The sequence below is a fragment of the Noviherbaspirillum sp. UKPF54 genome (genome assembly GCF_007874125.1).
Lineage (GTDB): Bacteria > Pseudomonadota > Gammaproteobacteria > Burkholderiales > Burkholderiaceae_D > Noviherbaspirillum.
In genome coordinates this window covers 3305211-3362881 of record NZ_CP040128.1, presented here as the reverse complement: position 1 = coordinate 3362881, position 57671 = coordinate 3305211, and the positions used below count along the sequence as shown (strand labels likewise).

Annotated in this window: 53 protein-coding genes (1 of these 53 only partly in view); 28 read left to right on the top strand and 25 right to left on the bottom strand. The window is 61.7% G+C overall.

What is annotated here, in order from left to right:
* Positions 1-171 precede the first annotated feature (171 nt).
* Positions 172-3927, top strand: coding sequence for a methionine synthase (gene metH, locus FAY22_RS15515; RefSeq protein WP_146331051.1), 3756 nt, complete (start codon positions 172-174; stop codon positions 3925-3927).
* Between the two features lie 36 nt (positions 3928-3963).
* On the opposite strand, the gene FAY22_RS15510 is transcribed toward metH, so the two are convergent.
* From FAY22_RS15510 to FAY22_RS15500, 3 genes are all read right to left on the bottom strand, one after another.
* Positions 3964-5247 carry an EAL and HDOD domain-containing protein gene (locus FAY22_RS15510; protein WP_146331050.1) on the bottom strand — a complete coding sequence of 428 codons (1284 nt, stop codon included), beginning with the start codon at positions 5245-5247 and terminating at the stop codon, positions 3964-3966.
* A gap of 306 nt (positions 5248-5553) precedes the next feature.
* A complete protein-coding gene (locus FAY22_RS15505; RefSeq protein ID WP_146331049.1) occupies positions 5554-6321 on the bottom strand; it encodes a class II glutamine amidotransferase in 768 nt (255 codons plus the stop codon).
* A gap of 93 nt (positions 6322-6414) precedes the next feature.
* On the bottom strand, positions 6415-7338 hold the full coding sequence (locus FAY22_RS15500; RefSeq protein ID WP_146331048.1) for a LysR family transcriptional regulator: 924 nt from the start codon (positions 7336-7338) through the stop codon (positions 6415-6417).
* A gap of 897 nt (positions 7339-8235) precedes the next feature.
* Here FAY22_RS15500 and FAY22_RS15495 point away from each other — a divergent pair.
* The 5 genes from FAY22_RS15495 (at position 8236) to FAY22_RS15475 (ending at position 11898) form a co-directional block, all read left to right on the top strand.
* Positions 8236-9123 carry a LysR family transcriptional regulator gene (locus FAY22_RS15495; RefSeq protein WP_168204851.1) on the top strand — a complete coding sequence of 296 codons (888 nt, stop codon included), beginning with the start codon at positions 8236-8238 and terminating at the stop codon, positions 9121-9123.
* Between the two features lie 60 nt (positions 9124-9183).
* Positions 9184-9870 (top strand): C39 family peptidase, encoded by a 687-nt coding sequence (locus FAY22_RS15490; RefSeq protein WP_210411834.1) that lies wholly within the window; start codon positions 9184-9186, stop codon positions 9868-9870.
* Between the two features lie 195 nt (positions 9871-10065).
* Positions 10066-10383 (top strand): hypothetical protein, encoded by a 318-nt coding sequence (locus tag FAY22_RS15485; RefSeq protein WP_146331046.1) that lies wholly within the window; start codon positions 10066-10068, stop codon positions 10381-10383.
* A gap of 449 nt (positions 10384-10832) precedes the next feature.
* Positions 10833-11084 carry a hypothetical protein gene (locus tag FAY22_RS15480; protein WP_146331045.1) on the top strand — a complete coding sequence of 84 codons (252 nt, stop codon included), beginning with the start codon at positions 10833-10835 and terminating at the stop codon, positions 11082-11084.
* Between the two features lie 502 nt (positions 11085-11586).
* Positions 11587-11898, top strand: a complete 312-nt coding sequence (locus tag FAY22_RS15475) for a hypothetical protein (protein ID WP_146331044.1) — start codon at positions 11587-11589, stop codon at positions 11896-11898.
* 76 nt (positions 11899-11974) lie between these two features.
* Here the strand turns inward: FAY22_RS15475 and FAY22_RS15470 are convergent, their stop codons facing one another.
* From FAY22_RS15470 to FAY22_RS15405, 14 genes are all read right to left on the bottom strand, one after another.
* Positions 11975-13147 (bottom strand): transporter, encoded by a 1173-nt coding sequence (locus FAY22_RS15470; protein ID WP_146331043.1) that lies wholly within the window; start codon positions 13145-13147, stop codon positions 11975-11977.
* A 555-nt stretch (positions 13148-13702) separates the two neighbouring features.
* A complete protein-coding gene (locus tag FAY22_RS15465; protein WP_246860527.1) occupies positions 13703-15103 on the bottom strand; it encodes a sigma-54-dependent Fis family transcriptional regulator in 1401 nt (466 codons plus the stop codon).
* A 388-nt stretch (positions 15104-15491) separates the two neighbouring features.
* On the bottom strand, positions 15492-16178 hold the full coding sequence (locus FAY22_RS15460; RefSeq protein ID WP_146331041.1) for a tRNA (guanosine(46)-N(7))-methyltransferase TrmB: 687 nt from the start codon (positions 16176-16178) through the stop codon (positions 15492-15494).
* A 333-nt stretch (positions 16179-16511) separates the two neighbouring features.
* The gene (locus FAY22_RS15455; RefSeq protein ID WP_146331040.1) at positions 16512-16769 is read right to left on the bottom strand and encodes a DUF3567 domain-containing protein; all 258 of its coding nucleotides are present in this window, start codon (positions 16767-16769) and stop codon (positions 16512-16514) included.
* Between the two features lie 142 nt (positions 16770-16911).
* The gene (locus tag FAY22_RS15450) at positions 16912-17262 is read right to left on the bottom strand and encodes a GTPase (protein ID WP_146331039.1); all 351 of its coding nucleotides are present in this window, start codon (positions 17260-17262) and stop codon (positions 16912-16914) included.
* On the bottom strand, positions 17259-17990 hold the full coding sequence (locus FAY22_RS15445; RefSeq protein WP_146331038.1) for a response regulator: 732 nt from the start codon (positions 17988-17990) through the stop codon (positions 17259-17261). The genes FAY22_RS15450 and FAY22_RS15445 overlap by 4 nt, the downstream gene beginning before the upstream one ends.
* 122 nt (positions 17991-18112) lie before the next feature.
* Positions 18113-20419 carry an ATP-binding protein gene (locus FAY22_RS15440; RefSeq protein WP_146331037.1) on the bottom strand — a complete coding sequence of 769 codons (2307 nt, stop codon included), beginning with the start codon at positions 20417-20419 and terminating at the stop codon, positions 18113-18115.
* Positions 20419-20949, bottom strand: coding sequence for a DUF4390 domain-containing protein (locus tag FAY22_RS15435; protein ID WP_146331036.1), 531 nt, complete (start codon positions 20947-20949; stop codon positions 20419-20421). Before FAY22_RS15435 ends, FAY22_RS15440 begins: the two co-directional genes overlap by 1 nt.
* A gap of 255 nt (positions 20950-21204) precedes the next feature.
* Positions 21205-22533 (bottom strand): 16S rRNA (cytosine(967)-C(5))-methyltransferase RsmB, encoded by a 1329-nt coding sequence (gene rsmB / locus FAY22_RS15430; RefSeq protein ID WP_146331035.1) that lies wholly within the window; start codon positions 22531-22533, stop codon positions 21205-21207.
* A gap of 156 nt (positions 22534-22689) precedes the next feature.
* Positions 22690-23034: a DUF1840 domain-containing protein gene (locus FAY22_RS15425; RefSeq protein ID WP_146331034.1), complete on the bottom strand. Its 345-nt coding sequence runs from the start codon at positions 23032-23034 to the stop codon at positions 22690-22692.
* Between the two features lie 152 nt (positions 23035-23186).
* Positions 23187-23723 (bottom strand): hypothetical protein, encoded by a 537-nt coding sequence (locus FAY22_RS15420; protein ID WP_246860526.1) that lies wholly within the window; start codon positions 23721-23723, stop codon positions 23187-23189.
* 29 nt (positions 23724-23752) lie between these two features.
* The gene (locus FAY22_RS15415) at positions 23753-24721 is read right to left on the bottom strand and encodes a DMT family transporter (RefSeq protein ID WP_146331032.1); all 969 of its coding nucleotides are present in this window, start codon (positions 24719-24721) and stop codon (positions 23753-23755) included.
* A gap of 51 nt (positions 24722-24772) precedes the next feature.
* The gene (locus FAY22_RS15410; RefSeq protein WP_146331031.1) at positions 24773-25615 is read right to left on the bottom strand and encodes an AraC family transcriptional regulator; all 843 of its coding nucleotides are present in this window, start codon (positions 25613-25615) and stop codon (positions 24773-24775) included.
* Positions 25616-25678: 63 nt separating this feature from the next.
* The gene (locus FAY22_RS15405) at positions 25679-25930 is read right to left on the bottom strand and encodes a hypothetical protein (RefSeq protein WP_146331030.1); all 252 of its coding nucleotides are present in this window, start codon (positions 25928-25930) and stop codon (positions 25679-25681) included.
* Between the two features lie 267 nt (positions 25931-26197).
* On the opposite strand from FAY22_RS15405, the gene FAY22_RS15400 reads away from it, so the two are divergent.
* Positions 26198-27655, top strand: coding sequence for a PLP-dependent aminotransferase family protein (locus FAY22_RS15400; protein WP_146331029.1), 1458 nt, complete (start codon positions 26198-26200; stop codon positions 27653-27655).
* Between the two features lie 19 nt (positions 27656-27674).
* Here the strand turns inward: FAY22_RS15400 and FAY22_RS15395 are convergent, their stop codons facing one another.
* Positions 27675-29198 carry a YifB family Mg chelatase-like AAA ATPase gene (locus tag FAY22_RS15395; RefSeq protein ID WP_146331028.1) on the bottom strand — a complete coding sequence of 508 codons (1524 nt, stop codon included), beginning with the start codon at positions 29196-29198 and terminating at the stop codon, positions 27675-27677.
* The gene (locus FAY22_RS15390; RefSeq protein ID WP_146331027.1) at positions 29198-29440 is read right to left on the bottom strand and encodes an accessory factor UbiK family protein; all 243 of its coding nucleotides are present in this window, start codon (positions 29438-29440) and stop codon (positions 29198-29200) included. The genes FAY22_RS15395 and FAY22_RS15390 overlap by 1 nt, the downstream gene beginning before the upstream one ends.
* 242 nt (positions 29441-29682) lie before the next feature.
* Between FAY22_RS15390 and FAY22_RS15385 the strand changes: the two genes are divergently transcribed.
* From FAY22_RS15385 to FAY22_RS15330, 12 genes are all read left to right on the top strand, one after another.
* Positions 29683-30408 carry a TorF family putative porin gene (locus FAY22_RS15385; protein ID WP_146331026.1) on the top strand — a complete coding sequence of 242 codons (726 nt, stop codon included), beginning with the start codon at positions 29683-29685 and terminating at the stop codon, positions 30406-30408.
* Between the two features lie 12 nt (positions 30409-30420).
* The gene (locus FAY22_RS15380; RefSeq protein ID WP_146331025.1) at positions 30421-30759 is read left to right on the top strand and encodes a P-II family nitrogen regulator; all 339 of its coding nucleotides are present in this window, start codon (positions 30421-30423) and stop codon (positions 30757-30759) included.
* A 10-nt stretch (positions 30760-30769) separates the two neighbouring features.
* Positions 30770-32293: an ammonium transporter gene (locus tag FAY22_RS15375; RefSeq protein WP_146331024.1), complete on the top strand. Its 1524-nt coding sequence runs from the start codon at positions 30770-30772 to the stop codon at positions 32291-32293.
* Positions 32294-32602: 309 nt separating this feature from the next.
* Positions 32603-33901, top strand: a complete 1299-nt coding sequence (gene gshA, locus FAY22_RS15370) for a glutamate--cysteine ligase (RefSeq protein WP_146331023.1) — start codon at positions 32603-32605, stop codon at positions 33899-33901.
* A gap of 10 nt (positions 33902-33911) precedes the next feature.
* On the top strand, positions 33912-34853 hold the full coding sequence (gshB, locus tag FAY22_RS15365; RefSeq protein WP_146331022.1) for a glutathione synthase: 942 nt from the start codon (positions 33912-33914) through the stop codon (positions 34851-34853).
* 102 nt (positions 34854-34955) lie between these two features.
* Positions 34956-35363, top strand: a complete 408-nt coding sequence (locus FAY22_RS15360; protein WP_146331021.1) for a PTS sugar transporter subunit IIA — start codon at positions 34956-34958, stop codon at positions 35361-35363.
* 11 nt (positions 35364-35374) lie between these two features.
* Positions 35375-35644, top strand: coding sequence for an HPr family phosphocarrier protein (locus tag FAY22_RS15355; protein WP_146331020.1), 270 nt, complete (start codon positions 35375-35377; stop codon positions 35642-35644).
* Between the two features lie 17 nt (positions 35645-35661).
* On the top strand, positions 35662-37419 hold the full coding sequence (ptsP, locus tag FAY22_RS15350; RefSeq protein WP_146331019.1) for a phosphoenolpyruvate--protein phosphotransferase: 1758 nt from the start codon (positions 35662-35664) through the stop codon (positions 37417-37419).
* A 177-nt stretch (positions 37420-37596) separates the two neighbouring features.
* The gene (locus FAY22_RS15345; protein WP_146331018.1) at positions 37597-38745 is read left to right on the top strand and encodes a homoserine O-acetyltransferase; all 1149 of its coding nucleotides are present in this window, start codon (positions 37597-37599) and stop codon (positions 38743-38745) included.
* On the top strand, positions 38742-39344 hold the full coding sequence (gene metW, locus FAY22_RS15340) for a methionine biosynthesis protein MetW (RefSeq protein WP_146333471.1): 603 nt from the start codon (positions 38742-38744) through the stop codon (positions 39342-39344). The genes FAY22_RS15345 and metW overlap by 4 nt, the downstream gene beginning before the upstream one ends.
* Before the next feature lie 35 nt (positions 39345-39379).
* The gene (locus FAY22_RS15335) at positions 39380-40657 is read left to right on the top strand and encodes an AmpG family muropeptide MFS transporter (RefSeq protein ID WP_168204850.1); all 1278 of its coding nucleotides are present in this window, start codon (positions 39380-39382) and stop codon (positions 40655-40657) included.
* 25 nt (positions 40658-40682) lie between these two features.
* Positions 40683-41570, top strand: a complete 888-nt coding sequence (locus FAY22_RS15330; protein ID WP_146331017.1) for a M48 family metallopeptidase — start codon at positions 40683-40685, stop codon at positions 41568-41570.
* On the opposite strand, the gene FAY22_RS15325 is transcribed toward FAY22_RS15330, so the two are convergent.
* Positions 41571-42362: an exodeoxyribonuclease III gene (locus tag FAY22_RS15325; RefSeq protein ID WP_146331016.1), complete on the bottom strand. Its 792-nt coding sequence runs from the start codon at positions 42360-42362 to the stop codon at positions 41571-41573.
* A gap of 141 nt (positions 42363-42503) precedes the next feature.
* Here FAY22_RS15325 and pyrE point away from each other — a divergent pair, with 141 nt between their 5' ends.
* Positions 42504-43169 (top strand): orotate phosphoribosyltransferase, encoded by a 666-nt coding sequence (pyrE, locus tag FAY22_RS15320; protein ID WP_146331015.1) that lies wholly within the window; start codon positions 42504-42506, stop codon positions 43167-43169.
* 22 nt (positions 43170-43191) lie between these two features.
* Positions 43192-43818, top strand: a complete 627-nt coding sequence (locus tag FAY22_RS15315; RefSeq protein WP_146331014.1) for a DUF4124 domain-containing protein — start codon at positions 43192-43194, stop codon at positions 43816-43818.
* A 72-nt stretch (positions 43819-43890) separates the two neighbouring features.
* Here the strand turns inward: FAY22_RS15315 and gatB are convergent, their stop codons facing one another.
* From gatB to gatC, 4 genes are read right to left on the bottom strand one after another with little or no spacing between them, the layout of a single operon-like run.
* The gene (gene gatB / locus FAY22_RS15310; RefSeq protein WP_146331013.1) at positions 43891-45351 is read right to left on the bottom strand and encodes an Asp-tRNA(Asn)/Glu-tRNA(Gln) amidotransferase subunit GatB; all 1461 of its coding nucleotides are present in this window, start codon (positions 45349-45351) and stop codon (positions 43891-43893) included.
* Positions 45352-45409: 58 nt separating this feature from the next.
* Complete coding sequence (locus FAY22_RS15305; RefSeq protein ID WP_146331012.1) at positions 45410-45907, bottom strand: hypothetical protein; 498 nt, start codon at positions 45905-45907, stop codon at positions 45410-45412.
* Positions 45904-47364, bottom strand: coding sequence for an Asp-tRNA(Asn)/Glu-tRNA(Gln) amidotransferase subunit GatA (gatA, locus tag FAY22_RS15300; protein WP_146331011.1), 1461 nt, complete (start codon positions 47362-47364; stop codon positions 45904-45906). Before gatA ends, FAY22_RS15305 begins: the two co-directional genes overlap by 4 nt.
* Before the next feature lie 29 nt (positions 47365-47393).
* Complete coding sequence (gatC, locus tag FAY22_RS15295) at positions 47394-47696, bottom strand: Asp-tRNA(Asn)/Glu-tRNA(Gln) amidotransferase subunit GatC (RefSeq protein ID WP_146331010.1); 303 nt, start codon at positions 47694-47696, stop codon at positions 47394-47396.
* Between the two features lie 252 nt (positions 47697-47948).
* Here gatC and FAY22_RS15290 point away from each other — a divergent pair, with 252 nt between their 5' ends.
* The 6 genes from FAY22_RS15290 to FAY22_RS15265 all read left to right on the top strand — a co-directional run bounded on the left by FAY22_RS15290 (position 47949) and on the right by FAY22_RS15265 (position 55513).
* Positions 47949-48992 carry a rod shape-determining protein gene (locus FAY22_RS15290; RefSeq protein ID WP_040041654.1) on the top strand — a complete coding sequence of 348 codons (1044 nt, stop codon included), beginning with the start codon at positions 47949-47951 and terminating at the stop codon, positions 48990-48992.
* A gap of 97 nt (positions 48993-49089) precedes the next feature.
* A complete protein-coding gene (mreC, locus tag FAY22_RS15285) occupies positions 49090-50382 on the top strand; it encodes a rod shape-determining protein MreC (RefSeq protein ID WP_146331009.1) in 1293 nt (430 codons plus the stop codon).
* A complete protein-coding gene (gene mreD, locus FAY22_RS15280; protein ID WP_146331008.1) occupies positions 50379-50894 on the top strand; it encodes a rod shape-determining protein MreD in 516 nt (171 codons plus the stop codon). The genes mreC and mreD overlap by 4 nt, the downstream gene beginning before the upstream one ends.
* Positions 50895-51053: 159 nt before the next feature.
* A complete protein-coding gene (gene mrdA, locus FAY22_RS15275; RefSeq protein ID WP_146331007.1) occupies positions 51054-53036 on the top strand; it encodes a penicillin-binding protein 2 in 1983 nt (660 codons plus the stop codon).
* Between the two features lie 6 nt (positions 53037-53042).
* Positions 53043-54155: a rod shape-determining protein RodA gene (rodA, locus tag FAY22_RS15270; protein ID WP_146331006.1), complete on the top strand. Its 1113-nt coding sequence runs from the start codon at positions 53043-53045 to the stop codon at positions 54153-54155.
* 224 nt (positions 54156-54379) lie between these two features.
* Entirely contained in the window at positions 54380-55513 is a 1134-nt protein-coding gene (locus tag FAY22_RS15265; RefSeq protein WP_146331005.1) for a septal ring lytic transglycosylase RlpA family protein, read from the top strand.
* Positions 55514-55519: 6 nt separating this feature from the next.
* Here the strand turns inward: FAY22_RS15265 and rsmI are convergent, their stop codons facing one another.
* Entirely contained in the window at positions 55520-56449 is a 930-nt protein-coding gene (gene rsmI, locus FAY22_RS15260) for a 16S rRNA (cytidine(1402)-2'-O)-methyltransferase (RefSeq protein WP_146331004.1), read from the bottom strand.
* A 12-nt stretch (positions 56450-56461) separates the two neighbouring features.
* Between rsmI and FAY22_RS15255 the strand changes: the two genes are divergently transcribed.
* Positions 56462-57671, top strand: the 5' portion of a protein-coding gene (locus FAY22_RS15255; RefSeq protein ID WP_146331003.1) for a penicillin-binding protein activator. It continues 26 nt past the right edge of the window; 1210 of the gene's 1236 nt are visible here — the first part of the coding sequence; the start codon lies at positions 56462-56464; its stop codon lies off the right edge, out of view.

The window sequence follows — 57671 nt, the reverse complement described above, 5'->3', positions numbered from 1 at the left end:
AAATTATTGATCTGCCGTATAATTTTTTCAGCGCCGATTTGATTGAAAAGTCAAAACCCAGCTTGCGGGCGCAGGAGTCTTTCCTCCACACAAATACTGCTAAAGCGGACGTAAATGAACCCGGACCCGCTTTATTGCTGTCCGGGTTTTTTATTTTCTTGAGATACATAAATGAAACGCGACGCCATTTCCTCTACCGAAGCGCTCTTGCGCGACTTGCTGGCCCAACGCATCCTGGTTCTCGATGGTGCGATGGGAACCATGATCCAGCAATACAAGCTGACGGAAGAGGATTACCGCGGAGCGCGTTTCGCGGACTTTGCCGTGCCGGGCAAGGAGTTGTTCGTCAAGGGCAATAACGAATTGCTGACGCTGACGCAGCCCCAGATCATCAGCGAAATCCATGAAAAGTATCTCGCCGCCGGCGCCGACCTGATCGAGACGAATACCTTTGGCGCGACCAGCGTGGCGCAGGACGATTACCACATGGCGCACCTGGTGTATGAAATGAACGTGCAGGCCGCGAAACTGGCGCGCGCCGCCTGCGACAAGTATTCGACGCCGGACAAACCGCGTTTCGTCGCGGGCGCCCTGGGGCCGACGCCGAAGACGGCATCGATTTCGCCGGATGTAAATGACCCGGCCGCGCGCAACGTCACTTTCGACCAGCTCGTGGCCGCCTACCTGGAACAGACGCGGGCACTGGTCGAAGGCGGCGCCGACGTGCTGCTGGTCGAGACGATTTTCGACACGCTCAACTGCAAGGCGGCGCTGTTCGCAATCGATACGTTCTTCGAAGAGGCTGGCAAGCGCCTGCCCATCATGATTTCCGGCACCGTCACAGACGCTTCCGGCCGCATCCTGTCCGGCCAGACCGTGCCGGCCTTCTGGCATTCGGTGCGCCATGCCAAGCCGCTGACGATCGGCCTGAACTGCGCTCTGGGCGCTGCGCTGATGCGGCCCTACGCGGAAGAGCTGTCGAAGATCGCCGACACCTTCGTCTGCGTCTATCCGAACGCCGGCCTGCCCAACCCGATGTCCGACACCGGCTTTGACGAGACGCCCGATGTCACGTCCTCCCTGATGAAGGATTTCGCCGAGAGCGGCTTCGTGAACATCGCCGGCGGTTGCTGCGGCACCACGCCGGAGCACATCAAGGCGATTGCCGATGTCGTCAGCAAGATTGCACCGCGCAAGGTGCCCGAAGTGGCGCCGGCGATGAAGCTGTCGGGGCTGGAGCCGTTCGTCGTCGACGAGAGTTCGCTGTTCGTGAACGTCGGCGAACGCACCAACGTGACCGGCTCGAAGGCGTTCGCGCGCATGATTCTCAACGAGCAATACGACGAGGCGCTGTCGGTGGCGCGCCAGCAGGTCGAGAACGGCGCGCAGATCATCGACATCAACATGGACGAGGCGATGCTCGATTCGGTCGCCGCGATGACGCGCTTTCTCAATCTCATCGCCTCCGAACCGGATATCGCGCGCGTGCCGATCATGATCGACTCGTCGAAATGGTCGGTGATCGAAGCCGGCCTGAAGTGCGTGCAGGGCAAGGCGGTGGTCAACTCGATCTCGATGAAGGAAGGCGAGGAGGAGTTCCTGCGCCAGGCCAAGCTGTGCCGCCGTTACGGCGCCGCCGTGATCGTGATGGCCTTCGATGAAACCGGCCAGGCCGACACTTTCGAGCGCAAGACCGAGATCTGCGCGCGCGCCTACAGGCTGCTGACCGAGAAGGTGGGCTTCCCGCCGGAAGACATCATCTTCGATCCGAACATTTTCGCCATCGCGACCGGCATCGAGGAGCACAACAACTACGCGGTCGATTTCATCAACGCCACGCGCTGGATCCGCGACAACCTGCCGCACGCGAAGATCAGCGGCGGCGTGTCGAACGTCAGTTTTTCTTTCCGCGGCAACGACCCGGCGCGCGAGGCTATCCATACCGTGTTCCTGTACCACGCGATCAAGGCCGGGCTGACCATGGGTATCGTCAACGCCGGCATGGTCGGCGTGTATGACGACCTGGCTCCCGAGTTGCGCGAGCGGGTGGAAGACGTGGTATTGAACCGCCGTCCGGACGCGACCGAGCGCATGATCGAATTCGCCGCGACCTTGAAGGCCGGCGGCAAGAAGGAAGAACAGAACCTCGAATGGCGCGGCGAGCCGGTGGAAAAGCGGCTCGCGCATGCGTTGGTGCATGGCATCACGCAATGGATCGTCGAAGATACCGAGGAAATGCGCGTCAAGGTCCTGGAATCGGGCGGGCGCCCGATCAACGTGATCGAGGGCCCGCTGATGGATGGCATGAACATCGTCGGCGACCTGTTCGGGCAAGGGAAGATGTTCCTGCCGCAGGTGGTCAAGTCGGCGCGCGTGATGAAGCAGGCTGTGGCGCACCTGATCCCGTTCATCGAGGAAGAAAAGCGCCAGGAAGAGGCCAGGACCGGCATCGTCGCCAAGCCGAAGGGCAAGATCGTGATCGCCACTGTCAAGGGCGATGTGCACGACATCGGCAAGAACATCGTGTCGGTGGTCCTGCAATGCAATAACTTCGAAGTGGTGAACATGGGCGTGATGGTGCCGTGTTCCGACATCCTGGCCAAGGCGAAGGCGGAGAACGCCGACATCGTCGGCCTGTCCGGCCTGATCACCCCGTCGCTGGAGGAAATGGCGCACGTGGCCAAGGAAATGCAGCGCGACCCGCACTTCCGCATGCTCAAGATTCCGCTGCTGATCGGCGGCGCCACCACCAGCCGCGCCCATACCGCAGTCAAGATCGCGCCGAACTACGAAGGTCCGGTGGTGTACGTGCCGGACGCATCGCGCTCGGTGTCGGTGGCGCAGTCGCTCTTGACGCAGGAGCAGCGCGACCAGTACATCGAAGAGATCAAGAGCGATTACGAACGTATCCGCGAGCAGCACGCGAACAAGAAAACGACGCCGCTGATTTCGCTGGCCGAAGCGCGCCTCAACAAGGCCAAGCTGGCTTTCACCGGAGACGCCGCGCCGGTGAAGCCGAAGTTCATCGGCCGCCGCGTGTTCAAGAACGTCGATCTGGCCACCCTCGCCAATTACATCGACTGGGGCCCGTTCTTCCAGACCTGGGACCTGGCCGGTCCATTCCCAGCGATCCTGAAGGACGAGGTGGTCGGCGAGCAGGCCAGCAAGGTGTACGAGGAAGGGCAGGCGATGCTCAAGAAGGTGATCGAAGGCCGCTGGCTGACCGCCAACGGCGTCATCGCGCTGCTTCCGGCCAATACCGTCAACGACGACGATATCGAGATCTATACCGACGACACGCGCACGCAGGTAGCATTCACCTACTACGGCGCGCGTCAGCAGACGGTCAAGCCGGTGATCGACGGCGTGCAGCGGCCCAATCAGTGCCTGTCCGATTTCATTGCGCCGAAATCATCGGGCATCGCCGACTACATCGGCCTGTTCGCGGTCACCGCTGGCTTGGGCATCGAGAAACATGAGAAGCGCTTCCTGGATGCCTACGACGACTACAGCAGCATCATGCTGAAGTCGCTCGCCGACCGCCTGGCCGAGGCGTTTGCCGAGCATCTGCACGAGCGCGTGCGCAGGGAATTGTGGGGCTATGCTCCGGATGAAGCGCTCGACAGCGCGGCCCTGATCGGGGAGGCGTATCGCGGCATCCGCCCGGCGCCGGGCTATCCGGCCTGCCCGGAGCATACGGTCAAGGCCGACATGTTCAAGCTGCTGCAATGCGACGACATTGGCATGCATGTGACGGAATCGTTCGCGATGTTCCCCGGCGCGTCGGTGTCCGGCTTCTACTTCGCGCATCCGGCGTCGAAGTATTTCGTGGTCGGCAAGATCGGCGAGGACCAGGTGGCGGACATGGCGGCGCGGCGCGGCGTGCCGAAGGAAGATGTGGAGCGCTGGCTGGCGCCGAACCTGTAAATGGAAGGCAAGCCGCCGGGGAGGCGCGCTCCCCGGCTATGCCGCGTTGCGCGCCACGATGTCGCCCCATTCGAAGGCGCTTAACTGCAGGTCATTCAAGTCGTTGCTGGAAAGGCCGAGTTTTTCCACCAGGTGTTCCAGCATCGATCCCGCCTCTTCGATGCGCTCCATGTGCTCGGCCAGCCGCAGCATGTCGCCATAGCGCCCTTTGCGGTGCAGCAGCGCATCGCTGACAGCTTCGACCACGGCGACCTGTTCCAGGATTTCCTGCATCGGCATGCTGAACAAGGTGTCCATCAGCGACATGATGCCGACGGTGAACGCGGTGTCGCCGATATGGCGCTGGTGCGGCTCGATCCGGTGCGCGATCAATTCCAGCAGCTTGCCGCGGGTTGCCGCCAGCGTCAGCAGCGGCGTCATGCTTTGCCCCTTCTTGCAGGGCTCGGCATACAGCATGATTTGCAGCCAGCGCTGCAGCTGATGGCGGCCCAGCACCAGCAATGCCTGCCTGACCGAGTCAATGCGGTGCCGCATGCCGATGGCGGGTGCGTTCACCAGGCGCAGCAGGTTGAAGCACAGTGCGATATCCTGCTTGATGCTGCGTTCGATGTCGATGTTGTCCGCCTCCGATGTGATCTGCGTCATCAGCTGCATGATCGCCAGCTGCGACGGCGACAGCTTCTTGCCGGAGAGGATGGCCGGCTTGGCGAAGTAATAGCCCTGGAAATAATCGAAGCCGAGGTCGAGGCAGGTGTCGAACTGTTCCCGATTCTCGACTTTCTCGGCCAGCAGTTTTTTCTTCGCGAGACGGAACTTCGGTGCCAGCTTCAGCAGCGCCGACAGCGGCATGTCGCGCAGGTCGATCTTGACGATGTCGGCCAGCGGCAGCAGCTTTTGGACATCCTCGTTGTCGGTGATGACGTCGTCCAGCGCGAAGCGAAAGCCCTGCTGGACCAGGGACTGGATGCGCTCGAGGATTTGCGGAGTCGCCTTCGTCGTTTCGACGATTTCGAGCACGACTTTTTCCTTGGGGAGGAACTGGAAGATGTCGCTCATCAGGACCGCGGCATCCACATTCAGGAAGCCGAGCGAATCGCCGATCACCTTTTCGATGCCCAGCTGCGACGTATGCGCGATCACCGACGCCGTTGCCGACAGGTCGCTGGTGATGTTGGCCGCCGCAGTATCGGTATTGCGAAACAACAGCTCGTAGGCGATCAGCGACTGGCTACGGTCGAGAATGGGCTGGCGCGCAAGGAAAAAGTCCCGCACGCGTAACGGGCGGGGCGAAGCGTTGCCGGTTGTGGAAGTGGCATTCATTTCGACATTATTGTTATTGCCGTATTCAAGTTTGCGCCGCGTGGCTTTTGGGCGAAGGCAAACCAGCGCACTTTGCGGTGCAGCCAAGTGCGCACAGGTCGTATGAGTGCGCACTGTCAGGCAGGAGGGCGGGAAGGCACACCGCGCTTGCCATCTCAGATGCTGCAACACATACGGCCTGTGCGCACTTGAGTCGCCAGCAGGCAGATGCAGAACTTCCGATGCTTCTTTGCCTGTAATTTAGCGCATTTTTATTTCTTTGTGGCAATTTTTTATGGTGCGGCGCATTGACCGGCGCCCGGCGCTTTACGCCACCGGCATTCCATCCACGAACACCTTCAATTCGCCGGCAGCAAAGCGCGTCCAGGTTTCGTTCGTGGTCAGCGGTGCTGTGACGATGATCGCCACCCGGTCGTTCGGCGTGGTGACCGTGGAAAAGTCGACGCTCATGTCTTCGTCCGACAGCTTGGCGGTGGAAAACGGGTACTGGCGCACGATGTAGTGCAGATCGGTCGAGCAGTGCGCAAACAGTGCCGATCCGTCGGACAGCATCATGTTGAAGGTGCCGTGCGCCGCGATGCCGTGGCTCAGTTCGCGCAGCGCCGCCGTCAGTGCGGCCTGTGTCGGCGGCGAGTCGCCGAAGCGCCGCCGCAATTCCTGCAGCAGGTAGCAGAAGGCCCATTCGCTGTCGGTGGTGCCCACGCGGCGGAAAGCGCCGTCGAGTGGCGGTGCAAATTCTTTCAAGTCGCCGTTATGCGCAAACACCCAGTAGCGTCCCCACAGTTCGCGCACGAAGGGATGGCAGTTTTCCAGTGCGATGCGGCCCTGCGTCGCCTTGCGGATATGCGCGATGACATTCCTGGATTTGATCGGGTAGCGTTTGATCAGGTCGGCAATCGGCGAGGCGACGGCGGCTTCGTAATCGACGAAATGGCGCACGCCTTTGCCCTCAAAAAAGGCGATTCCCCAGCCGTCGGCATGCACATCGGTGCGGCCGCCGCGCGTGGCAAAGCCGGTAAAGCTGAACACGATGTCCGTCGGGACGTTGCAATTCATGCCGAGCAGTTGGCACATGGTAGTGAGCGCGAACGATGATTCAATACGGTACCACGTCCGCCGCGCACCGGGGAATCGATTGACGCAACGGGAAGGCGGGCCAGGCCAGCGTCACGCTGCGGGCTCAAGCCAGGGGTCGCTTTCCGGACGGGGGAATTGTTGCGACATGAAATCGACGAAGCTGCGGACCTTGGCCGACAGCAGGCGCCGGCTCGGATAGACCATGACCACCGACAGGCTCTGGAGATGCTGGTCCGGCAGCAGCCGCACCAGCCGGCCGGCAGCCAGGTCGTCGCGCAGCGCAAAGGAGGGCCGCAGCACGACCCCCATGCCCTCAAGAGCGCACTGGCGCAGCAGATCGCCATTGTTGGACACTACCTTGCAGTTGATTGGAATCTGGGTCGTGGTGCCATCCGCCTGTTTCACCGGCCAGTGATGCCGCACCTGCTCAAGGGAAAAATTCAGGCAGATATGGCGGGATATATCCTCCAGCTCGGCCGGCACGCCGTGCTGCTTTACATATTCCGGCGAGGCGCACAGCACGACTTCAGTGATGCCGAGCTGGCGCGCAATCATGCTGGCATCGAATTTCTGGAAATCGATGAAAATGCCCACGTCGAAGCCGTCCTCGACCAAGTCGACATTGCGGTCCGACAGCGTCACATCCAGCACAACATCAGGATAGAGCTTTGCGTATTCGCGCAGCAACCGGGCAAGATGGAGTTGTCCGAATCCGATTTGCGAATAAATGCGTAGCGTTCCGGTCGGCTTCTTGGAATGCGCCGACGCGATTGCCTCCGCGTCTTCTACTTCCTGCAGGATTTGCAGCACGCGCTCCAGGTAGGCATGACCGGTTTCCGTCAGTGACAGGCGGCGCGTGGTGCGGTTGAGCAAGCGGGTGCCGAGGTGTTCTTCCAGGTCGGCCACATGGCGCGTGACGACGGCGTTGGAGATATCCAGCATCTGCGCGGCACGCGCAAAGCTGCCTTGCTCGACCACCTTCGCAAACACGCGCATCGATTGCAATCTGTCCATGCCAGTAGCTTCCTCATTGTTTCCGAAGCGGAAATAGTGGATGCGATTATTCTTCGTTTTTTCTGAATGTGCAATCCAGGTGCGAATTGGTGCGACACAGCATGATTGCGCACGCCGTCGTTACACCTTTGGGCAGATCCCTCACCGCTTGCCTCGGCCGCTACTCGATATGTCAACCGAATCAACGGCTTATGCAATTGGGCATGGGTCTTGCCAAGCATGGCGCAGGGCTGGATGCGAGGCGAGAAAGCTCTTCCTCTTGAAAGCGCCTTCCCTGGACGCCGATGGAAGCGAATGCTCGGTACACCGCACGGATTTGCACTGTCAAGGATTCATCTCCGGTTCCCCGTCATGGTTTGCATCCGCAGGCATGGCGGGGTTTTTTTATGGGGCGTTTGGGCGTGCATTGTTCTGCGTATCGGGTTGCCTGTGGTTGGCTGGCGATGCGGATGCTTCATTCGCGTTACGTTTTCTGACGTTGCCTGCCGCTATCCCCGCGGCAGGGGAGAGCACGGCGGTGCGCGCCTTGGGCGAGACCAGCGTTGCCGTCACGGCAGAACCGAGGGGATGTTCTAGTCATTGATTCCCTTGCAGTCACGGAGCAGTGTGACGTAGCCAATACAGCTTTGGACCTAGAACGGTAGTTTCCATAAAAAAAGCCAAAACAAATCAGTTCCTTGTGTGATGGGCGTAGGTTTTGCATTAGGTCCGAGCCCGGAAACGCATGGGTTTCCCATGCACGATATTTTGTAATCCGTTACACCACCGCGCGGTTGGCACAACTGTAAAGGATGAAAAATGACGCAATCCAGAAAAGAGCGCTCGGAGCAGTCGCTACGCCTGAATGGCATCCGTTCGCGGTTATACTCCCGGCCGCACGATGTGCAGAATATTTATGTGAGTCTCAAGCAATGGCGCATCTTGCATGCCGTCATAGACTGCGGCGGCTATGCCGAAGCCGCGAAATCGCTTCATCTGAGCCAGTCCACCATCAGCTACACCATTTCCAAGCTCCAGGAACAACTCGGCGTGCCCTTGCTCAAGATCGATGGGCGCAAGGCGATCCTGACGAGCGAGGGGCGCGCGCTGCTGGACCGCTCGCGCCATGTGCTCAAGGAAGCCATCGAGCTCGAGACCTTCGCCAAGAACCTGGGGCAGGGGCGTGGCGGCGAGGTGCGTCTGGTAGTCGATCAAAACTTTCCGACACCGTTGCTGATGCAGGCGTTGCGGGAGTTTACGCTGAGCGGGGAGGGCGCCGCCGAGGTCAAGCTGCGCGAAGTGCCGATATCGCAAACGGAAGAAGTGCTGCATGACCTGAGCGTCGACCTCGCCATCAGCGAGCATGTGCCGCTCGGGTTGCTCGGCGAGCCGCTGGTCGAAGTCGCGCACATTCCCGTGGCGCATCCGGATCATCCCTTGTTCAAGCTGGAGCGCGAGGTGACTGCCGCAGATCTTGCGCAGCACGTGCAGATCGGTATTGCCCCGAGCGGCGATGCCGCCCGCACAGCAGCGACGAACTCGGCTCAGGCGCGCTGCTGGCTGCTCAACAGCTGCGACACGGTGGTGGCAGCGGTGCGCGAAGGACTGGGTTATGCCTGGCTGCCGCAACATCGGGTCGGGCAATGGATCGAGCAAGGCTTGCTGGCACGTTTGCCTGTGGGCGACAAGGCCGGGTACAAGACGGTGCTGTATCTGATACACGGCCGCCCCTGGTCCGCCACGCCTGCGGCGAACCGCTTTGCCGAAGTGCTACGCAGCCTTGTCGCGCAGGCGACCGAGCAATAGCTCGCCTGGCAGCACGAACACGCCCACGATTTCGCCGGTACGCCGAAATGGAGACATGACATGAAAAGAATGCACCAGCCCTATGCAGTGGAAAGCTCGGCCGCGTCTGCCCGTTGGCGGCACCGCGCCGTCAACATGGCTTGCGCCGGATGCTGCGCATTGCTATATCTGCTGCCGGCTGTCCAGGCCTTCGCCGGCGAACGCGCCGTCAGGTCGCTGCTTGAAATGCGCCATGAGAACGTGGTGATACAACAGTGGGACCTGAGCTGCGGTGCGGCGGCGCTGGCGACCCTGCTGAAGTACCAGCATGGCGAACCGGTCACCGAGAAGGAGGTGGCGCTGTCGCTGATGAAGCGGGAGGAATACATCAAGAATCCGCAGCTGATCCAGAGTCGCGAAGGTTTTTCGCTGCTGGACCTGAAGCGCCATGTCGACGCCCGCGGCTATCTGGGCAGCGGTTACGGCAAGCTCCAGCTCAAGGACCTGGTTGCCAAGGCGCCGTTGATCGTGCCGATCAAAACGCACGGTTACAACCACTTCGTCGTCTTTCGCGGCATGTATCGCGACCGCGCGCTGCTGGCCGATCCCGCCTGGGGCAACCGCACCATGCCAGTGGATGAATTCATGGAGCACTGGATCGAATATCCCTCGCTGGGGCGCATCGGCTTTACCGTGCAGCGGCGCGACGGCGTCATACCGCCGAACCAACTGGCTCCTACGGAAAATGATTTCCTGACCTTGCGTTAGCTCATTCCTGTGCAATACGAAGTTTGATGGCATCGTACACATTGAAAAATTCGAAGGAAGGTGGTTTTTTCTCCTGCAGATGATCGAAATTTCGTACTTATCATTTGATTAAGTGCTGGGTAAAGTATGGAGGGACATGGAGCAATTCATGTCCCGAACTCAACATACTTTATTGCGCCGGTTAAGGAGAAATGAATGAAAAAATCACTGGTAACCAGCCTCATCGCCTTGCCTTTGCTGACCTTGTCGTCGATGGCATTTGCCGCCACCGAAGTTTCCCCCAACGAGCCGATGCTGTTGTCCGCGCACGAGATGGACAGCGTGACTGCCTCAGGACGGCATGCCCGGCAAAATGCGCTTCCCACAGGCTTTGCGCAAGCCTTCGGCAACATGAATATCGCTTCAATTATTCAAATCATCTACGCGCCGGTCACCGTCATTCAGATCGGCAGCAACAACACGGCGCTTGTCTACAGCGTTCCGACCAACTTCGCATCGGTATGGCAGCGATAGGATGAGCGGGTGCTTTGAGCGGAGGGTTGGCCATCCGCTCAAAGCACACGTTGATCGTTTCATTCAACAAACCCAGAATAGTCCGCCACTCGATGCCCGGCAAAAAGCTCGCTGCCGAACGCGTCCAGTGCTCGGGCAGTAGCGCTTCGATCGCGCATGCCCTTACGCCCCGCCAGTCCCGCCGCCGACAGCCTGGCCCGTTAGTCTGTTACTCCCTGCTTTGTCCCTGAAAGCATCAGGCCGTCTGATCCTGCGCCTGGCAAATGGCGAGGGCGGCAGTATCCTGACCGATTAAAAAACTGGATCAAAGACAGGGAATGCGCACGCGGCATCATCTAAATTTCATACTTATTTTTCGGGGGGCGCTGACTAAAGTGATAGGGAATCGCGGCACAAACCGTGTTTGCGTTTCGTTACTTTTCAACGCTTATGTTTAGGAGAAATGCAAAATGAAAAAATCGCTGATCACTTCCTTGGTATCCGCTTCGCTCCTGTCCCTGTCGTCGATGGCATTTGCAGCGGAACCTGTGCAGCTGACCAATGCGCAAATGGATGGTGTCACTGCCGGCCTGCTGAATTTTAATATCGTGCAGCTGACCCAGGCGATTAGCGCACCGGTTGCTGCGATTTCGATCGTTGGCGGTGGTGCCCTGGCCGTATCCCGCAACAATAACGTTGCTCTCATTCGCCAGCGCAATTAAGCAGGAGGAACTGGCCCTCGGCTGAGGGCCGGTGACGCTTGTTCGGACGGGTGATGAACCCGTTTTTTTATTTTTGCGCCCACAGTAGACGCCGCGGCGCACTGCACTTTGCTTGCCAGGTTGTGCAGTCCCTCATGACAGCATCAAGTGGCGTGGTTGAGATGGCCGGTATCGAATCAACTAGTGACATTGGGCCGGATGGCACCGGGAGAGCTCGCGGCGGGCATGTCTCCGCCGCCAGGAGATACGGTATCCACCTGATGCAATCGCTTACCGCATGCCGTCTTCCCTCGCTTGCTGCGCCGTGCGGTCCATGCTCCCGTTACTGCAGGAGGCCGGCGCGATGCCGCTGGCATACATCACCTATTCGCTCGATCCAGCGCCGTGAAACGAATTCAAAAACTGGATCAAAGTCGAAAGTTCACGTGACGCTCCATCTAAATTTCATACTTATTTTTCGAAGGAGCGCTGGCTAAAGTGAGAGGGAATCGCGGCATTCACCGTGCTGGCGCTTCGCTATCTTTTAACTTTTGGTTTAGGAGAAATGCAAATGAAAAAATCACTGGTCGCCTCCCTGGTTTCCGCATCGCTGCTATCCCTGTCGTCGATGGCATTTGCGGCAGAGCCCGCTGCGACGGAACCGGTGCAGCTGAGCGCCGCGCAAATGGACGGCGTTACCGCCGGCGTGCTCGACTTTAATCTCGCTTTCCTCAATCAGATTGTCGTGGCGCCGGCTGTCGCGGTGTCAGTCTTCGGCAATGCAGTTGCCATCCCCAATGTCATTAACCTTGGCGGCATTTTTCAACGCAATTAAGTAGCTGGCGGGTCCGGCCCTTGGCCGAGGGTCGGACCGCAATAAGAGTCGCCATGAGGGCCGCTATTGTCACTCCTTATCTGAAAAGAATCGGCAGCGAGATGGTAAAGCTGTATTTTGGAGCGTCGTTGCCCATGCCGATGCCGAGCTGCGTCACCAAGGTCAGATCGCGCGAGAGAACGGACGAGGCGCCAAAGGTCGCGATGCCATAAGTCTGATCCGACCCTTCCAGCGTAATGCCGTTGTTTTCCTGTTTCTTGCGATAGACCTGCGAGAAGCCTAGCTGCAACGATGTGGCCGGACTTGCAGCCAGGGTCGCGGATAAAGAAATGCCGGCAGAGTCACCCGGCCTGATTCCGTCTTTTTCAAAGGTCTTGCCATAGAAGGCGCTAGCCACGAATGCCAGCGGGTCCTGGCGTTTGAGCGCAATCAGTTCTGCAATTATCTGGCGAAAGCCGCCAGTCAAGGGAACGCCATTATCCTGCCGCTTGCCGTTCCCGAAGTTATAGGTGAGGCGTCCGACCAGATCAGGCCGCGCTCCGCTTTCGCGCGCAAGCGTCTTTGCAATGCCAAGCGTGGCGTCGCCAAGGCCGTTTCCGTTGGCTGAGGTGCCCGTACCGAAATCGGTCACTTGCGACGTACGCATGATGCTGTAAGGCAGACTGAATTCAAGCTGGCTATTGTAGGGCAGGCCTGCCCGGACATCGACGCGGAACGTGTTCTCGTTCTGCCTGTTCCTCTGATTAATGACCGCCTGCGTCGATGCCGAGGTGGCCGGATTCACAACGGTGGCGAGCACCGCAGCGCTTTGCTCGCTGCGCCGGTAAGTGTAGCTGGGCGTGATTTCAACCGTGCGCTGCGGCAGCAGTAACGCGCCGCTCTGGGTCAGAGTGCGCTCGAGTGCGCGCTGCGCTGCATCTTCGTCCACTTCGAAGACACCAGGCCCGGATCGCTGCGCGGTTCGTCCGCTCTCCGTCGCCGGTGCCCGTGGATCTGCCGGGGCGGGCGCGGACTGCGCGACCTGCGTGTCCTGTGCGGCAGTGTGGGGAAGTGCTCCTTCGCCTGCATGCAATGTCATGTGGGATGTCTGTACGCGTGGTTCCGGGAGATCCTGCGGCTGCGCCGCGCGGACGTCGTTCCGCTCGCGCTGTTGCCCTGGTGTCTCGGCTGCTTGCGAATGAGCGGCGCAGAGCATGCCGGCCAGTGCGAGCGGTACGATTTGCGTTGCGCGTACTGTTTTCGATTTCATCCTTACACCACCTTTCGTTGTCGACTATTCGAGGTTGGTGTGGGTGAATTGCAGTCATCGGAACGACGACAATCTGAACCGCGCGGCCAGAACGCTTCCCTATGGCGGCGCAATCCGCCCGCATAGAACCGGCGTCAAGTCGGCAAGACAGTACCCGGCCGGATAGGCGGTAGAATCCAGTCAATCAGGAAATTCGCGCAGTGTCATCGCTCGCGGAACAAATCAGTCACGCACATATAGGCGCAACGCGCAGTGCCGTGTCGCGTTGAAATGCAACGAATGTGTCTACCGCATCTTACTGTCTAGGACTGCCGCAGGTTCATCACCCACGTCAAGTCCCGTCATTGCCTGCCCAGCCCACCGGTAAGCGCCCGCCATGGCTTGCATCAAGGCTGCTTCGATACAAACTCTCGATCCAGCGGTGTCCCAGGGGGATTATTATTTTAGGATTGCCCGCTGGTTAAAATTGCTGCCAGCGGACGGCAAAGCGATTCGTTTTTCTGAACCGATCGCGCATGTCGAGCGGACCAAGCCCGACTGATACCACGTCGTACCTTATTTGTGCGCCCCCAGGTCGTGCTTTGCGCTACCAAGGAATGGCGTTCGTGCGCTAGCCGCGATATCGGGCCGGATGTTGTACTTCTCGATCAGTCGATAAAGCGTCACCCGCGATACGCCCAACAGGGATGCCGCCCGCGAGATTTGATTGCGCGACTGCGACAGCGCACGCCGGATCATCATGCTCTCGGCGGCGGCGCGCGCGTCTTCCAGCGACATCATCTTGTTGTGCGGGTCGTTGCGCTCAAAGCCGAGGTCTTCCGGCTGGATGAAGCGTCCTTCCGCCATCACTGTTGCACGCTGCACGCGGTTGACCAGTTCGCGTACGTTGCCGGGCCAGTCGTGGCTGAGCATCGCATTCATCGCTGCCTTGGAAAACCCGCGCAGGCTGCGGTTATGTGCGCTGGCAAACTTGGCGAAATAGTGCTTTGCGATATCCTCGATATCCTGTCCGCGATCGGCCAGCGGCGGCATGCTCATGCAGACGACATTGATACGGTAATACAAGTCTTCGCGGAAGCGCCCCTGTAATACTGCTTCCGCGAGATCGACATGAGTTGCCGCGATGACGCGTACATCGATTTCGATCGAATCGTTGCCGCCCACGCGCTCGATCGTCTTCTCCTGCAGGAAGCGCAGCAGGTTTACCTGCATGTCGATCGGCATGTCGCCGATTTCATCGAGAAACAGAGTGCCTCCTTGAGCTGCCTCGATGCGGCCGATCTTGCGCTGGGTGGCGCCGGTGAACGCACCCTTTTCATAGCCGAACAACTCGGACTGAAACAATTGCGGCGCAATAGCGCCGCAATTGACTGCCACGAACGGCGCGTTGCGACGCGCCGATTGCCGGTGAATCGACAGTGCGGCCACTTCCTTGCCTGTGCCGGACGGGCCGGTGATCAGCACCGAGGCATCGGTGCGTGCGACTTTCTGAATCTGGATGAACAGGCGCTGCATTTCCGGTGTCTGTCCTACCATCACGAAATCATCGTCATCTGCCTGCGGGGCCGGCGACGCTGTATGCTGCACTTCGCGCATGAACGCCATGCCCCAGGCGTGGCGCAGCGTCAGCGCGATATGGTCAAGGTCGGCGGGCAGCGTGATGAAATTGAACAGGTGTTCCCCGATGAATTCGCGCATGCGTGGCATCGAGATCAATTCCTGTGCGATCAGGCCGACCCATGAGATTTTATTGTTGCTGACGAACGGTTCGCATTTGTCGAGGTGCGCCAGTTCAGCTTCTTGCGTGACAATCAGCAGTCCAACTCGGCAACCGTTGTTGACGGCATTGTGGGCGGCTTCCAGGGTGAAGCACTCGAGCAGATTGAGACCGTATTCCTTCAGCGTTTTCGTATAGGTGCATGGCTGCCCGTTGCGGCTGGTCAGGCGCAGGACCATGACGGTTTGATTCGAAGGTGCTGAGTTGGAGACGTAAAGCATTTCGCAATACCTTTATTATGGAGATGCTCGTCGAGATTCCGGATGGGGGATGCATGGTTCGGATCGTTGGCCGATACGGCTGCATGTTCTCGTCGACCGACTTGCTGTCGGACAGCGCTCGACTGGGTCGGGTCAAATTCAAGCGCCGAGCTTACCGTCTTTTACTCACCCGAACAATGCCATAAATAGGGGATGCCGAGTCAATCAATGTGCCGTTTGTGCTCGGTCAAACTGCGATTTCTGCTTCGAAACGTAGTATCCATGCGGGATTGCGGACGATTTCCCTTGGAGAGCCGCATATTTCCTTGCTTGCGGTATCACTCATGCCGCTCAGAAATTCACTCGGTTAACCCCGCCAAGCGGCTGGCTGGATAGTGGCCCGGCAGCGCCATAACGCGTGACCGGAGACTTGATATTTCTGCTCGAACGGGGTGAGGGCTCTGTCCGGCGCGTAGGCTTCGCATTGGACGTGCGTGCCGTTTAACTGGCTGATCGCACTGGCAAATTCCTCGGCATACACACGCCAATTGCTGCGGCACTCGAGTTCGCCGCCCAGCGCGACAATGGCCGGGAATACGGGGTGGCCGTGCCAGCGCCGCTGAAGCTGCCCGATTTTCGGCCAAGGATTGGGATACAGCACATAATGCCGGGCCGGCCGTACGTTCGCCTTCAACATCAGGCGCCAGTAATCGACCAGATCGGCGCGCACCTTAATGAAATTGGCCGGCATGTCATCGCGCCATACGATATTGCGTGCCAGACGATCGGCCGACTGGTCCACGCCAATGACGAAGTGATCGGGGAATTGCGCGGCGAGATTGAGCGTCGACAGTCCGACGCCGCATCCTGCATCCAGGATCAGTGGTTTGGCGCCCTGCGCCTGCCACGCGGCGATACTCGCATCAAATGCTGCGTGGTTGTAAGGCATGAACGGCTTCTTGAATTCCGTGGCCGCGTGTTTGGCGACGAGCGCCGTCAGCTGTTCGTGAATGCCGGTCTGGGCGCTGCTGACGAAGCGGGAGTTCGCGTGCATTTATGAGCGGCTCCATCCAGCGGAAAAGCCGCCGGTTTCCAAGGCACGGCAAGATGATTTGATCGAGCTGGATTGATCCATGACTGATTTCGAGAAGTTCTCTATGCGCAAGCAGGCGCGCAAAGCACACCCCGCATTGAATTGGCAAATGCATGCGCAAGTGAAATTGGGCTGAAAAGCAATGCCCGTCATCATGCCATATGACAGTAGACGGAGCACAGGCTGCCAATGTCCCGTTTCAGGCAGCGATGGCCTTTTAGTTGTTGGTGGAAAAGGCCACAGAATGAAAACAGTGGTCCATGTATCCTGTGGCGGATTTTGTAAAAATGACGGTTAGTGCAGCGTGACCGGTTGACGCATCAGAGCGTCGTATTTGCCGAGGAAATCATCGATTTCCTCGATGCTTGGTTCGGTGGCGATCAAGTTCTCAACTTCTTCGCGGAAGGATTTGGCTAAGGTGCCGCCGATGAAGATTTCGCGCTTGCCGGACTTGTCCATGATCTCGTATCCGCCAAAGCGCAAGGCCTCGCGGCCGTTGTCTGCCCCAAATTCCACGACGCTGTACTGATCGCTGTTGTAGATTAAGTTCATGTTGCGCTCCTTGTGCTACGAATGATTGCAGGTTTGCCCTGATCCCTTCTGTTGATGCAAAAATGGGGCCAAGTCGACCGGTTTCAAGCTAAGCAGGGCGGGAGTGATAAAAAACATTCCTCTCCCAGGGAGAGGAATGTTCTTACGTTTGCATATCTTGAGTCAGTTGTAGCAGGTCATCATAAGGAGTGTCGGCAAGAAAGCGACGAATGCTCTCCACATGTTCGGAACTTGCCAGGCTGATATAAAGACGCTGCGGCGGACGACGCAGGGTGCGGTTCAACGTTATGCGCATCGCCATGTTGCCAGTGCAACAAAGGCAGCCAGGCGCAATGCGGGAAATTCTCGGCCCATTCATGCCATCGAGCGGTGACTGTCCGCTGGCAATGCCTTCGAGAATAAGTGCTGTCGTCAGCGCCGGATCAAGCGCCTCGGCGATGGCTGCTTCGCGCTGCAGTGCGGTAGCGCCAAGGACTAGTGTGGTGAGGGTCACCCTTTTTTCGATAGCTTGCTGGGTTCCACGCCCAGCTGCTTGAGCTTGCGATAAAGGTGAGTGCGTTCGAGGCCAGTCTTTTCGGCAACACGCGTCATGCTGCCGCCTTCTCGCACCAGATGATGCTCGAAATAAGCGCGTTCGAATGCATCGCGCGCCTCGCGCAGCGGCAGGTCGAATGACAGGCCGAACAGTTGCGAGTCGGATGATGCAAGCGCCGGTGTGATCGGGGCCGCCGGCGCGATTCCGGTTTGCAAGCCGGGCGCATAGGCGGCGGTGGCGGCACTTGCCGCCTGATCGCTGGCATTCGGCGCGGCCACCGGGCGTGCATGGTAAAGAGGGGCAGCGGGGCGGGGCGGTTCTTGCGTCCGCGACAAGCCCTGTTGTACCGCTTTCAGCAGTTTTTGCAAGGCGATCGGTTTTTCAAGGAAATTGAGAGCGCCGATCCGGGTCGCTTCGACCGCGGTGTCGATGGTGGCATGACCGGACATCATAATCACGGGCATGTTCAGCAAGCCATCGCGTTGCCATTCCTTGAGTAACGTGACGCCGTCGGTATCCGGCATCCAGATATCGAGCAGGACCAGGTCGGGAGTGCCCTGCGCCCGGAATTCGCGTGCCTGCTGCGCATTCTCGGCGGTGGTCACGACGTGACCTTCATCGCCCAGAATCTCCGAGAGCAATTCCCGGATGCCCATTTCATCATCGACTACGAGGATATTTGCCATACGTGTACCTGTGTGCCTCCATTGTCGCCTGATTTTCGTTGTTCGATGCAGCGCGAAACCAATATAAGTCGCAAAGATTGTTTCAATCTGTAAGCTTGCCCTGAGTATCGGGACCGCTCCTGTTACGGCGCTAACTTTAACAGCAAAATCGCGACTTTTGCACCGCTGGCGCTGGAGCGGTTCTTGAGGTCGATTCGACCGCCATGCTCATCGACGATTTTTTTAACCATCGCTAATCCCAGGCCCGTGCCACGCTGCTTGGATGTGACATACGGTTCGAAAGCGCGCGAAAGTATCTTTGAGGAAAATCCTGGCCCGTTATCGGTGATGGTCAGCCGCACCGCGGTACGCTTGCCGCCATCCGAATCGTGATAGTGGATGGCTTCCGTGACCACGTCGATGCGTGGCGGCTGCGTGGTGTCGGGCCGCTCCTCTACCGCATCTTGCGCGTTCTGCAGCAGGTTGTGGATGACTTGGCGCAACTGCGTTGCATCGCCCATCACCTGCGGCAGGTGCGGTGCCAGTATCGGATGAATGATATGGAGCTCGTCGCCGCCGATGTACAGGTGCAGGATTTCTTCGACTAGCGCATTCAGGTCGAGCGGGGTGAGCATGGCAGGCGGCGTTTTCGCGTAGTCGCGGAAATCGTCGACCATGCGCTTCATGGCCGCGACCTGGTTGACGATGGTGCTGGTGCTCTTGGTGAGCATCGTCGCGTCCTGCGGAGCGAGCTTGTCTTCCAGCTTCATCTGCAGGCGTTCGGCCGACAGCTGGATCGGCGTGAGCGGATTCTTGATCTCGTGCGCCAGGCGGCGAGCCACTTCGCCCCACGCAATCGAACGCTGCGCCGAGATCACGTCGGAGATATCGTCGAACACCACTACATAACCGGTGCCGCCGGCTACCGGCAAGTGCGAGCCGCGCGCCAGCAGCGTGATGTTCTGCTCGCCGTCGGCCTCGGACGGCAGGCGCGGAATCTCGATCTGCTTTTGCCAGTGCAGGTCGCCGGCACCGCCCACGCCGCCGTCGTCCACCGCCGACTGGGCGCTCTGTTCGGAGAAAGCCTTGGTCACGGCGTCGGCCAGCGGCTGCAGACCGTCGATGGCCGCCAGCGCTTTGCCGATGTGGCGGTCGAAATCGTGCTGCAGGATGCGCTCGACCGATTCGTTGCAGGTCACCAGGCGGAAGTGGCTATCGAGGACCATCACGCCTGCGGACATGTTAGCCAGCACCGATTCCAGGTAGGCTTTTGCATTCTCCAGCTCGAAGCGGTTGCGTTCGGCCGCGGCGCGCGCTTCCGACAGCTGGCGCGTCATGGTGTTGAACGATTGCGTGAGCGTGCCCAGTTCGTCCTTGGTCGGCACGATCGGGCGCGGCGACAGGTTGCCCTCGGCTACCGCCTTGGTGCCCTCGGCCAGCACCAACAAGGGCTTGGCCAGGTCGCCGGCGATCAGGAAGGCCGCCGCGATCGCGCCGAATATTGCCAGCAGCAGGGTCAGGGTCAGGGTCACGATATAAATCTTGCGCAGGCCGGAGCGGGCCAGCGAGCGCTCCTGGTATTCACTGTATGCCGCGCGCAATGCTTCCGCATCGGCGGCCAGATGCTGCGGCACCGGCTGAAGCAATTGCAGGAAGCGCGACTCGCTTTGCAGCGACAGCGCATTGCTCGCTGCCGGGATCGCCACCACTACGCGCAGGCGCAGCCCGCCGGGCGACTCCAGTAGATTCGACGCCGACGCGGAGGGAACGGCGGCGCCGTTCAGATCCTCGTGCGGCTCGACGCCGCCCTCGATGGCCGAGAAGCCGCGCGTCATGCGGGCCTGGCGCAGCATCGCGGCGGTCGGCAGTTCCGGCACCAAGGCGCCGAGGCGCCCGCCGACGGTGGCGATGATTTGACCGTTGGCGGTGACGATGGTTGCTTCCTGCATCTGCTCCTGGTCGCGCAGGCGCGACAGTTGCGTGACTTGCGCCGATTCCGATAACTCGGAGAGCTCCAGCGCGACGTTGCGCGCCTTGGCGGCGAGGTCAGCCAGCGACGCGTCGAGCGCGGTGCGGCCGAGCGTGAGACCGGATTCGAGCGCCGATTCGACGCGCACGTCGAACCAGGATTCGATCGAGCGCGACACGAACTGCACCGACACGATGTAGATCACGGTGCCGGGCAGGATGCCGATCAGCGCGAACAGCAGAACCAGGCGCGCCATCAGCTTGGAGCCGAATTCGCGCCGCTTGTAGCGCTTATAGAGGCGCCGCAGCAGCAGGGACACCAGCCCCAGCAGCGCAACCGTCATCAGCGCGTTCAGGCCCAGCAGCCAGGAATAGTGCTGGTCGAAAAAGACGGAATTCTCCGAAGCGGAGGCGAGCAGAAACAGCAGGATGCTGACCACTCCGCCGCCGATCACCAGCAAGTAACGCAGCAGCCTTGGCACTATTCCGCCCGGTAGGTGAACTGTTTCCAGTCAGACGAGAAGCGCCAGTCGCTGTTGTTGAGCGCGTTGACCTGGAAGGGTTTGGGCAGGCGTGCCACATCGAGGTACATGCGGACTTCGACGTTATAGACTTCGCCCGGCTTGAGCGCGCCTTTTTCGGCTACCAGCCAGCGCCCCGGGCGGCGTACCAGCGACAGGGCCTCGTCCAGCGTGCTGAAACTGGCTTGCAGCTGGCCGCCGATGGCCGCCTGGTATTGGCGCGTCAGGGCATTGTAGGCAATTCGGACAGTTTGCGAAGCCGACAGGGTTTTTTCATTGAACCAGTACCAGCGCGGGCGCGACAGTTCGATCTCGGTGGTGAAGTACAACGGAATGCCGCGCTGGATCGCGTCTTCCAGGCTGCGGTTGAGGTCAAAGGAAAAGGCAATCGACAGCCGATAGCCCTCGTCCGCCGCTTCCAGGTTGGCGCGCGTGATATCCACGCCTTCCGCTTTGGCTGGCGGAGCGCCGAATGCCAGTGCCAGCAACATTGTTGCCAGCAAATAACTTGCCAGTAAATGAAGGAAGCGGCGTGTCACTCGGGTTGAACCGGCACCGTGACAACATGTTTCACGGCATCCGTGTAATCGTCTACAACAGGGTTGAATGGGCGGCGGGAAGCCGGGCGATAGTCATGTTTTTTCCCGGCATAAAAGGCAGCATATCGTCGGCCATGCGATGGAAGCATAAACAGCGGTAAATAATATTCATGCGCTCTTCCAGACGAAGACAATTGAAAAATACTATCAGACCGCTGTCTTTTGGAATAGCGCGTAAAACAAGCCATCGTAATCCTGTTCTACATTTGCGACGGGCAACAACTGGCCCGGCGCGGCTAATCGGATAGCATTGTTTCGCGCTGCAAAAGAGGCGGCTTGCATTTCCGACTCTTGCGGCCAGATGGAACATGTAACGAATAGCAATTTACCATCGGGCCGCAGCATGCGCCACAGATTGTCGAGAATTTGCGCCGAATGTGTTGCAAGCCGTACTGCATCTTCCTTGCGGCGCAGCCAGCGGATGTCGGGATGGCGCCGGACGATGCCCGATGCCGTGCACGGCACGTCGGCCAGAATGCGGTCGAATTGCCTTCCGTCCCACCAGTCGCTACCGCTGGCGTCGCCTTCGTTCAGCGCCGCGTGCAGCTGCAGGCGCTGCAGGTTCTCGTCGATGCGTGCGAGTCGCTGGGCGTCGCAGTCGAGGGCGAGCACTTCGACATCGGCGCATTCCAGGATGTGGCCGGTTTTCCCGCCCGGCGCGGCGCATGCGTCGAGCACGCGCATCCCGGGCTGCAGATCGAGCAGGGGCGCGGCCAGCTGGGCGGCGGCATCCTGCACCGATACCAGGCCTGAGCTAAAGCCCGGGATCTGCGCCACCGGGACCGCGCGCGCCAGGCGCACCGCATCGGGGCCGATGCGTGAGGCGGCAATGTTGTTGTCGCTCAGGACGCGCAGATATGCGTCGACATCGGTGCGGCGCCGGTTCACACGCAGGGTCAGCGGCGGCGTTCCGTTGCCGGCTTCAAGAATGGTCTGCCACTGGCTCGGGTAAGCCGACTTGAGCGTGTCGATCCACCATGCGGGGTAGTTCCAGCGTGCGGATTCGTTGCGGCGTATTTCGCTCAGCAGAGCCTCGTGTTCGCGCAAAAATCGCCGCAGTACCGCATTGACCATGCCTTTGGCCGGGGCGAGGGCGGGCGTGGCGGAGGCCGCGGTGACGGCTTGGTCGACAATGGTAAAGGATTCGTATGGCGCGTCGCCGGGCGCATCGATGCCGGCGCAGATCAGGGCCAGCGCGCAGCACAACAGCCCGTGCAGTTCGGCTGGCGCGGGCGGCTTGTTCGTCAGCCGCCGGATCAGCGCCTCGACGCTGGCAAGCCGCCGCATGGTGCGATAAGCGATGTCCTGGGTTGCGCCGCGCGCCTGGGCGGAGGCATTCAGCGGCGCAAGCACGGCGCCCAGCGCCTGCGGCAACGCCGTCCCGGACTTGACTTGGGCAACGGCGCGCGCGGCAGCCAGCAGGCTGAAAGCGAGGGAATCGGATTTTAAATGAGGTTTAGACACGTCAATATGCATGGCGGGGCAAGCCCGGGGACAGTGGGCCTTTGCCGATGGCCGCCGTTTCAGGCAAAGCCGCCATTTTAGCCGCTGTGGCGCAGGGCTTAAAGCATGGACTGCGCCCGGCTGCGTTGCGTCCTCGGCGCTCGGCTTGAGCGCATTCGACCCGCGTGCTCAGACGCCCCACATGACGTCGTTGTTTTCGCGCCGCGCCGCGCGCAGCATCTCCAGCAAAGGATAGGCGCGCGTTGCAAAGCTGACAAATTCAACCGGCTCGTGCTCGTTGTCTTCCACGTCCTCGCCATGATGCGCCAGCACGTCGCGCTCCACTTCCTCGGAAGCCGGGTGCCGCCTGCTTTCGGCGATTTCTTCTTCCAGCGTGGTGACGGCGCGCGGCATCTCGCCGGCAGTGATGATGCCCTGCTTGACATCCTTGTGCAGCAAATCAAGGATGCGCTTGGCGTGATCTTCGTACATCAGTACTTCGGCGGCGGCTTTTGATTTGAATGTGACCAACATGGTGCCTCCACAAGGGTTTGTTCATATTTAAACCATAGCATGACTTCAGGAATTTGCTACAGGCTACAGCTGCTCCGGCCATGCATGGCTTGATATGGCATGTGACGGCGCAGCGGCGGCGTAATTCCCCCCCGCGCTCCCCGGTACGGCAATCAGGCGGGTTTGAAGGAGGTCAAGAAGGTGTCAACCGCTTCGCGGGGCACGGATTTTTCCTGGCCGACGACCACCAACTGGTACACGCGCTTACCGACGGCGACGAAGCGCGCGACCAGCAGGCGCGGCTGCTCGCCGTTGCGCGGCGCGCCGACTGCCTCGATGTCCAATGTAGCGGGCACGGCGCCCGGCGACGAGGCCAATTCGCGCCGGATGCTGCCGCCAATATTGCGGGTCAGCGCCGTTTTCATGGCGACCAGCGCGCGCTCTGCGGCGGCCGGATCTGGCATTTCGGCCGAACCGACCGCAAACAGCACGTCGCCGGCCTCGGCGGCGGTCATCGTCATCGTAACCGGCAAGCCGTCGAGATCGATCTGGCGTGCGGACGTGGTTGGCTTGGCTGGCAGTAAGATGCTGAATGGAATGCCGCTGTCGTGTACCTCGCGCCAGTCGAACTTGGGGCTGCAAGCGAGCAGCAGCAATGCGCAGGCGATCCCTGCCGACAAGATTGAAAAACGGTGGAAAAATCTGGCCATGGGCCGCATGGTAACAGCGATTTCCCGCTTCACGTGCTGCCGGCGAGCGCTTCCTTGCGTTGCGCGCGGTGGAATGCGCCCACGCCCATGGCCACGCCGGCGCACAGCAAAACGACGCCCGCCAGGACCGGCACGGGCGGCACGGTGCCGCGCCAGATGAAGGCATACAGCAGCGCCGACAGGGTTTCGAACACGATCAGCTGCCCGGCGAGAGAGGTCGGCAGCCGCTGGCTCGCCTTGTTCCACAACATCGTGCCCAGCCACGAGGCGCAAAGTCCAAGCATCAGCATCATGCCGATGAACAGCGACGGGCGCGGGCCGAGCGGAAACGCATAGGTGCCGTGGCCGGTGGCCGTATACAGGCCGAATCCGGCGAAGCCGAGCAGCGCCAGCGGGAAGGTTGCCAGCCCCTGCACGGTGGCCCAGGTCGAGGAGCGGATATGCGGATGCCGTTTCATGTGGCGCGCATTCATGATCGGGTACCAGGTCCATGCCGCCAGCGCGCCGAGCGCGATCAGGCAGCCGAGCGCATAGTCGGCCAGGGAGCGCCGGCCGTCGAGCTGGCTCAGTTCGCTCGCGTTCACCAGCATCAGGCCGGCGAAGATGATGACCAGGGAAGGCGCCAGCCTGCGCCAGGCTATCGATTCCGAGGGATGGCCGGGCGACCAGTTGGAGCAGATGGAGATGACGACCGGGAGCGTGCCGATCAGCATGGCCGGCAGCGGTGCGTCGGCCAGCTGGATCGCGCTGGCCAGCGCCGCGTAGTACAGGACATTGCCGACCAGCGAAAGCTTGACGGCGGCGCGCCAGTCCGCCTTCGACAAGGCGGCGATCTGCCGCCGGTCGAACCAGGCCGGCACCAGCGCGATCAGGCCGAATCCGACATAGCGGCCGAACGACAGCACCATGCCGGGATAGTCGCCGAGGACGAGCGGCGTGACGAAGACGATGCCCCAGAAGAGGCCGGCGCCCAGGGCGCAGAGAAATCCGATCAGCATTTGGCGTAAAGAAGATGGCGAAGCGCGGGCGCGCGATCAGTCAGCGGGCGATTATGCGCGCGTTGCCGGCTGCGGTCTTGTACCGATTTGCTGTTGGTATTGCGCGGGCGTGACGCCGTAGGCGCGCTTGAACCAGCGGTTCAGGTGGCTTTGATCGGTCAGGCCCGCCGCGGCGGCCGCATGCGCCGGTGTAGCGCGCTGCGCCAGCAGCGACTTGGCGCGTGCGGCGCGGCGCGCCTGCAGGTACTGGTGCGGCGTCGCATGGAACATCGCGGAAAAGGTACGCACGAAGTGAAATACCGACAGGCCCGCTTCCGATGCGAGTGTGTCGATGCCCAATGGTTCGTCGAGGTGCGCCTCGATGCAGTCGAGCACGCGCCGCATCGACGCCATGTGGCGCAGATGGCGCGGCGACACCGGCGCCTTCGCGTTTTTGCCGTAGCGCGCCACGATCGCGTCGACCAGCCGCGTGAAGTCGGACAGGAAGGCGATGTTACTGGGCGCGTCCCACATGCGGCGAAACATGCGCCGGTATGCCGCGGCAAGCGCGCGGTCATGGGCCAGCGCTTGCGGAAAGAACGCCTCGCTGCCGGTCAGCTCGCGCAAGGTGCGGGGCTCGATATACAGCATCTGGTAAGTCCAGCCCGCCTCCACCTCGGCCTCGCCGGTATGCAGTTCATCCGGATTGAGCAGGACCAGCGTGCCGGCCGGCGCCACGTGCTCTTCGCCCTGGTAGCGGAAGCGCTCCACGCCCGCTTCGATCGCTCCGATCGAATAGCCGTCGTGCACATGCGGTGCGAAGGCATGCTCCACCAACCGCGCCGAGTACAGTTCCACGCCGGGCAAGTGCGGGCTGGCCTTGAACGTGACGAATTCGGATGGATGCTGGAACATGGGCGGAACAGTAGGGCGGGGCGACGAAATATTCCATGATAATTCTTTCTCGCCTGGCTTGCGCTAGCCGCCCCCGGCATGCTGCGCGAGGCTTTTCCAGCCGCGATGCAAGCCTGCGGCCGCCATCCGGCACCAGCGCGACAGCTTCGGCCATAGCGCCTCTGGCGTGACGCACACGACCTCGGCGTCGTTCAGCGCCTGGATGGCAATCCAGCCAGCCTGCCTGACCAGATGGGGTTCTCCTTCACGCAGGCAGGCTGTCTCCGACAGGATGCGCTCCCCCAGCCAGACTGGCGCGCCTGTAACGCGCAGCATGCCGCTTGCCGCCACCACAATCGTGCCGCGGCACGCGTACTGCCGTAGAGATTGACCATGAGTAAGTTTCGTCTTCGTGGTGCGTTGCCGTGCCATCATGCCTTCCTTTCAGGTGTATGGGCCCATGCTATGAGCGCCGGAGGACATGCAACAGGCATAGGACACCGCAAGCTGTAGCGCAACAGAATGCCGGGATGGCATCTGTTATCGTGTATTTTTCAGGAATCTATATCTGTTCCGGAAGCGATGAATCGGTGATCATGCGATATGGACTCGCAACCTCTTTATAGAAAACTGGCAGACCACTATCTCGGCGCGATCAAGGCGGGATCGCTGGCCCAGGGCGAGCGCATGCCCTCGGTGCGTTCGATGATGCGGCTGCACGGCGTAAGCCTGTCGACGGCGCTGCAGACCTGCAGGCAGCTCGAGAGCGCAGGCTGGATCGAGGCGCGCCCGCGCTCCGGCTATTTCGTGCGCGGGCCGGAGCGTGTCGCGCTGCCGCCGCCGGATGAACCGGACCTGCTGCAGCCGCCCGACCCCGCGCAATATGTCGGCGTGCATGCGCGCGTTTCCGAGTTCATCGCGCAAGGGCGGCGCCATCCGGTCAGAGTCAATCTGTCGGGCGCGCGCGCCGCACCGGAACTGTATCCGGCCGAGCCGCTCCGGGCTGCCTCCGTGCGCGCGCTGCGCCGTCATCCCGAGATGCTGGTGCGCGCCACGCCGGCCGGCGGCAATGCCCTTTTCCGCAGCGTCCTTGCCAAGCGTGCCATCGCCGCCGGCATGGTGCTGTCGCCGGACGAGGTGACCGTCACCCACGGCTGCATCGAGGCGCTCAACCTCGCGCTGCGCGCGGTCTCCCAGCCCGGCGATACCATCGCGGTCGAATCGCCGACCTTCTACGGGCTGTTGCAGATCCTGGAAAGCCTGGGGTTGCGCGCGCTGGAAATCCCGACCAGCGCCAGCACCGGCATCTCGCTCGAGGCGCTGGAACTGGCGATCCAGACTTACGGCAATATCAAGGCGGCGGTCGTCGTGCCGCATTTCCAGAATCCGCTGGCCTGCCTCATGCCGGACGCGCACAAGCAGCGGCTGGTGCAGCTATGCGCGCGCCATGCCATCGCGCTCATCGAGGACGACACCTACAGCGAGCTGGCCGAAGGCGACGTGCCGCTCACGGCCTTGAAGGCATGGGATCACGGCGGCAACGTGATTCATTGCGCATCGCTGCACAAGACGCTGGCGCCCGGCATGCGGCTGGGCTGGATGACGGCGGGGCGCTGGCAGGCCAAGGTGGCGATGCTCAAGTATGCGCAGACGCGCGACAATGAAGAGTGGTCGCAGATCGCGGCTGCCGAATTCATGGCGTCGAGCGCCTACGACCGGCACTTGCGGCGCCTGCGCACGGCGCTGCGGCGGCAGCGCGCGCGCATGGCGCAGGCCATCGCAGCCTATTTCCCGCTCGGTACGCGGTTGACCATGCCCGACGGCGGCATGACGCTATGGCTGGAGTTGCCGCACAAGCTGCCGGCGGCGCAGGTATTTGATGCGGCGCTCGCGCAAGGTATCCTGGTGGCGCCCGGTTTGATGTTTTCGAACTCGAATCGCTTCGACCATTTCCTGCGGATCAATTGCGGCTTGCCGTATTCCGACGACGTCGACCGTGCGATACGCTACCTGGGGCGCGTCGTGGCCGATCTGTCGATACGGGCCGCAAAGGCGGCATAACCACCGAGAACCGCCGGCGTCATTGCTCCCGCAGCGCGCGCCGATATTGAATCGCTTCCGCCACATGGGGCTGCATCACGCCATCAGCTCCCGCCAGATCGGCGATCGTGCGCGCCACCTTCAGGACCCGATGATAGGCGCGCGCCGACCAGTCCAGCCGCAGCATCGCCGTGCGCAGCAATTGTTCGCCCTGGGCGTCCGGCTTGCAGTGCGCATCGATTTCGGCGGTACTTAGCGCGTGATTGCCCTTGCCCTGGCGCCGCAGCTGCCGCTCGAACGCCTGTTCCACGCGCGCGGCGATCGCGGCCGACGGCTCGCCGTCGGCCTGTTTCAGCAGCTCGTCATGCGGCAAGGCGCCGACCTGGATTTGCAGGTCGATCCGGTCCAGCAGCGGCCCCGAGATCTTGCCCTGATAACGCGCGACCGCATCCGGCGTGCAGCGGCACTTGCCGGAGGCGTGCCCGAGATAGCCGCAGGGGCAGGGATTCATCGCCGCCACCAGCTGGAAGCGCGCCGGGAAGTCGGACTGGCGGGCGGCGCGCGAAATCGTGATCTGGCCCGATTCGAGCGGCTCGCGCAGCACTTCCAGCACGCGCCGGTCGAATTCGGGCAATTCGTCCAAAAATAATACGCCGCGATGCGCCAGCGAGATTTCTCCCGGGCGCGGCGTGCCGCCGCCGCCCACCAGCGCCACGCCGGAAGCGGTGTGGTGCGGTGCGCGATACGGACGCGCTTTCCAGCGCGCGGTCGAAAAGCCGCCGGACAGCGATTGCACGGCTGCCGACTCCAGCGCCTCATCATCCGTCATGGAGGGCAGGATGCCGGGAAAGCGCGCGGCCAGCATCGATTTGCCGGTGCCGGGCGGCCCGACGAGCAGGATGCTGTGGCCGCCGCCGGCGGCCACCTCCAGCGCGCGTTTGGCATGCGACTGGCCCTTGACGTCGGCGAAGTCCGGATAGTCGGGCCGCGCCACTGCGGCTTGCGCGCGATGCCTGGACAGCCTGGCATCGCCATCGGCGGCGGCGAAATGCGCGCAGACCTGCAGCAATGAATCGGCCGGAAAGACTGTCGCGTCGCCGACCAGCGCCGCTTCGTCCGCGTTGGCGCGCGGCAGGATGAAGGCGCGCTGCCGGCCCGATGCGCCGCCGGCGCGATGCATCGCGTACGTCATCGCCAGCGCGCCGCGGATCGGGCGCAATTCGCCCGACAGCGACAGCTCGCCGGCGAATTCGTACTTGTCCAGTTCGTCGCCCGGCATCTGGCCGGAGGCGGCGAGGATGCCGAGCGCGATCGGCAAATCGAAGCGGCCCGATTCCTTCGGCAGGTCGGCTGGAGCCAGGTTGACGGTGATGCGCCGCGCCGGGAATTCGAAGCGCGCGTTCTGCAAGGCGGCGCGCACGCGGTCTTTGGATTCCTTGACCTCGGTTTCCGGCAGGCCGACGATCGTAAAAGACGGCAATCCGTTTGCCAGATGCACCTCGACCGTGACTTCCGGCGCGTGCATGCCGGCCAGCGCGCGGCTTTTCAGGACCGCCAGGCTCATTACTTGTTTTTCAGCTGCGCTTCCAGCTCGGCAACGCGTTTTTCCAGTTCATCCAGCTTGGCGCGGGTCTTCGCCAGCACCTGGTTCTGAATGTCGAATTCCTCGCGCGTGACCAGGTCCAGCCGGGAAAAACCCTGGGTCAGCATGGCCTTCACATTCTTTTCGATGTCTTTGGCGGGCGAGTTCTCCAGTGCCTGATTGATCTTTGCCTGGAGGTCATTAAAGAAGTTGTTTGCGTTCATGGTGAATCCAAATGTGAATGTATCGCACGTCCGTGGTGCGCATTGCGATGGTGCGCCTCAAGATGGTGCGGGTTTTCCGGTGCGCTGTTTTAAATGAGGGCGTGCCCGCCCTGAAAGGGGCGTTTAAATAAAAAAATGATAACGCATACCCTGAGGAAAAGGGTGGCATGGGTCCTGCTAATAGCCCTGCGAGCCGTATTAGAACCCATTTTTTGTTCCAACACCGCGAAAAGGGATATGCCATGAAAAAAATGATTCTCGCCACCGCAGCAATGGCCGCCTTTGCAGGCAGTTACGCTCAGGCAGAAGATCAAAAGCCGGAACATGAAGTCAGCTTCAACGCTTCCATTGTCAGCGACTATCGTTATCGCGGCATCTCGCAGTCGCGCCTGGATCCGGCGTTGCAGGGCGGGGCCGACTACACGCACAACCCGACCGGATTGTATGCCGGCACATGGCTTTCGACCATTAAATGGATCAAGGATGCCGGCGGCGACGGCAATATCGAGTGGGATATCTATGGCGGCAAGCGCGGTGAAATCACCAAGGATGTCGCATACGACGTCGGCGTGCTGACTTATGTCTATCCGTCCAATGGCCTCAATCCGAGCGCCAACACCACCGAAATCTACGGCCAACTCGGTTACGGGCCTGGCTATGTCAAGTACTCGCATTCCGTGACCAACCTGTTTGGCTTTGCCGACAGCAAGAACAGCGGCTATCTGGACATCGGCGCCAATGTCGAAGTGATGCAAGGCCTGACCCTGAATTTGCATGCCGGCCGCCAGCGCGTGCGCGGCCCTTCCAGTGCCGCCAGCTACAACGACTGGAAGGTCGGCCTTACCAAGGACTTCGGCGTGGTTACCGGCAGCGTGGCGCTGATCGGCACCACCCTGACCGTTCCCGGACCGGATGGCGAAAACCTGGGCAAGAACGGCCTGGTTGTCTCCGTCGGCAAGACTTTCTAGAGCGAGGCCATCATGAAACTGATCACTGCGATCATCAAACCATTCAAGCTCGATGAAGTGCGCGAAGCGCTGTCCACGATCGGCGTGCAGGGTATCACCGTGACCGAGGTCAAGGGCTTCGGCCGCCAGAAGGGCCATACCGAGCTGTACCGCGGCGCGGAATACGTGGTCGATTTCCTGCCCAAGACCAAGATCGAAGCCGCGGTCGACGACGCCATCCTCGACCGTGCGATCGAAGCGATCGAGTCGTCCGCCCGCACCGGCAAGATCGGCGACGGCAAGATTTTTGTCTACGACCTGCAGCAAGTCGTGCGTATCCGTACCGGCGAAACCGGCAAAGAAGCCCTCTAAGGAGAATGACATGATGAGACGATTGGCAAGCTTCCTGGCCGCCGGCGCCCTGCTGTTCGCAGTCGGCGTTTCGCTGCCCGCTGCCGCCGCCGATGCGCCGGCGGCATCCGCAGCCGCATCCGTTGACGCGCCTGCCGCCGCAGCAGCGCCTGCAGCCAGCAATGCGGCTCCCGCGGCCGCCGCGCCGGCAGCCGCTCCGGCGCCGACGCCCAACAAGGGCGATACCGCCTGGATGATGGTGGCGACCCTGCTCGTGATCCTGATGACGATCCCGGGCCTGGCATTGTTCTACGGCGGCCTGGTGCGGTCGAAGAACATGTTGTCGATCCTGATGCAGGTGTTCATGATCTTTGCCCTGATCATCGTGCTGTGGTGTATCTACGGCTATTCGCTGGCCTTTACCGAGGGCGGCGCATTCATCGGCAAATTCGATCGCCTGTTCCTGAACGGTATCTGGGATCCTGCCAAGGGGGCGTTCGCTACCGCCGCGACCTTCAGCAAAGGCGTGGTGATTCCGGAGTTCGTGTTCGTGGCGTTCCAGGCGACCTTTGCGGCGATTACCTGCGCCCTGATCATCGGTGCCTTCGCCGAGCGCGCCAAGTTCTCCGCCGTGCTGCTGTTCGTGGTGCTGTGGTTCACCTTCTCCTATCTGCCTATCGCGCACATGGTCTGGTTCTGGCCGGGTCCGGACGCGATTACAGACGCGGCGACGCTGGCGTCGGCCACCGAGAAGGCCGGCTGGCTGTGGCAGAAGGGCGCGCTCGATTTCGCGGGCGGCACCGTGGTGCATATCAATGCGGCGGTGGCCGGTATCGTCGGCGCCTTTGTGATCGGCAAGCGTATCGGCTACGGCCGCGAATCGATGGCGCCGCACTCGCTGACGCTGACCATGGTCGGTGCATCGCTGCTGTGGGTGGGCTGGTTCGGCTTCAACGCCGGTTCCGCCCTGGAAGCCGGCGACGTGGCAGCCCTGGCCTTTGTCAACACGCTCCTGGCGACGGCTGCCGCCACCGTATCCTGGGTGTTCGGCGAGTGGATGGCCAAAGGCAAGCCCTCCATGCTCGGCGGCGCGTCCGGCGCGGTTGCCGGCCTGGTGGCGATCACCCCGGCATGCGGCTTCGTCGGCCCGATGGGTGCGCTCGTGATCGGCTTGCTGGCCGGCGTCGTCTGCCTGTGGGGTGTCAATGGACTGAAGCGCCTGCTCGGCGCCGACGACTCGCTCGACGTGTTCGGCGTGCACGGCGTGGGCGGCATCCTGGGCGCCTTGCTGACCGGCGTATTCGCCTCGCCGTCGCTCGGCGGCCAGGGCATCTTCGATTACGTCGCCAACAAGATGTCGTCGGAGCCGTATTCGATTGCCGGCCAGGTCTGGATCCAGTTCCAGGGCGTCATCACGACGATCATCTGGTCCGGCGTGGTGTCCCTGGTGGCCTACAAGTTGGTCGACCTGCTGATCGGCATGCGCGTGCCGGAAGAACAGGAGCGCGAAGGCCTGGACGTCACCGCCCACGGCGAATCGGCGTATCACGGCTGATTTCGGCCGGCACAATTTCTCCATCCGCTGCCGCGGATCGCAAGGCGCCTCGCAAGAGGCGCCTTTTTTTTCATCCCGCCACCCCGCAGGCCGGGATGCCAGTCAGGCAACGCGGTTTACCCTTTAAATTGCCCGATTCGCCCTGATCTGAGGGGTGCCGAGTTCACAGGGATGAATGTGTTGTCATCTGTGAAATACATTCCGCCGCCTTGGCGTATCCAACACAACATCCGGCAGGCGCAAGACAGGGATTGCCGTTAGAATCAGCGTCAATCCTCTTGCAAATATGCTTATACCTTTAAGGTTTATATGGTTCCGCACCTCGTCACGGCCCTGAATGGCCCGCTCCTCGACCTCGAAAAGAAGATTCTCAATGCGACGCCGGCCATCGAGCGCTGGTTCCGGCTCGAATGGCAGGAACATACCCCGCCGTTTTACTGTTCGGTGGACTTGCGCAACGCCGGCTTCAAGCTGGCGCCGGTCGACACCAACCTGTTCCCGGGCGGCTTCAACAACCTGTCTTCCGAGATGCTGCCGCTGGCGGTGCAGGCGGCCATGGCAGCGATTGAAAAATATTGTCCCGATGCAAAGAACCTGCTGCTGATCCCGGAAAAACATACCCGTAACACGTTCTACCTGCAGAATGTCGCGCGCCTGATCCAGATCTTCCGCCAGACCGGGCTGAATGTGCGGCTCGGCTCGCTGTCGGACGATGTGAAGGAGCCGACCAATATCGAGCTGCCCGATGGCTCCGTATTGACCCTGGAGCCGCTGGAGCGCTCGCCCAATGGCCGCCGCCTCGGGCTGAAGAACTTCGACCCGTGCACCATCCTGCTCAATAACGACTTGTCGTCCGGTATTCCGAAAATTCTGGAAAACCTGCCGGAGCAAAACCTGCTGCCGCCGCTGCACGCCGGCTGGACCGTGCGCCGCAAGACCAATCACTTCGCCGCCTATGACGAAGTGGTCAAGAAATTCGCCAAGCTGATCGACGTCGACGGCTGGATGCTCAATCCCTACTTTGCCAAGTGCGGACAGATCAATTTCCAGGAACGTACCGGCGAGGATTGCCTCGCGTCTAACGTTGATACGCTGCTGGCCAAGATCCGCAAGAAGTACAAGGAATACGGGATCAAGGAAACCCCGTTCGTGATCGTGAAAGCCGACGCCGGCACCTACGGCATGGGCATCATGACGGTCAAGGACGCCAGCGAGGTGAAGGACCTGAACCGCAAGCAGCGCAATAAGATGTCGGTGGTGAAGGAAGGACTGGAAGTCAACGACGTGATCATCCAGGAAGGCGTCCATACCTTCGAGCACATCAACGACGCGGTGGCCGAGCCGGTCGTCTACATGATCGACCGTTACGTGGTCGGTGGCTTCTACCGCGTGCACGCCGAGCGCGGCGTCGACGAGAACCTGAATTCGCCGGGCGCGCATTTCGTGCCGCTGGCGTTCGCGCAGCAGCACGCGCTGCCCGACCTGGGCGCCAAGCCCGGCACCGCCGCGCCGAACCGTTTCTACATGTACGGCGTGGTGGCGCGCCTGGCCTTGCTGGCGGCATCGATCGAGCTGGAGAAGACCGACCCGAATCCGGAAATCTATTAAGGCCCGCTACATGAAATTCGCGTTCCTGGCCGACCCGCTCGACCATTTCAAGACCTACAAGGACACGACCTACGCGATGATGGCCGAGGCTGCGCGCCGCGGCCACGAGGTTTATGCCTTCGAGCAGCGCGACATGGCGTTCGAGAACGGCAGGGTGCTGGCCAATGTCGCGCGCATCACGATTACCGGCGACCTCAAGGACTGGTACCGGGCCGAACCTGCGCGGCCGGCGCAACTGCACGAATTCGACGCGGTCATGGTGCGCAAGGACCCGCCGTTCAACATGGAGTACATCTACGCCACCTACCTGCTGGAACTGGCGGAGCGGCAGGGGGCGCGCATTCTCAACCGGCCCGAGGCGATCCGCAGCCACAACGAGAAGATGGCGATCACCGAATTCGCGCAGTTCATCGCGCCGACACTGGTCACCAGCGACGCGGCCCGGGTGCGCGCCTTCCACCACGAGCACAGGGACATCATCCTCAAGCCGCTGGACGGCATGGGCGGCATCGGCATTTTCCGGGTCAGGGAAGACGGCCTCAATCTCGGCGCGATCGTCGAAACGCTCACCGCCAACGGTGCGCACACCATCATGGTGCAGCGCTTCATCCCCGACATCTCCCAGGGCGACAAGCGGGTGCTGCTGATCGGCGGCGAAGTCGCGCCATTCTGCCTCGCGCGCATCCCCCAGGGGGGCGAAGTGCGGGGCAATCTGGCCGTCGGCGGCCTCGGCGTGGCGCAACCGATTTCGGCGCGGGACCGGGAAATCGGCGAAACCCTTGCGCCAATTCTTTTGAAACGCGGCTTATTGCTGGTAGGATTGGACGTTATTGGGGATTACTTGACAGAAATTAACGTCACCAGCCCCACCTGTTTCCAGGAAATCACGCAACAGACCGGCTTCGATGTCGCCGCCATGTTCATCGAGGCGCTGGAAAAGCAGTGCACATAAAATAGCCTGCGCGGCAAGCCGCGCCGGACAAGAGATAGACCGCTTTTGTTTGGGGACATCGTTCCGCTTATTCCCGCTTGATCATTCTGGGTATCGAAGACCATGATTGGCATTCTTCTGTTGACGCATGCACCGCTGGGTAACGCCTTTATCGACGCGGCGACCCATGTGTTTCGCGCTCGTCCGGAAAGAATGGAAGCCATCGACGTGACCGCCGACCAGGATACGGCCGAAGTCAATCGCCTGGCCAGGGAAGCGATCGCCCGTATCGATGACGGTTCTGGCGTGCTGGTGATTACCGACGTCATGGGCGGCACGCCATGCAACTGCACGTTGCGCCTGGGCGATCCCGGCCATGTTGACATCATCGCGGGGATCAGCCTGCCAATGCTGCTGCGCGCGCTGACCTACCGTAACGATACGCTCGATGTCGTGGTGGAGATGGCGCTGGCCGGCGGCCAGAGCGGCGCGGTCAGGGTCGATAATCGCGTCCGCCTCGGGCCAAACTAATAATTTCAGACATGATTCAACAAGAAATCGAAATCATCAACAAGCTCGGACTGCATGCGCGCGCCTCGGCCAAACTGACCCAGCTGGCGGCGAAATTCCAGAGCGATGTCTGGATGACCCGCAATGCGCGGCGCGTCAACGCCAAATCCATCATGGGCGTGATGATGCTGGCAGCAGGCAAGGGGGCCAAGGTCGTTCTGGAAACCGACGGCGCGGACGAAAAGGCGTGCTTTGACGCGCTCGTCGAGCTGATCCAGAATAAGTTCGGCGAAGGCGAATAATCCAGGCGAAGATCTCGATGGCCTCATTCACGCTCCATGGCATTCCCGTTTCGCGCGGAATCGCGATTGGCCGCGCGCACCTGCTGGCGCCGGCCGCGCTCGACGTCAAGCATTACCTGATTCCGCAGGAACAGGTCGAAGCCGAAGTCCAGCGCCTGCAAAAGGCGATCGCCACCGTCCACAAGGAGCTGCAGACCATCTGGAACGAGCTGCCCAAGGATTCGCCGGCCGAGCTTGGCGCGTTCATCGACGTGCACGCGCTGATCCTGTCGGACCCGATGATCGCCGAAGTCCCGCTCGATATCATCCGCACCCGCTTTTACAACGCCGAATGGGCGCTGTTGACGCAAATTGACGAATTGTCGGCGCAGTTCGATGAAATCGAGGATGCCTACCTGCGCGAGCGCAAGTCCGACATCCAGCAGGTCGGCGAGCGCGTGCTGAAGGTGTTGACCGGCAGCGCCAATACCTTGCCGGCGGGGGACGGCAGCGAGGGCGCCGGGCGCATGATCGTGGTCGCGCACGACATTTCGCCGGCCGACATGCTGCGCTTCAAGGACCGCGCGTTCGGCGGTTTCGTCACCGACCTCGGCGGGCAGAATTCGCATTCCGCCATCGTCGCGCGCAGCCTCGACATTCCGGCCGTGGTCGGCATGTACAACGCCTCGATGCTGATCCGCCAGGACGACTGGGTGATCATCGACGGCGATGCCGGTGTCGTGATCGTCGATCCCACGCCGGGCGTGCTGGAGCAGTACCGCGAGCGCCAGGCGCGCCTGCTGCGCGAGCGCAAGAAACTCGGCAAGCTGAAAAAGACGCCGGCCATCACCAAGGACGGCACCGAGATCACGCTCCTGGCGAATATCGAATTGCCGGAGGATTGTGCTGCGGCGATGGAGTCGGGCGCCATGGGCGTCGGCCTGTTCCGCTCCGAATACCTGTTCATGGGCCGCGCCGGCTTCGTCAACAAGCTGCCCTCCGAGGACGAGCAGTTCGAGTCCTACCGCCAGGCGGTGCTCGCGATGAAGGGCCGCCCGGTCACCATCCGCACGCTCGACATCGGTGCCGACAAGCCGCTCGACATGGCCGAGCAGACTTCGCTGAATCCGGCGCTCGGCCTGCGCGCGATCCGCTTTTGCCTGGCCGAGCCGCAGATGTTCCTGGCGCAGCTGCGCGCGATCCTGCGCGCGTCCGCCTACGGCCCGGTCAAGCTCCTGATCCCGATGCTGGCACATGCGTTCGAGATCGACCAGAGCCTGGCGATGATCGAGCAGGCCAAGCGGCAGCTGCGCGACGCCGGCAAGAAGTTCGATCCGCTGATCCCGATCGGCGCGATGATCGAGATCCCGGCCGCGGCGCTGACCCTGCCGATGTTCGTCAAGAAGATGGATTTCCTGTCGATCGGCACCAACGACCTGATCCAGTACACGCTGGCGATCGACCGCGCCGACCACGAGGTGGCACACCTGTACAACCCGCTGCATCCGGCGGTGCTGTACCTGCTGGCGTCCACCATTTCGATTGCCAACAAGGCGGGCATCCCGGTGGCGGTGTGCGGCGAGATGGCCGGCGACACGAAGCTGACGCGCATGCTGCTCGGCATGGGGCTGCGCGAGTTTTCGATGCACCCGACCCAGATCCTGTCGGTCAAGCAGCAGATCCTGAACAGCGACCTCAACGAGATCGCGCCGTCAGTCAAGAAAATCCTGCGCTCGTTCGATCCGATGGCGATTGCCGAGGCCGTCAACCAGCTCAATCAGACTGGCACGGTTTGACGGACTGCAACGAGTTCGTTATTCTTATGCTGTGCGCCGATTTGATAATCAGCTTGCGGGCGCCTAATAAATACGGCTAAAGCGTGCTTGCATGTGAGCCCAGAATTTAGCCCGATAAGCTGACCAGCTGTCGGGCTTTTTCATTTCAGGTTCAAATAATTCTACTTCGGGACCTATATGTCATCCCTTGGGATCGTTGCACCGCAATCGATGCATTTCAAGGCGCCGCTGCGCCTGTCCAGCGGCGCGTCGCTGGCCGACTACACGATGGTCTATGAAACCTATGGCACGCTCAATGCCGACCGCTCCAACGCGGTGCTGGTATGCCATGCATTGAACGCCTCGCACCACGTCGCCGGCGTGTATGAGGGCGAGGGCGGGCGCAAGAACGTCGGCTGGTGGGACAACATGGTGGGCCCGGGCAAACCGCTCGACACCAACCGCTTCTTCGTCATCGGCATCAACAATCCCGGCTCCTGTTTCGGCTCGACCGGACCGATGCATGTCAATCCCGCCACCGGCAAGCCCTACGGCGCTGATTTTCCGGTAGTGACGGTGGAGGATTGGGTGCGCGCGCAAGCGCGCGTCGCCGATGAACTCGGCATCGAGCAGTTCGCCGCCGTGATGGGCGGTTCGCTCGGCGGCATGCAGGCGCTTTCGTGGAGCCTGTTGTTCCCGCAGCGTCTGCGCCATGCGATCGTGATCGCCTCGACGCCGAAGCTGTCGGCGCAGAACATCGCCTTCAATGACGTGGCGCGCCAGGCGATCCTGACCGATCCCGATTTCCACGGCGGCGACTACTATGCGCACGGCGTAGTGCCCAAGCGCGGCTTGCGCGTGGCGCGCATGATCGGCCACATCACCTATCTGTCCGACGACAGCATGGCGGAAAAATTCGGGCGCGGCCTGCGCAACGGCGGGTATCAGTTTGGCTTTGGCGTCGATTTCGAGATCGAATCCTACTTGCGCTATCAGGGCGACAAGTTCTCCGAATACTTCGACGCCAATACTTATCTGCTGATTACCAAGGCGCTCGATTATTTCGACCCCGCGCGCGACCATGGCGACGATCTCACCAAGGCACTAGCCGCCACTCAGGCGCAGTTCCTGCTGGTGTCCTTCACCACCGACTGGCGTTTTTCGCCCGAGCGCAGCCGGGAGATTGTGCAGGCGCTGGTCAACAACAAGCGCAAGGTCGCTTATGCCGAGATCGACGCGCCGCACGGGCACGATGCCTTCCTGCTGGAAGACGCGCGCTACATGAACGTGGTGCGCGCCTACTACGACCGCATATGGAAAGAAATCGACAACAGGGGGCGCGCATGAATTTCCAGGACTTGAGCATCTTGCGCGCCGATCTCGCGTTCATCGCGCACTGGGTGCGCGACGCATCGCATGTGCTCGATCTCGGCTGCGGCGACGGCGTGATGTTGGATTATCTGCAATCACAAAAGCAATGCATCGGCTACGGCGTCGAAATCGACGACCACAAGATCCCGCTGTGCGTCGAGCGCGGCGTGGCCGTGATTCAGCAGGACCTGGAAGCGGGCCTGGCGATGTTTGCCGATAATGCATTCGATACCGTGCTGTGCCTGTCGGCGCTGCAGATGATGAAGAACGTGGAAGGCGTGCTGCGCGATATCGCGCGCGTCGGGCGCGAGGCGATCGTGTCGTTCCCGAACTTCGCCTACTGGCCGCACCGCTTCGCGCTGCTGCGCGGGCGCATGCCGGTGTCGAAGTCGCTGCCGTATGAATGGTATGACACGCCCAACCTGCGTTGTGCCACGATCAAGGATTTTGAGGAACTTGCGAACCGGGTCGGACTCGAAGTGCTCGAATGTGTGGCGTTGCAAGACGGCAAGCCCGTTGATTTCCTGCCAAACTGGCGTGGCAGTCTGGCCGTATTCCGCTTCCGTAAAAAATAATCCGGGCACCTCCTGTCCACATTGCGAGCACCCTTATGACTTTGGCAGCGCCCAACGCTACCGAGCCAGCCGCCAAACCCGGCTGGCGCCATTACTTCAACCGGCAGATGCTGATCTGCGTCTCGCTCGGCTTTTCCTCCGGCCTGCCGCTGTTCATCCTGTACAACCTGCTGTCGGCCTGGCTGAAATCGGAAAACGTCGACCTCAAGGCGATCGGCCTGTTCGCGCTGGTCGGCTTCCCTTACACCTGGAAGTTCGTCTGGTCGCCGCTGATGGACCGCTTCCATTTCCCGCTGCTGGGACGGCGGCGCGGCTGGATGCTCGTTACGCAATTGCTGCTGCTCGGCGCGGTCGGTGCAATGGGCTTTTATTCGCCGAAAACCGATCTGACCGCGATCATCGTCCTGTGCGGCGCGATCGCCTTCCTGTCCGCCAGTCAGGATATCGTGATCGACGCCTACCGGCGCGAGATGCTGACGGATCAGCAGCAGGGCTCCGGCACGGCCATCTTCGTCAATGCCTATAAACTTTCGACCCTGGTGCCGGGTTCGCTGTCGCTGATCCTGTCGGACTTCATGAGCTGGCAGGCGGTGTTCGCGATCACCGCGCTGTTCATGCTGCCGGGCGTGTTGACCACGCTGCTGGTATCCGAGCCGACGCTCTACGGCGCGCCGCCAAAGAACCTGCGCGAGGCGGTGGTGCTGCCGTTCCGCGAATTCGTCAACCGCAGCGGCTGGTCCTATGCGTTATGGGTGCTGGCCTTCATCTTCCTGTACAAGCTGGGCGATTCGATGGCGACCGCGCTGGCGACGCCTTTCTATCTCGACCTCGGTTTCACCCGCACCCAGATCGGCCTGGTGGCGAAGAACGCCGGGCTGTGGGCCAGCCTGGCCGGCGGCATCCTGGGCGCGGTATGGCTGGAAAAGACCGGCATCAACCGCGGCTTGTGGATTTTCGGCGCATTGCAAGCGGCTGCGATCCTCGGTTTCGCTGCGCTGGCGAGAGTCGGCGTCAGCACCAACGAACATGCGACCCTGATGCTGGGCGCCGTCATCGGGCTGGAAGCGTTCGCGGTCGGTCTCGGCACCGCCGCGTTCACCGCCTTCATTGCCACCACCACCGACCCCCGCTATACGGCCACGCAATATGCGCTGTTCACTAGCCTGGCGGCGGTTCCGCGCACCTTTTTCAATGCCGCCACCGGCTACATCGTGACGCAAACCGGCTGGTTCACCTTCTTCCTGGTTTGCTTCGTGCTGGCCTTGCCCGGCATGCTGATGCTGCCTAAAATCGCGCCGTGGAATGAAAAATAACACCTGCCCCTGACGGAGGAACCCGATGAAGCGAAACGTCGTTGCGGCACTGCTGGCAATCGTTTGCGGCATCGGATCGTTTGCCGCCGTCGCCAAAGACCGCGCGCAAGGCGCGAGCGATGGCGTCAAGGTCGACAGCATGTCGCCCTTGCGCAAGCTGGTGCCGGAAGAGCAGATCGAGGCGCTGGCGCTAGAACAGTACACCGGCATGAAGCAGCAGGCCGGGCGGCTCGGCGCGCTGGTTCCCGAAACGCATCCGCAAGTCGTACGTCTGCGCGCCATCGCCAACAGGATCATTCCGCAGGCCGAGCGCTGGAATCCGCGCGCCGCGCAGTGGCAATGGGAAGTCAACCTGATCGCCTCCAGGGACGTCAACGCATTTTGCATGCCGGGCGGGAAAATCGCCGTCTTCAGCGGCTTGCTGAGCACGCTGAAACTGACCGACGACGAGCTGGCCATTGTGCTCGGCCATGAAATCGCGCACGCCCTACGCGAACATGGCCGCGAGCGCATGGCCAAGGGCACGCTGGTGAACCTGGGCGCGTCGCTCGGCTCCGCCTTGCTGGGACTGAAGGATACTGGCCAGATGGTGGTCGGGCAGGGCGCGAAACTGGTCCTGCTGAAATTCTCGCGCAGCGATGAAACCGAAGCCGACCTGGTCGGGCTCGATATCGCCGCCCGTGCCGGCTACGACCCGCGCGCCGGCATCGCGCTGTGGCAAAAGATGAATGCGGCCGACAAGGGCGCGCCGCCGCAGTGGCTGTCCACGCACCCGGCCGGCAAGAACCGCATCGCCGAGATCCGCAAACACATGCCGGAAGTGCTGCCGCTGTATGCGAAAGCAAAAGGGGCAGCGCCCACGACGCTGCCCCCGTATCGAAGCAATATCAAGACGATCGCGCCTATTCCCTGACTATCCCTTGAGGAAGGCCGACGCACCGTCGTACTCGATGGTCAGCGGCGCGTGGTCGGAAAAACGCTCGTCCTTGTAGATCGACACCGCGCTCGCCTTTTCCGCGATGCCCGGCGTGGTGATGTGGTAGTCGATGCGCCATCCGACATTCTTCGCCCATGCCTGGCCGCGGTTGCTCCACCAGGTGTATTGCTCGGCGCGCGGATCAACCCGACGGAATGCGTCGACCAGGCCCACCTCGTCAAACACCTGTGTCAGCCAGGCGCGCTCTTCCGGCAAAAAGCCGGAATTCTTCTGGTTACTCTTCCAGTTCTTCAGGTCGATTTCCTTGTGCGCGATGTTCCAGTCGCCGCAGATGACGACTTCGCGCCCGCTGGCCCGCAGTTCGGCCAGATGCGGCAGGAACACTTCCATGAAGCGGAACTTGGCCTGCTGACGCTCTTCGCTCGACGACCCGGACGGGCAGTACACAGAGATCACGGACAGCTTGCCGAAGTCGCAGCGCACGTAGCGTCCTTCCGCGTCGAACTCCGGGCTGCCGAAGCCGATCTGCACCGCGTCCGGCTTGATGGAGGAATACACGCCGGCGCCGGAATAGCCCTTCTTTTCGGCATAGTGGAAATGGCCGTGGTAGCCGGGCGGCGCCAGGAAATCCGGCGTCATGTCGCCGGCCTGCGCCTTCAGTTCCTGCACGCAGACGAAATGCGCGGATTGCTTCGACATCCAGTCGAAAAAGCCTTTCTTGGCAGCGGAACGGATGCCGTTCAGGTTGGCGGAAATAATCTTGAGCATGGTTCGTACAGAGAAAATAACGCGGCAAGCATAACTGATCCGCGCGAAATTTGCGGCGCCGGCGCGCCATATATCCCATTACAATGGCAGCCTGTCACGGCGCACCGGCCGGTTTTGTCAACCAAACAAATCGAGGGCATTTTGAGCAACTTACGTCAGGAATTTATAGCGTTTTCGGTATCGGCGGGCGTGCTGAGCTTCGGCGAATTCGTCACCAAGGCGGGCCGCCTGTCGCCTTATTTTTTTAACGCCGGCCTGTTCAATGACGGCGCCAACCTCGGCAAGCTGGCCGATTTTTATGCGCAGACGCTGATCGATTCCGGCGTCGAATTCGACATGCTGTTCGGCCCGGCCTACAAGGGCATCACGCTGGCGGCGGCCACCGCCATTGCGCTCGCCGCCAAGGGACGCAACGTGCCGTTCGCCTACAACCGCAAGGAAGCCAAGGATCACGGCGAGGGCGGCACCATCGTCGGCGCCAAGCTGCAGGGCAAGGTCGTCATCATCGACGACGTGATCTCGGCCGGTACCTCGGTGCGCGAATCGGTCGAGCTGATCCGCGGCGCCGGCGCCACGCCGTCGGCGGTGCTGATCGCACTCGACCGCATGGAGCGCGCCGGCAAGGATGGCGCGCTGTCGCCGCATTCGGCGGTGCAGGAAGTGACGCAGGCCTATGGCATGCCGGTGATTTCTATTGGCAACCTGAACGACTTGTTGGAATATATTTCCAAGGCTGGGGCGAATCAGGACCTGGCAAAGCATAAAGACGCCGTGGCCGCTTACAGGAGTCGCTACGGCGTGATGTAAAAACCGCTATTCGGGAGGAGCAATGGGGAATTCATTCGGGCGTGCACTGTTTCTTCCTTTGATACTGGTTTGCGCCGCCGCTCAGGCACAGAAAATCTACATGTGCAAGGATGCGGCGGGCCGCACCTTCACCTCCGACCGGCCGATTCCCGAATGTGCGGATACCACGATGCACGAACTGGACAGCCGGGGCATGGTCAGGCGCGAAATCGCGCCGCCTCCGACCGCCGAGCAAAAGCGGCAGATGCAGATCGAGGAGGAAAAGCGCAAGGCTGAGGCGGCTGCGGCGGATGAGCAAAAGCGGCAGGACCGTGCTATCAGGATGCGGTATCGAAATGAGGGTGATATCGAAATGGCACGCAAGCGCTCCCTGGAAACCATCAGGGAACAGATCAAACGCGAGAAAGCATCTCTTGCCGCCGCCGAAAAACAGCAGAGGCAGGCGCAAACCGAGATGGAGTCATACAAGAAAAAGAACGCGGCGGTGCCACCTGTCGTTCGGCATAAGGTTGAAGACGCGGACCGGATGGTTGGCGGATCAACCCAGATTATTCAGGACGCCGAGCAAGAGATCGAACGAATTAATGCGCAGTTCGATGCGACGGTGAACAGGTTCCGGGAACTTGTGGGAACGACCGCTTCGCGGTAATTGGTATTGCCGGTTCGGCATTCCGGCTTGCGCCAGAATGCCGTTTTAACAAAACGCGTTACAAAAAGCCGCTTAACCAGCCAGCTTCTTCTTCAACAAGTCGGTCAATTGCGCCGGGTTCGCCTTGCCCTTGGTCGCCTTCATCGCCTGGCCGATGATCGCGTTGAACGCCTTCTCCTTGCCGGAACGGTATTCCTCGACCGACTTCGCGTTCGCCGCCAGCACTTCGTCGACGATCTTTTCCAGTGCGCCGGAATCGGAAATCTGCTTCAGGCCCTTGGCTTCGATGATGTCGTCGACCAGCGTTTCCTTGTCGGATGGGGTGGCCCACATCGCCGCGAACACTTCCTTGGCGATCTTGTTGGAGATCGTGCCGTCGGCAATGCGCTGCAGCAACAGGGCGAGCTGCTGCGCATTCACCGGTGCATCGGCGATGTCGACGCCTTCACGGTTCAAGGTGGACGACACGTCGCCCATCATCCAGTTGGCCGCCGGCTTGGCCTGCTCCTTGCCGGCCTTGACCACGACCGCCTCGAAGTAGGCAGCCATTGCCTTGGACTGGGTCAGCACGGCCGCGTCATACTCGGGCAAGCCGTAGTCGCGCGCGAAGCGTTCGCGCATCGCGCCAGGCAATTCCGGCATCGACGCCTTCACACGCTCGATCCATTCCTGCGCGATTACCAGCGGCGGCAGGTCGGGGTCGGGGAAATAGCGGTAGTCCTGTGCGTCTTCCTTGCTGCGCATCGAGCGCGTTTCCTTGCGGTCCGGGTCGTACAGGCGGGTTTCCTGCACCACCTTGCCGCCGTCCTCGATCAGTTCGATCTGGCGCCGTACCTCGAAGTTGATGGCTTCTTCCAGGAAGCGGAACGAGTTCAGGTTCTTGATTTCGCAGCGCGTGCCGAATTCCTTTTGTCCCATCGGGCGCACCGACACGTTGGCGTCGCAGCGGAACGAGCCTTCCTGCATGTTGCCGTCACAAATGCCGAGCCACACCACCAGCGAATGGAGCGCCTTCGCATAGGCGACCGCTTCCGCCGCGCTGCGCATGTCGGGTTCGGTGACGATTTCCAAGAGCGGCGTGCCGGCACGGTTCAGGTCGATGCCGGTCATGCCATGGTAATCCTCGTGCAGCGACTTGCCGGCGTCTTCTTCCAGGTGCGCGCGCGTGAGCTGCACGGTCTTCATTTCAGCCTTGCCGTCCTTTTCAAGCACGAAGGAGAGGGTCCCGCCCTGCACCACGGGGACCTCGTACTGGCTGATCTGGTAACCCTTCGGCAGGTCCGGATAGAAGTAATTCTTGCGCGCGAAGATGGACTGCGGCGCGACCTTGGCGCCGATCGCGAGACCGAACTGAATCGCGCGCTCCACCGCGCCCTTGTTCATGACAGGCAGCACACCCGGCAATGCCAGATCAACCGGGCAAGCCTGCGTATTCGGCTCGGCGCCGAAACGGGTGGCAGCGCCGCTGAAGATTTTCGATTGGGTCGAGAGTTGCGCATGTGTCTCCAGACCGATGACGACTTCCCACTGCATAGTTTCCTCACTTTCAATCCCTATCCGGTGTCCGCCCTTTCAAGGGGAGGGGATGGGTTCAGTTTTTCTGTTCGTAATGGCAGCTGCCGGTTTTCAGGTCGACCGACAGCACCGTAAAGTTGGTCCGCGATCCGCACAAGGCGGGGCAGCTCGGCTGGACGTTCAGCGTATCGCCGTCGCGCACCAGCCGGATCGTGCAATTGCCGCTCCGCTCGAAGCTGAAGCCTCGCCTGGCGCGTGCGGCGTGCGCATCGGAGAGCGCGACGCGCCACAGCACCGTCTTGCCTTCGTCATGAACTTCCGCCTGCAAACCGTCGTCCATGTCGATGCTGCAGTCGAAGCCGTGCGTGCTGCGATAGAGCGCCGATTCCCAGCGAAACGCTTCGATGTGCTCGCCCGACAGGCGCATTTCGCCGTTGTCGGCGTAGGTCACCTTCTCGCCGTCTTCTTCGCGCGCCACGCTGCAGGAAAAATGCGTATCGAGCTGCTGGGCAAGGGCATTCATGCCGCTGCACAGCAGGATCGTCAGCGCGGCCAGGCGAAGCGCTGATTTCATGCGCCTTCCGGCGTGCGGCGGTGCCAGTCGGTCGCCAGCTGGTACTGATGCGCGACGTTCAGCAGCTTCGCCTCATCGAAATAGTTGCCGATGATTTGCAGCCCGACCGGACGCTTCGCATTCTTGTCGCCCTGGCCGAACCCGCACGGAATCGACATGCCGGGCAGGCCGGCCAGGCTGGTGGACAGCGTGAAGATATCGGCCAGGTAGTTCGCCACCGGATCGTCGGCCTTGGCGCCGAGATCCCAGGCGACAGTGGGGGACACCGGTCCCATGATCACGTCGCACTGCTTGAAGGCGTTCTGGAAATCCTGCGCGATCAGGCGGCGGATCTTTTGCGCCTGCAGGTAGTACGCGTCGTAGTACCCGTGCGACAGCACGTATGCGCCGACCAGGATGCGGCGCTTCACCTCGTCGCCGAAGCCTTCCGCGCGCGACTTGCGGTACATGTCGGCCAGGTCCTTGTACTCGCTGGCGCGATGGCCGTAGCGCACGCCATCGAAGCGCGACAGGTTGGACGAGGCTTCTGCCGGCGCAATCACGTAATACACCGGGATCGACAGTTCCGTCTTCGGCAATGAGATATCTACCAGGGTCGCGCCCAGTTTTTCATATTCGCGCAAGGCTGCGCGCACCGCCTGCTCGACATCGGAGGCGAGGCCGGCGCCGTAATACTCGCGCGGGATACCGATTTTCAAGCCTTGCAAGCCTTTGTTCAGGTCTTGCGTGAAATCTTCCGCCGGGCGTTCCAGGCTAGTCGAGTCGCGCGCATCGAATCCGGCCATGGCGTTGAGCAGCAGGCCGCAGTCCTCGGCGGTCTGGGCCATCGGCCCGCCCTGGTCGAGCGACGATGCAAAAGCGATCATGCCAAAGCGCGACACGCGGCCATAGGTCGGCTTAATGCCAGTCACGCCGCACAGCGACGCCGGCTGGCGGATCGAGCCGCCGGTGTCGGTCGCGGTCGCCGCAGGAGCCAGGCGAGCCGCGATGGCGGCCGCCGAGCCACCCGAAGAGCCGCCCGGAATGGCGGTCTTGTCCCACGGGTTCTTGGTCGGTCCGAAGAAGGAATTCTCGTTGGATGAACCCATGGCAAATTCATCACAATTCAATTTTCCTAGCGTAACCATACCTGCCGTACGGAACTGTTCGACCACAGTTGCATCGAAGGGGCTGATGTAATTCATCAACATTTTCGAGCCGGCAGTGGAACGCCAGCCGCGCGTGACAAAAATGTCCTTATGCGCGATGGGAACGCCGGTTAGCGGCGTCATGTCATTGTTGGCAATGCGCTGGTCGGCTTCGGCCGCCTGCTGCAGCGTCAATTCTTCGTTGACGTCGATGAAGGCGTTGAGATCGCTTTGCTTGATGCGGCCAAGATAGAGCTTGGCCAGCTCGCTGGCGGAGACTTGTTTGGCGTGCAGCAGCGCCGACAGTTCTTTGAGGGTTTTGGTATGCATAGCTGTGGTGGTTGGGCGCAAGCCGCGCGTTATTCGATGACCTTCGGGACCAGGTACAAGCCGTCCTGCGTGGCGGGCGCGACCTGCTGGTACTCGTCGCGCTTATTCGGCTCGGTCACCGCATCCTCGCGCAGACGCAGCGCCACGTCGTTCTGGTGTGCGGCGATCGGATGGTTCAGCGGCTCCACGCCGGCAGTGTCGACGGCACGCATTTGCTCTACCAGGCCAAAGATGCCATTGAGTTTGTCGAGGGTCTTGCTGGCTTGCTCTTCGTTCAGATCAAGCTGCGCCAGGCGGGCCAGGCGCTTAACGTCGGAAAGGTCGAGTGACATGATTGGATAGTAGTTTGGGCAAGTTGTTCGGGCTGGTATGTTGAAAAAGGCAAAATGTGTTCTTATTCTGGCAAAGACTTGTGAAAACGCCGCATCAGCACTGCATTTTTGAAGTTTCCGCCGACTAATCTCGGCTAAATTATAAGGTAGAATGTTGGGTTAAGACCTCGCCGGCACTGCCGGCGAATGCAGTAGCTAAAAGGTTTCTACCTTCAATGTTAAGCGCGCCTTTGATGCGCATCAGGACAATACATGTTTGGATTTTTACGCAGTTATTTTTCTAACGACCTGGCAATCGACCTGGGTACTGCCAACACGCTGATCTACGTGCGCAACATGGGCATCGTGCTCGACGAGCCGTCGGTCGTCGCGATCCGCCAGCAGGGTGGCCCGAACGGCAAGAAGACCATCCAGGCCGTCGGCAAGGAAGCCAAGCAGATGCTGGGCAAGGTGCCGGGCAATATCGAGGCGATCCGCCCGATGAAGGACGGCGTGATCGCCGACTTCACCGTCACCGAGCAGATGTTGAAGCAGTTCATCCGCATGGTGCACGACTCCAAACTGTTCAAGCCGTCCCCGCGCATCATCATCTGCGTTCCCTGCGGATCGACCCAGGTCGAGCGCCGCGCGATTCGCGAATCCGCCCTGGGCGCGGGCGCATCCCAGGTGTACCTGATCGAGGAACCGATGGCCGCCGCGATCGGCGCCGGTCTCCCGGTGTCGGATGCGACCGGTTCGATGGTGGTCGACATCGGCGGTGGCACCACCGAAGTGGGCATCATTTCGCTGGGCGGCATGGTGTACAAGGGCTCCGTGCGCGTCGGCGGCGACAAGTTCGACGAAGCGATCGTCAACTACATCCGCCGCAACTACGGCATGCTGATCGGCGAACAGACCGCCGAGCTGATCAAGAAGGAAATCGGTTCCGCCTTCCCGGGCTCCGAAGTCAAGGAGATGGAAGTCAAGGGCCGCAACCTGTCGGAAGGCATCCCGCGTTCGTTCACGATCTCGTCCAACGAGATCTTGGAAGCGCTGACCGACCCGCTCAACAACATCGTCTCCGCCGTCAAGAACGCGCTGGAGCAGACTCCGCCGGAACTGGGCGCCGACATCGCCGAGAAGGGCATGATGCTGACCGGCGGCGGCGCGCTGCTGCGCGACCTCGACCGTCTCTTGATGGAAGAGACCGGCCTGCCGGTGATCGTCGCCGAGGATCCGCTGACCTGCGTGGTGCGCGGCTCGGGCATGGCGCTCGAGCGCATGGACAAACTTGGTTCCATCTTCTCGTACGAGTAATCTGCTCGACGTTTCATACGACGCGCCTCGCTTCCCGTGCGGGGCGCGGGGGCTGATAACGACCTACGGTCACATTCCGGAAAATAGCTAGATCCTGATGGAATACAGTCCACCGCCACTTTTCAAGCAAGGCGCCTCTGCTCGCGCCAAAGTGGTGTTCTTCTCCCTGATCGCACTGATCCTGCTGGTGGCCGATTCACGCATGCGGTCGCTGACCGCGATTCGCCAGTTCGTCGGCACCGTGCTCTATCCGTTGCAAGTGGTGGCCCTGCTGCCGCGCGACGCCGCGTACGTGGTCGGCGATTACTTCACATCGCTGTCGGCTCTGGAAAAGGAAAACAAGAAGCTCAAGCAGCAGCAGGTCGCCAATGCGCAGACGCTGCAGCAGGTGCAGCAGCTGTCCGCCGAAAACGAACAGTTGCGCCGCCTGCTGGCCGCGAATGAGCGCGTGCCGGTGAAGTCGGTCATGAGCGAGATCCTGTACGACGCACGCGACGCGTTTACGCGCAAGATCGTACTCGACCGCGGCAGTCAGCATGGCATCAAGCCGGGACAGCCGGTCATCGACGACGTCGGCGTGGTCGGCCAGGTGACGCGCGTGTTCCCGTTCACCTCCGAAGTGACGCTGTTGACCGACAAGGACCAGGCCATTCCGGTGCAGGTCGTGCGCAGCGGCTTGCGCAGCGTTGCCTACGGCCAGGGACATTCGGGCGTGCTCGACTTGCGCTTCATGCCGACCAATGTCGACATCAAGAGCGGGGACGTCCTTGTCACGTCCGGCATCGACGGCGTATACCCGGCCGGCCTCGCGGTGGCGAAGGTGTCCAACGTCGAATCCAAGTCGTCCGACGCGTTTGCCCGCATCACCTGCCAGCCTGCGGCCGGGATCGACCGCAATCGTCAGTTGCTGATTCTGTTGACCGATACCCAGCTTCCGCCGCGGCCGGAACCGGAGGATGGCAGGGATAAGAAGGCCAAGAAGCATCCGGGGGACGTGGCCAAGGATGCGAAGAAAGAGGGCTCCAATAAGGAGGGCGCCAATGCGGCCCCGGCCGCGCCGGCAACGCAACCGGCGCCGGCGCCCCAGCCTAACGCGCCCGCGCCCCAGCTGAAGACTCCGCAACAGCCGGGCGCGCAGCCGGCAGCAGCAAGTCCGGCCACCCCGGCAGCTGCTGCACCTGCTGCACCTGTGGCACCGGTGCAGGCTGGAGCCACCAAACCGGCCGCGACCGCGCCTCAATCCGCCTTGCCGCAGCGCGTCGCTGCGCCGCAAAAAGCGCTGCAACAGGCTCCGGTGCAGGCACTCGCACCGGCAGCTGCCGCCAAGCCGGCAGCGCCTGCCCCGACCACCGCGAAACCGGCGGCACCGCAAAAGGCAACGACGCCATGAACACTCGTCCACACTACATCCTGTTGCCGGCCAATCCCGTTTTCATCACGGTGACGCTGATCGCGGCATTCCTGCTCAACCTTCTGCCTTGGGGGCAGTGGTACGGCGTACCGGATTTCGCCGCGCTGGCGCTGGTGTTCTGGAGCATTCACCAGCCGCGCAAGGTCGGCATCGGCGTTGCGTTCTTCATCGGATTGCTGATGGACGTGCACGATGCGACGCTGCTCGGGCAGCACGCGCTGGCGTATACCTTGCTGTCGTACTTCGCGATCATGATTCACCGCCGCGTGCTGTGGTTCCCGATGGGGACGCAGGCGTTGCACATCCTGCCGCTGCTGATGCTGGCGCAGGTGGTGCAGCTGGTCGTGCGCCTGCTGGTCAGCGGCCGTTTTCCCGGCTGGATGTATTTCCTGGAAAGCGTCTCGTCGACAGCGCTCTGGCCTGTGGTAAGCATGATGCTGCTCGCGCCGCAGCGGCGCGCGATTGATCGCGACGAAACGCGGCCGATTTGATGGCCGGATGTGCGTTGATTGTTTGAACTGCGCTCTCGCGGGCGCCCTCGCTTCTGCGCCGGGTGCCCCTACGCCGGGCGCCCCCAACCCCTCTCCCGCTCGCGGTGGAGGTGACCGTAATGATGCGATCGGCCCAAGGGTGATCGCATAAGATTAAGCATGACTGAATTCAAGAACACCGAACGCGAACTGCATTTGTTCCGCATGCGATTGTCTGCGGTGGGTGTGTTCGTGCTGATCTGCTTCGGCTTGCTGCTGGCGCGCTTTTTGTGGCTGCAGCTCTTCAAGCACAACGATTACGCCGCGCAGGCCGAGGAAAATCGCATTTCCGTGATTCCCGTGGTGCCGAACCGCGGCCTGATCCTGGATCGCAACGGCGTGGTCCTGGCGCGCAATTTTTCCGCCTACACGCTGGAGATCACGCCGTCCAAGATCCAGGGCGACCTCGACAACGTCATCGACGAGCTGTCCACGCTGGTCGACATCCAGCCCAAGGATCGCAAGCGCTTCCGCAAGCTGCGCGAAGAGTCGAAGAATTTCGAGAGCACGCCGATCCGCACCCGCCTCACGGACGAGGAAGTGGCGCGCTTTACGGCCCAGCGCTACCGTTTTCCCGGCGTGGAAATCCAGGCGCGCCTGTTCCGCCAGTATCCGCTGGGTCAAACGGCTTCGCATGTGATCGGCTATATCGGCCGCATCAACCAGCGGGAAGCGGAAAATATCGAAGAGATGGAGGATGCCGCCAATTATTCCGGCACCGAGCACATCGGCAAGGAAGGGCTGGAGAAAAGCTACGAGAAGCAGTTGCACGGCACCACCGGCTACGAGGAAGTCGAGGTATCCGCCGGCGGGCGTGCAGTGCGCACGCTGTCGCGCACGCCCGCCAGCCCAGGCAACAACCTGATCCTGTCTGTCGATATCGAACTGCAGAAGATTGTCGAAGAGGCATTCGGCGATCGCCGGGGCGCGCTCGTGGCTATCGAACCCGCCACCGGAGACATTCTTGCCTATGTATCGATGCCGACCTTCGACCCCAATCTGTTTGTCGACGGCATCGACGCGCAGAGCTGGGAAGAGCTGAACAATTCGCCGGACCGGCCGCTGGTCAACCGGCCGCTGACCGGCAGCTATCCGCCGGGTTCGACCTACAAGCCGTTCATGGCCCTGGCTGCGCTCGAGCTCGGTAAGCGCACGCCGAGCGCCACCGTCTACGATCCCGGCTATTTCTGGTTCGGCAACCACAAGTTCCGCGACGACAAGGAAGGCGGGCACGGCACCGTCGACATGTACAAGTCGATCGTGCATTCGTGCGACACCTACTACTACATGCTCGCTAACGACCTTGGCGTGGATACGATGCACGACTTCATGAAGCCGTTCGGCTTCGGCCAGATCACCGGCATCGACCTGGAGCATGAGCGCCGCGGGCTGCTGCCGTCGACCGCTTGGAAGCGCAATGCGTACAAGCGGCCGGAGCAGCGCAAGTGGTACGCCGGCGAGACGATTTCGCTCGGCATCGGCCAGGGCTACAACTCGTTTACGCCCCTGCAGCTGGCGCACGCGGTCGCCAATCTGGCCAACAACGGCGTCGTGATGAAGCCGCACCTGGTCAAGATCATCGAGAACGGCGTGACCAAGGAACGCGCCGTGACCGTGCCCAAGGAAAGCTACCGCATCAAGCTCAAGCAGGAAAATATCGACATCATCAAGCATGCGATGGTCGGCGTCACCAAGGAGGGCACGTCGGCGCGCGTGTTCGCCAACGCCGGATACGAGTCGGCCGGCAAGACCGGTACCGCGCAGGTGGTCGGCATCAAGAAGAACGAAAAGTACGACGCGAAGAAGGTGGGCGAACGCATGCGCGACCATTCGCTGTATACCGCATTCGCTCCTGCCGACAATCCGAAAATCGCGATCGCGCTGATCGTGGAAAACGGCGGCTTCGGCGCGGAAGCGGCGGCGCCTATCGTGCGCAAGGCGCTCGACTACTACCTGCTCGGCAAGCGCCCGGTCGACAAGGACAAGACGCCTGCAGACAAGACGGTCGCAGCGGACGCCAATCCGACGGCGACGCTGAAGGCCGAGGCGGAATCGATCGGCGGCCCTAAGGCGGGCGCCGAAACCCAGGGCAACAAAGATTAAGAGACCATGCATCTGACAGAAAAACGTCCGCTGCGGCAGATCATCAAGCCGTATTTCACGGTATTCGACGGGCCGCTAGCGCTCATCCTGTTCCTGATCCTGTCGGTGGCGATCGTGACGCTATATTCGGCCGGCATCGATTTCCCGGGGCGCGTCGAGGATCAGTTGCGCAACATCCTGATCGGATTTGTCGTGATGTGGATCGCCGCCATCATTCCGCCGCAGACGCTGATGCGCTTCGCCGTGCCGGTCTATTCCGTGGGCCTGGCCCTGCTCGTCGCGGTCGCGGCGTTTGGCCTGATCAAGAAGGGCGCGCGCCGCTGGCTCAACGTCGGCGTCGTGATCCAGCCCTCGGAAATGATGAAAATCGCTATGCCGCTGATGCTCGCTTGGTTCTTCCAGAAGCGCGAGGGGCAGTTGCGCTGGCAGGAATTCCTGGTCGCGGCGATCATCCTGGCGGCCCCCGTCGGGCTGATCATGAAACAGCCCGATCTGGGCACCGCGCTCCTGGTGCTGTCGGCCGGCTTCTACGTGATTTTCCTGGCCGGTTTGTCATGGAAAATCCTGATCGGCCTGGTCGCAAGCGGCTTGGCTGCCCTGCCGGTGATATGGTCGATGATGCATGATTACCAGCGCGACCGCGTCATGACGCTGATCGATCCGACCACCGATCCGCTTGGCAAGGGCTTTCACATCATCCAGGCGACCATCGCCATTGGATCCGGCGGCATCGCCGGCAAGGGATGGCTGAAGGGCACCCAGGCGCACCTCGAGTTCATTCCGGAACGTACGACGGACTTTATCTTCGCCGTGTTTTCCGAAGAATTCGGACTGATCGGCAATTGCGTGCTGCTGGTCCTGTACCTGCTGCTGATCGGGCGCGGCATGATCATCGCCGCCAATGCGCCGACCTTCTTCAGCCGCCTGCTGGCGGGCGCCATCACGCTGAGTTTCTTCACCTATGCGTTCGTCAACATGGGCATGGTGAGTGGTATCCTCCCGGTTGTCGGGGTGCCGCTGCCGTTCATGAGCTATGGCGGAACCGCCATGGTCACGCTCGGCTTGGGCGTGGGTATGTTGATGAGCATTCAACGACACCGCAAACTCGTGCAAAGTTAGCGCACACTTCTACCCGCGCCGTCGTATTTCCAGCCGGCGCAGATGTCGGAAAATCAATTATTGCGGCAATCATTTTGTCGAGGCAAACTGTTCCCCGTTAAACCGGGTATGCCCGTTCAATAAATTTCCGCCAGTTTCTGTCTGCCGCATTGTGCCGGCATCGCAAAAACTGCGCGTAGGCAATATCTCTTGCCTGATAACGATAAACAAGAAAGGGGAGCGCGATGTCCTTGCGTAAGTACTACGACCGCTACCGATGTCAGGTCCTGCTTGCATGCGCACTTGCACCCGCCCTGGCCTTGGTCGGCTGCGGCAGCGTGCCGCATTCTTCCTCCCAGGCCGGTGCCGTGCCTTCCTCTTCCCGGCCGTCTTCCGCATCCAGGTCGTCGTCCGCCGCGCCTGTCCTGCCGCGCGCCGGCTCGGGCCGGGGCGGCTACTACCAGGACGACGGACCGGGCGATGCGCCGCCCGAGGGACTGATGGACGTTCCCGACGCGGAACCGAAGATCGAACCGTATCTCCCCCGCAGCAACCGGCCTTATGTCGTGTTCGGCAAGACGTATACGCCGATGACCGACGAGCGCCCGTTCAAGCAGCGCGGCGTCGGCAGCTGGTATGGCAAGAAGTTCCATGGGCAGAAGACTTCGTCGGGCGAGCCGTACGACATGTACAAGATGACCGCCGCCCATCCGACGCTGCCGATTCCGTCGTATGCGCGGGTCACCAATGTCGCCACTGGCAAGCAGGTGATCGTGCGGATTAATGACCGCGGGCCTTTCCATTCCGGGCGCATCATCGACCTTTCCTATACCGCGGCGCTCAAGCTCGGCTATCTCGGCAAGGGCAGCAGCGAACTCGAAGTCGAGCGCCTGCTGCCGGACGAGATTGCGCGCATTGCAGGCAGCCGCAAGGACCAGCATGCCCGCGCGGAGCAATCGTTGCCCACGCCGGATGTGCTGGCAGCTGCGGCGGCGGTTGAATCGGCGCAGCGCGCTGAATCCGCCGGGGAGGTTTCGCAGGCGGCAAGGCAGGACGGCATCATCCCCGTAGCGGCGCAACCCGAGGCGCCGCATGCCGGCATGCCCATCGTGGCTGCCGCGCCGCCGGCCTCTCCCGCCATTGCAGCGCCCGGCTTTTACCTGCAGCTTGGCAGCTTTACGCAGCCCGACAACGCGCAAGCGGCGCGCAGCCGCCTGACCCAGGATGCGGGCGGCAGCCTGCCGCCAATCGAAGTCGTGGAATACGGTCTGTTTTACAGGCTCTACAGCGGCCCGTTTGCCACCCGCTCGGAAGCAGCGACCGCCGCGCAGCAGCTGCAGGATAAGGGCAGCTTCAAGCCGCTGGTCGTGCAGCGCTAAGCGCCTTTACTCGGCTTCGGGCTCGGCCGCACCCTGCTGCTTGATGCGCAGCGCGCGCTCGTAGAGCGCGTTCTTCTTTTGCCCGGTGATTTGCGCCGCCAGCGACGCTGCCTGCTTGACAGGGCACTCGGCCAGCAGGATGGTCAGGATGCGATCGGCTTCCGTTTCGTCATCGTCGGCCGCCGCCGGCGCGCCTTCTACCAGCAGCACGAATTCCCCTTTTTGGCGGTTTGCGTCGGCCGCCAGCCAGGCCGGTGCATCAGCCAGCCGGCAGCGGTGGATTTCTTCGAACAGCTTGGTCAGCTCGCGCGCGAACACCACCTGGCGGGTCGCCTCGAACTGGCCGGCGAGGGCGGCGACGGTATCGACGATGCGATGCGGCGCTTCGTAAAGCACCAGGGTCGCCGCGACATGCCGCAATCCGGCAAGCGCCAGCTCGCGCTGCTTCGCCTTGGCGGGCAGGAATCCGACGAAATGGAAGCGGTCGTTGACCAGGCCGCCAGCCGAGAGCGCCGCCACGGCGGCCGATGCGCCCGGCAGCGGCATGACGCGCAACCCCGCGTCGAGCACCGCGTCGACGATGCGTGCGCCCGGATCGGACACGGCCGGAGTGCCGGCATCCGACACCAGCGCGACGCGCTGGCCGGCCTGCAGGCGCGCGATCAGCGCCTGCGCCGCTTCGCGCTCGTTGTGCTCGTGCGCCGCGAGCAATTCCTTGGCGATCCCGTAGCGCGCCAGCAGATGGCCGGTGTTGCGCGTGTCTTCGCAGGCGACGGCATCGGCGATCGCCAGCACATTGAGCGCCCGTAAGCTGATGTCGCCCGCATTTCCGATCGGCGTGGCCACCACATATAATGTCGACGCCGGATAAATTTGCCGCGATACCTCTTCCATGATCGGCAGGGTGGCTAGTGTGCTGGAGGTGGGCGATGTCATGAGGAGAGCGCGATGTGGAAGCGATGGGCGAATGTGATACTGCTGAGCAGTGCCTGCAGCGGATTGTGCCTGTCCGCGCTGGCAAACACAACCGCGCCCCTTGCCGCGCCGCCCGTAACCGCCCCCGTCATGCGCATGGCACAGAACGACCTGGCTCTGCCGCCGGCCGACGCCTTTCCCGCCAATGCCTCGCCCGCGGCCGCCGCCGCACGGGTCTCCCATATCTCCCGTATCGCCCTGCTGCTGCCATTGCATTCGGACACCCTGGCCGAGGCAGCGACGGCTGTGCGCGCCGGATTCATGGCCGCACATGAGCGCGAACCGGACGGCATCGAAATCAGCGTCGTGGAGACCGGCGATGCGCCGCAGGACATCCTGGCCGGCTATGCCGCGGCCGCTGCGCAAGTCGATATTGTCGTCGGCCCGTTGTCGCGCACGGGTGTTGCCGCCGTCGCGCAAAGCCATGCTTCCGACAAGCCGACCATTGCCCTCACGCCTCCCGACAGCCAGGATGGCGAGGAAGTCGCATTGCCTCCGCAAATGGTGGTAATGGGCCTGTCGATCGAGAACGAGGCACGCCAGGCCGCAACCTGGGCCGGCGCCAGCGGGACATGGGGCAAGGCTTACGTGCTTCATACGCCCGCCGCCTGGCAGCGACGCGCGGCCCGGGCGTTCGAGACGCAATGGCGGCAATTGGGCCGGGAGCCGGAAATGCTCGAGATAGCCGCCAACGACGGCTTTTTGAACGGGCGCGCCCTGCTGCAGCTCAAGAAGCAGATCCAGGGAGACAAATCGGTCATGGTGTTCGCGGCTCTCGACGCGCGTCAGGCGCGGCAGGTGCGCGCGATCCTCGGCAACGATATCGCGCTGTACGGCACGTCGCAGCTGAACCCGTTCGTGCGAGCCGACGCGAATGATCCCGCGCGCAGCGTCGAGATGAACGGCGCCCGACTGCTGGACATTCCCTGGCTGTTACAGCCGGATCATCCCGCGGTCATGGTTTATCCGCGCCACGTCGTCGATGCTGACCAAAAGCCCAGCGCCGATCTGGAACGGCTGTATGCGCTCGGCATCGATGCTTACCGCGTCGCGCACGAAATCGCTTCCCAGAACCGTGACTTCCAGATCGACGGCGTCACCGGCAAGCTGAAAGTGCATTTCGACAAGACGAACGTGCAGTTCGAACGCATCGCCCAGCCCGCCGTCTATCACGATGGCCTGG

Bases quoted from the DNA above. Each gene is read 5' to 3' on its own strand.
- metH (WP_146331051.1), top strand. From the start codon at position 172: ATGAAACGCGACGCCATTTCCTCTACCGAAGCGCTCTTGCGCGACTTG.
- FAY22_RS15510 (WP_146331050.1), bottom strand. From the start codon at position 5,247: ATGAATGCCACTTCCACAACCGGCAACGCTTCGCCCCGCCCGTTACGC.
- FAY22_RS15505 (WP_146331049.1), bottom strand. From the start codon at position 6,321: ATGTGCCAACTGCTCGGCATGAATTGCAACGTCCCGACGGACATCGTG.
- FAY22_RS15500 (WP_146331048.1), bottom strand. From the start codon at position 7,338: ATGGACAGATTGCAATCGATGCGCGTGTTTGCGAAGGTGGTCGAGCAA.
- FAY22_RS15490 (WP_210411834.1), top strand. From the start codon at position 9,184: ATGAAAAGAATGCACCAGCCCTATGCAGTGGAAAGCTCGGCCGCGTCT.
- FAY22_RS15485 (WP_146331046.1), top strand. From the start codon at position 10,066: ATGAAAAAATCACTGGTAACCAGCCTCATCGCCTTGCCTTTGCTGACC.
- FAY22_RS15480 (WP_146331045.1), top strand. From the start codon at position 10,833: ATGAAAAAATCGCTGATCACTTCCTTGGTATCCGCTTCGCTCCTGTCC.
- FAY22_RS15470 (WP_146331043.1), bottom strand. From the start codon at position 13,147: ATGAAATCGAAAACAGTACGCGCAACGCAAATCGTACCGCTCGCACTG.
- FAY22_RS15465 (WP_246860527.1), bottom strand. From the start codon at position 15,103: ATGGTCCTGCGCCTGACCAGCCGCAACGGGCAGCCATGCACCTATACG.
- FAY22_RS15460 (WP_146331041.1), bottom strand. From the start codon at position 16,178: ATGCACGCGAACTCCCGCTTCGTCAGCAGCGCCCAGACCGGCATTCAC.
- FAY22_RS15455 (WP_146331040.1), bottom strand. From the start codon at position 16,769: ATGAACTTAATCTACAACAGCGATCAGTACAGCGTCGTGGAATTTGGG.
- FAY22_RS15445 (WP_146331038.1), bottom strand. From the start codon at position 17,990: ATGGCAAATATCCTCGTAGTCGATGATGAAATGGGCATCCGGGAATTG.
- FAY22_RS15435 (WP_146331036.1), bottom strand. From the start codon at position 20,949: ATGTTGCTGGCACTGGCATTCGGCGCTCCGCCAGCCAAAGCGGAAGGC.
- rsmB (WP_146331035.1), bottom strand. From the start codon at position 22,533: ATGCATATTGACGTGTCTAAACCTCATTTAAAATCCGATTCCCTCGCT.
- FAY22_RS15425 (WP_146331034.1), bottom strand. From the start codon at position 23,034: ATGTTGGTCACATTCAAATCAAAAGCCGCCGCCGAAGTACTGATGTAC.
- FAY22_RS15420 (WP_246860526.1), bottom strand. From the start codon at position 23,723: ATGGCCAGATTTTTCCACCGTTTTTCAATCTTGTCGGCAGGGATCGCC.
- FAY22_RS15415 (WP_146331032.1), bottom strand. From the start codon at position 24,721: ATGCTGATCGGATTTCTCTGCGCCCTGGGCGCCGGCCTCTTCTGGGGC.
- FAY22_RS15410 (WP_146331031.1), bottom strand. From the start codon at position 25,615: ATGTTCCAGCATCCATCCGAATTCGTCACGTTCAAGGCCAGCCCGCAC.
- FAY22_RS15405 (WP_146331030.1), bottom strand. From the start codon at position 25,930: ATGCTGCGCGTTACAGGCGCGCCAGTCTGGCTGGGGGAGCGCATCCTG.
- FAY22_RS15400 (WP_146331029.1), top strand. From the start codon at position 26,198: ATGGACTCGCAACCTCTTTATAGAAAACTGGCAGACCACTATCTCGGC.
- FAY22_RS15395 (WP_146331028.1), bottom strand. From the start codon at position 29,198: ATGAGCCTGGCGGTCCTGAAAAGCCGCGCGCTGGCCGGCATGCACGCG.
- FAY22_RS15390 (WP_146331027.1), bottom strand. From the start codon at position 29,440: ATGAACGCAAACAACTTCTTTAATGACCTCCAGGCAAAGATCAATCAG.
- FAY22_RS15385 (WP_146331026.1), top strand. From the start codon at position 29,683: ATGAAAAAAATGATTCTCGCCACCGCAGCAATGGCCGCCTTTGCAGGC.
- FAY22_RS15380 (WP_146331025.1), top strand. From the start codon at position 30,421: ATGAAACTGATCACTGCGATCATCAAACCATTCAAGCTCGATGAAGTG.
- FAY22_RS15375 (WP_146331024.1), top strand. From the start codon at position 30,770: ATGATGAGACGATTGGCAAGCTTCCTGGCCGCCGGCGCCCTGCTGTTC.
- gshA (WP_146331023.1), top strand. From the start codon at position 32,603: ATGGTTCCGCACCTCGTCACGGCCCTGAATGGCCCGCTCCTCGACCTC.
- gshB (WP_146331022.1), top strand. From the start codon at position 33,912: ATGAAATTCGCGTTCCTGGCCGACCCGCTCGACCATTTCAAGACCTAC.
- FAY22_RS15360 (WP_146331021.1), top strand. From the start codon at position 34,956: ATGATTGGCATTCTTCTGTTGACGCATGCACCGCTGGGTAACGCCTTT.
- FAY22_RS15355 (WP_146331020.1), top strand. From the start codon at position 35,375: ATGATTCAACAAGAAATCGAAATCATCAACAAGCTCGGACTGCATGCG.
- ptsP (WP_146331019.1), top strand. From the start codon at position 35,662: ATGGCCTCATTCACGCTCCATGGCATTCCCGTTTCGCGCGGAATCGCG.
- FAY22_RS15345 (WP_146331018.1), top strand. From the start codon at position 37,597: ATGTCATCCCTTGGGATCGTTGCACCGCAATCGATGCATTTCAAGGCG.
- metW (WP_146333471.1), top strand. From the start codon at position 38,742: ATGAATTTCCAGGACTTGAGCATCTTGCGCGCCGATCTCGCGTTCATC.
- FAY22_RS15335 (WP_168204850.1), top strand. From the start codon at position 39,380: ATGACTTTGGCAGCGCCCAACGCTACCGAGCCAGCCGCCAAACCCGGC.
- FAY22_RS15330 (WP_146331017.1), top strand. From the start codon at position 40,683: ATGAAGCGAAACGTCGTTGCGGCACTGCTGGCAATCGTTTGCGGCATC.
- FAY22_RS15325 (WP_146331016.1), bottom strand. From the start codon at position 42,362: ATGCTCAAGATTATTTCCGCCAACCTGAACGGCATCCGTTCCGCTGCC.
- FAY22_RS15315 (WP_146331014.1), top strand. From the start codon at position 43,192: ATGGGGAATTCATTCGGGCGTGCACTGTTTCTTCCTTTGATACTGGTT.
- gatB (WP_146331013.1), bottom strand. From the start codon at position 45,351: ATGCAGTGGGAAGTCGTCATCGGTCTGGAGACACATGCGCAACTCTCG.
- FAY22_RS15305 (WP_146331012.1), bottom strand. From the start codon at position 45,907: ATGAAATCAGCGCTTCGCCTGGCCGCGCTGACGATCCTGCTGTGCAGC.
- gatA (WP_146331011.1), bottom strand. From the start codon at position 47,364: ATGCATACCAAAACCCTCAAAGAACTGTCGGCGCTGCTGCACGCCAAA.
- gatC (WP_146331010.1), bottom strand. From the start codon at position 47,696: ATGTCACTCGACCTTTCCGACGTTAAGCGCCTGGCCCGCCTGGCGCAG.
- FAY22_RS15290 (WP_040041654.1), top strand. From the start codon at position 47,949: ATGTTTGGATTTTTACGCAGTTATTTTTCTAACGACCTGGCAATCGAC.
- mreC (WP_146331009.1), top strand. From the start codon at position 49,090: ATGGAATACAGTCCACCGCCACTTTTCAAGCAAGGCGCCTCTGCTCGC.
- mreD (WP_146331008.1), top strand. From the start codon at position 50,379: ATGAACACTCGTCCACACTACATCCTGTTGCCGGCCAATCCCGTTTTC.
- mrdA (WP_146331007.1), top strand. From the start codon at position 51,054: ATGACTGAATTCAAGAACACCGAACGCGAACTGCATTTGTTCCGCATG.
- rodA (WP_146331006.1), top strand. From the start codon at position 53,043: ATGCATCTGACAGAAAAACGTCCGCTGCGGCAGATCATCAAGCCGTAT.
- FAY22_RS15265 (WP_146331005.1), top strand. From the start codon at position 54,380: ATGTCCTTGCGTAAGTACTACGACCGCTACCGATGTCAGGTCCTGCTT.
- rsmI (WP_146331004.1), bottom strand. From the start codon at position 56,449: ATGACATCGCCCACCTCCAGCACACTAGCCACCCTGCCGATCATGGAA.